We start from the raw sequence: 55,577 nt of genomic DNA, 5'->3' as shown, positions 1-55,577 counted from the left end.
CTCGCCGTCGCCGGACGGCACGAACACCGGCTCGCCCACGTACGCGTCCCGCCCGAAGCGGCGGGACTCCCGCGTGCCGGCCGTCAGGTCGTGCTTGATCAGGGTGTTGTCGAAGGCCGCGTCGGGCAGGTCCTCCAGCCCGGTCCCGTCCGGGGCGACGAGGTCGACCAGGTCGCGGGCGGCGGCGGTGTAGCCGTAGCGGTAGGGCCTGCCGGTGAGCCGCTCGTCCATGCGCGGGAACTCCTGCGCCCGGTCGTCGAGGCGGGTCTCGGTGACCGTGCCCCTGGCCGGGTCGATCCGCCAGCGGTCGAGCGTGGGCGCGCCGCCCGCGTCCAGCCGGGCGTCGACGAACCGCTCGGGGTAGCGCACCACGTCGACCACCACCTGGTCGCCGTCGTCGTAGGCGTTGAGCGTGTGGAAGACCCAGCACGGCGCCACCTCCACCCAGCGGAGCTCGCCGGTCTCCCGCGACAGCAGGCCGATCCGGGAGGGGTGGCCGGGGTTCCAGGCGTACGGCAGCGGCGCGCCCTTCTCGGCGTGGGCCATGCTGAAGGTGACCGGCAGGTCGTAGATGACGACGTACTTCGCGGTCAGCGCGAAGTCGTGCAGCATGGGCGCGTCGGCGACCGGGATGTCTCTGACGTGGACGACCCTGCCCTTCTCGTCGAGCACCAGGTGCTGGTGGTGCTCCCAGCCCCAGAAGTACGCCATCGCGTGCAGCTCGCCGGTGGCCGGGTCGAGGTGGGTGTGCGCGGCGAAGCCTCCGGGCAGGCCGCCGTCGAAGTCGCACGGGCCGATCGTGTCCAGCTCGTAGCTCAGCTCGTACGGGAGAGAACCGGCCTCGACGGTGGCCAGGGTGCGGCCGGCGAGTCCGATCACGTGGGTGTTCGCGGCGAAGTCCATGCCCCCGTGGACGAGCGTGGAGCGCGGCTCCTCGCCGAGCCGGCGGGCCACCTCGGCGCTGCGCACCCACCGGTTGCGGTACCACTCGGCGCGGCCGTCGCGCAGCCGGACGCCGTGGACCATGCCCTCCCCCAGGAACAGGTGGGAGGCCGACGGGTCGTCGAGGCTCAGCGGGTTGGGGCCGTTACGCAGGTAGCGGCCGTTCAGCTCGGCCGGGATGCGGCCGGTGACCTCCAGGTCGAAGGCGGTGATCTCCTCGGTGACGGGGGTGAAGCCGCCGTGGTACGGGTGGTCCATCACGCGGTCCTCTCATCGGGAGGGAGGAAGGGACAGAGCACCGAGGCCATCAGCAGCCGGTAGCGCTGCTCCGCCTCGGCCGGGTCGAAGAAGCCGGAGATCTCCAGGCTCACGGCGCCGTGCATGGCCATCCAGAGCGCGTCGGCGATCTCGGCTTCGCCGCCGCCGCGCAGCCGCCCCTCGTCGAGGCATCGCCGCACGACGCCCACGAGCAGGCGGAAGGTCCGTCGCGCGGCCTCCCTGGCCGTCTCGTCGGGGGTGTAGCCGGAGAGCGCGCCCTGAAACATCACCCGGTAGTACTCCGGCTCCTCCAGCGCGTACTCCCGGTAGGCGTCGAGGCCGGCGCGTAGCCGCGCCAGCGCGTCGTCGCCGTCGGGCACCGCGAGCAGCCGCCGCTCGAACCGGGCGAACCCCTCCAGCCAGAGCGCCCGGGCCAGCCCGTCCTTGCCGCCGAAGAGCGTGTAGATGACCTTGGTCGAGCAGCCGGCCTCGCCGGAGATGCGCCGCACGGTCAGCGCCGCGGGCCCCTCGCCGATCAGCAGGCTCTTGGCGACGTCGAGGATCGCCGCCCGCACGGCGCTCTGCCCTTCTCGCTGGGCCTGCTGGTACGCGGTCACGCTCATGAGTGGGTAACACCGTTTCTTCTAGGTAACGCTGTTACCACTTTTGTACACCTCTACCCTGAGCACGTCAATAGATCGTTACATTTCGTGACAACCGGGTAGCAATCCGTGCATGGCAACAGCACCGAACCCGATCCAGCTGCAGAAACACCTCAAGGGTGTCGACTATCCGGCCTCCAAGGCCGACCTGGTGCAGGCCGCCCGCGACCAGGGCGCCGACCAGGACACCATCAGAGCACTGGAGGCCATGCCGGACCGCGAGTACGACGGCCCCAACGCCGTCAGCCAGGCGGTCACCCGGCGCTGAACCCGTGCGGGTCCCGGCTACCGGCCGGGGCCCGCCGGAACGGTCAAGGCACCTTCCAGCCGCGCTCGCGCAGCGCCCGGGTGAGCGGCTCCGCCGCGTCGGGCTGCACCGACAGCTCGGCCACACCCAGCGGCAGGCCGGGCGCGTGCTCCAGGCGGACGTCCTCGACGTTGACCCCGACCTCGCCGCACACCTGGAACAGCCGGGCCAGCTGGCCCGGACGGTCGCCGATGACGACCTGGACCACGACGTAGGCCGACGCGGGCCCGCCGTGCTTGCCCGGAATCCGCCCGTGGCCCACGACACCCTGCTTGAGCAGCTGGGTCAGCTCGCCGGCCGCGGTGCCGTCGCCCTCGGCCAGCGCCCGCAGCGCCGTGGCCGCCTCGGCCAGGTCGCGGGAGACCGCCTCCAGCACCTCGGCCACCGGCAGCGAGTTGCCGGACAGGATGCCCAGCCACAGCCCCGGGTCGCCGCCGGCGATCCGGGTCACGTCGCGCACGCCCTGACCCGCCAGGCCGAGCGCCACATCGGACGCGTCGGCCAGCCGGGCCGCCACCGCCGAGGCGGCGACGTGCGGCGCGTGGGAGACGACGGCCACCGCCCGGTCGTGCTCCTCCGCGTCGACCTCGACCACGTTGGCGCCGCACAGCTCGATCAGCCGCAGCACCGCCGCCCGCGCCTCGGAAGACGCCTCAGGCGTGGGGCAGAACGCCCACGGCCGGCCCAGGAACAAATCGGCCCTGGCCGCGCCCGGCCCGGACCGCTCACGGCCCGCCAGCGGATGCGAGGCCACGTACGAGGACAGATCGCAGCCGAGCTGACGCGCCCGGTCGATCGGCTCCGCCTTGACGCTGGCCACGTCGGTGTAGAACCGGGCCGCGCCGCCCTCCTGCAGCCGCTGCAGCTCGGTGGCGACATGGCCCGGCGGGACCGCTATCACCGCCAGGTCGGCGCTCTCCCCCGGCCGCCACTCCTCACCGGCGCCCAGCTCGCGCGCGAGCCGTACGGCGCCCTGGTCGCGGTCCGCGAGCAGCACACGCACGCCGCGCCCGCGCAGGGCGAGCGCCAGCGAGGTGCCGATGAGACCGGTGCCGACAACCAGCACGGTACGGAGTTCGGAGGCCATGTCGTCTGTCCTGATCAGTCGTACGAATGACTATTGGGCGATGTCCTGGCGGAGGGCGACGGCGCCGCGCAGATACACGTGCTGGATCGCCGAACGCGGGCGGTCGGTCTCCACGTGCGCCATGAGCCGCACCACCCGGGGCAGCGCCCCCGGCACGTCGATCTCGGTGCAGCAGATCAGCGGCACCTCGTGGAAGCCCAGCTTGCGGGCCGCCAGCGCCGGGAACTCGGCGGTCAGATCGGGAGTGGCGGTGAACAGCACGCTGATCACGTCGTCCGTGGTGAGCTCGTTACGCTCCATGACCTGGGTGACCAGCTCGGTCGTGCCCGCGATGATCGAGTCACGGTCGTTGGCGTCCACCTGGATCGCACCGCGGATCGCCCGCACCATGCGCTTCGCTCCTTCTTTAGCGGGAGAGCCCGTGCGAAGGCGCGCACGGGCTCCAGCGTCGTGGGTCAGATTACAGCTTCACCGCCGCGTACAATTCGCCGACCTCACGCAGCGACAGCGCCCGGACCGTGCCCGGCTTGGTGCGGCCCAGCTTCACCGGGCCGAACTCGATGCGGGCCAGGTCGATCACCCGGTGGCCGACCTCCTCCAGCATGCGCCGCACGATGTGCTTGCGGCCCTCGTGCAGCACCACCTCGACCAGCGCCTGCTGGCCGTGCTCCTGCACGACCCGGAAGTCGTCGGCCCTGGCGATGCCGTCCTCCAGCTCGACGCCCTTCGTGAGGCGGCGGGCCACGTCGCGCCCGATCGGGCCGGGCACCTTGGCCCAGTACTTCTTCTGCACCCCGTAACTGGGGTGCGTGAGCCGGTTGGCCAGCTCGCCGTCGTTGGTGAGCAACAGCAGGCCCTCGGTCTCGGTGTCGAGCCGGCCCACGTGGAACAGCCGCGGCGCCAGCTCCTGCACGAAGTCGGCCAGGCACGGCCGGCCCTGCGGGTCCTCCATCGTGGACACCACGCCGATCGGCTTGTTCAGCGCGTAGTAGACCAGGTCAGGCTTTGTCGGGATGCGCTTGCCGTCGACGTGGATGACCTGCTTGTCCGGGTCCACCTTCGCGCCGAACCTGCGCACCACCTGACCGTCCACGGTGACGCGGCCCTCGCCGATCATCTCCTCGCAGGCCCGGCGGCTGGCCACGCCCGCCTGGGCGAGCACCTTCTGCAGCCGCACCCCGTCGGGGACCTCGGTGGTGTCGCGCTCGTCGGTGTAGCCCTCCGGGAAGAAGTCGGGGTCGCGGACGGGCTGGCGCGACGTCTTGAACCGGTCCTTGGGCTTGCCACGCTGGGAGTCGCCGAGGGTCTGCACCCGGTCGCGCCCGCCGCGCGGCGCACGGTCATTACGGGACGGACGGCCGCCGCGCGGCGCACGGTCACCCCGGGACTCACGGTCACCTCGGGGCGCACGGTCATCGCGGAGCGGACGGTCACCGCGCGGCCCACGGTCATCGCGGAACGGACGGTCACCGCGGGACTCACGGTCGCCGCGCGGCGCACGGTCACCGCGGGACGTACGATCACTGCGCGGCGCGCGGTCTTCCCTGGCGCCGTCTTCCCGCTTGCCATAACGCGCCCGGACCGGCCCCTGGGAGCCTTCCCTGCGCCCGCTGCGGTCCACCCGGAACCCGCCGCGCTCCTGCCTGCCGCCGCCGGACGACTCGTACTCGAACTCGTCGCCCCCGAAGAAGTCCCCGCGCTCGGGCCGCTCGTCACGCCCGTAGCGGGCCCGGACTCCGGCACGCGCGTCGCGTCCGTACCGATCGCCCCCACGCGCGTCGTCCCGGCGGTACGACCCGCGCTCACCACGGGCGTCATCGCGCCGGAACCCACCGTCCCGGGAACGCTCGCCCCGGAACCCGCCATCCCGGGAACGGTCATCCCGGGAACGGTCACTTCGGAACCCACCGTCCCGATAACGGTCACCCCGGGAACGGTCATCCCGGAACCCACCGTCCCGGGAACGGTCGCTCCGGAACCCATCGGAACCCCGGCGGTCATCGCGACGGAAACCGCCGCGCTCGTCGTCGCGCCGGAAGTCATCCCGGCGGGACCCACCCCCGCCGGAACCCCGGCGGAAACCCCGCTCGTCGTCACGACCGTACGAGCTGCGCTCACCACGGGCGTCGTCGCGGCGGGAACCACGGCGGTCGGCCCGGAGGTCGTCGCGGGGGAAGTCGTCTCGTCGGGAACCGCCGCGGTCGTCGCGGCGGGAACCGTCCCGGAAGTCGTCGCGGCGCGAACGGCCCCGCGAGTCGTCCGAACGGAAGGCGGGACGCCCGCCACGGCCGGAGCCGCCGGCGCGTCCTCGACCGCGTCCATCACCGGACGGGGTGCTTCGCCTGTTCTTCACGTCGATGTCTCCTCGATGTTCTCCACGTCGTCGGGGAGGAACGGGGCGAGCTCGGGAAGCTCGCTGATGTCATTCAGTCCCAGACGCTCAAGGAAGTATGAGCTTGTCCGGTAGAGCACGGCTTGGCTCTCCGGGTCGGTGCCGGCCTCCTCGACCAGCCCCCTCGCGACCAGCGTCCGCATGACGCCGTCGCTGTTCACGCCGCGTACCGCGGCCACCCGCGCCCGGCTCACCGGCTGCCGGTAAGCCACCACCGCGAGTGTTTCCAGCGCGGCCTGGGTGAGCCGCGTCTGCTGGCCGTCACGGACGAACCGTTCCACGAACGGCGCGTACCCGGGCCGAGTGTAGTAGCGCCAGCCCCCCGCGACCTGCCTCAAATCGAAACCCCGCCCCGACGCCTCGTATTCCTCGGCCAGCTCCCGCAACGCCGCCGCCACCAGATGCGTGGGCCGCTCCAGCACCTGCGCCAGGGTCACTTCCTGTACGGGCTCGTCCACGACCATGAGAATGGCCTCCAACGCCCCCTTGAGCGGGACCTCCTGGTGCTCCTGTTCCCGGCCTGCCTGCCCGTTCTGATCGCGGGGTGCCTGCCCATTCTGATCGCGGGGTGCCTGCCGGTTCTGACGACGGTCTGCCTGCCCGTTACGCCGAGCGCCGGATTCCTGCCCGGCGTGCGGAGCGCCACCTTCCTGCCCGGTGTGCGTACCACCACGTTCCTGTCCCGCACGCGTTGCGCCGAACTCCTCCGCACCACTCCCCGCCGCACCGGCGCCAGAGGGTTGCATGCCAGCGGCTAGGGCGGCATCCTCGCCGCCGTCGACCACGTCCTCCCCACGGGTAACGGCATCCCCTGCGCCAAAGGCCGCATCCTCGCGGAAAGCGGCTGCTTCCTGATCGTGAGGTTCCCGCCCGGTACGCGTCTCGCCGAGTTTCTGTCCTGCACGCTTAGCGCCGAGCTCCTCCGCACCGCTCCCCGCCGCACCGGCGCCAGAGGGTTGCATGCCAGCGGCTAGGGCGGCATCCTCGCCGCCGTCGACCACGTCCTCCCCACGGGTAACGGCATCCCCTGCGCCAAAGGCCGCATCCTCGCGGAAAGCGGCTGCTTCCTGATCGTGAGGTTCCCGCCCGGTACGCGTCTCGCCGAGTTCCTGTCCTGCACGCTTAGCGCCGAGCTCCTCCGCACCACTCCCCGCCGCACCGGCGCCAGGGGATTGCATGCCAGCGGCTAGGTCGGCACCTTCCCCGCCGTCAACCGCACTCTCCCCACGGGCAACCGCGCCCGCCCCATGGGCAGCCGCAGCCTCCCCACCGGCATCCACCGCCTCCCGATGGGCAGCCACATCCTCCCCTCGGGTAACCGGACTCTCCCCATGCACGGCCGCCCCCTCACCATGGGCAGCCGTGCCCTTCCCTCCGGCAGCGGCATCCCCCGTGCGGGAGACCACGTCTTCATGGAAAGCGACATCCTCCGCAGGCGTGAACGGATCCGATTCTGCGGAGAGCGCGTCAACCTCGCCCCCACGAGCAGCGGCTTCCTCCTGATCATCGGACTCCTGCCCGAGACCCGTACCGCCGGGCTCATGTCCCGTACGCGTTGCGCCGAGCTCCTCCGCACCGGCGCCAGGGGATGGGGAAGCACTGGCCGGACCGGCGCCAGGGGAGGGCGGGTTACCTGTCAGACCGGCGCCCTCCCCATCTGAAGCTGCATTCTCAGTGGAAGCGGTGAGATCTCCCGGAGAGGCGTCGCTGCGAGAAGCGGGATCCCCCTCAGGAGAGGCGTCACCCTCAAGGGCGGGAGGCGCGGTGACGTCTTGAGGAACTACCTCCTGAGACGTGTCAGCGTCCTCAACGGACACCAGGGAGCCGGGGAGGGTCATCCAGGCGGGCAGGGGTTTGCGCGGGCGGGGGTCGTCAGCCATCTGCGGGTTTCTCCCGGCTCTCCTCGTAGTCGTCTCCCACCGCGACGTCGCCGTCGTCGGTGCCCGTCCAGGTGACGTGCAGGTCGCCGAGCGGCTCGGCCTGCTCGAAGGTGACCGCGGACTCCCGGAACAGCTCCAGGACGGCCAGGAAGCGGGCGATGACCTCGTAGGTGCCCTCGCAGTCGGAGACCAGGGCCCTGAAGGTGGCCCTGCGCAGGCGGCGCAGGCGCTGCACCAGAATAGCGGCCTGTTCGCGCACGCTGGCCAGAGGCTGGTAGATGTGGCCGACGCTGACGGTGGGCGGCGGTTTGGGGGTGAAGGCGCGGGCGGCGATGCGGGCGAGCTGTTCGGGGCCGATGCCGAGGACCAGTTCGGGCAGCAGGCCGGCGAACTGCGGCTCCATGGGGACGGTGCGCGGGAAGCGGAGCGCCTCGTCCGCCATCCGCGCGGCGAAGATCTTGGCGACCTCCTTGTAGGCCTTGTACTGCAGGAGCCGGGCGAACAGCAGGTCGCGGGCTTCCAGCAGGGCCAAGTCCTCCTCGTCCTCGACTTCGCCGGAGGGCAGCAGCCGGGCGGCTTTGAGGTCGAGCAGGGTGGCGGCGACCAGCAGGAAGTGGCTGGTCTGGTCGAGGTCCCACTCGGGCCCGCGGGAGCGGATGTAGGCGATGAACTCGTCGGTCACCTGTGAGAGCGAGACCTCGGTGATGTCGAGCTTGTGCTTGGAGATCAGCCCGAGGAGCAGGTCGAAGGGCCCTTGGAAGACGTCCAGGTTGACCTGGAAGCCCTGGGGTTCGGCCTGCTGCTCTGTCACCTGGCCATTGTCGCAGGCTGCGGCCACCGCGAGAGCACTTCGCGGGCCAGCTCGCGGTAGGCGTTGGCGCCGAGCGAGGAGGGGTCGAAGGTGGTGATCGGCTCGCCGGCCACGGTGGCGTCGGGGAACCGCACCGTACGGTTGATCACGGTGTGGAACACCTTGTCGCCGAAGGCTTCGACGACGCGGGCGAGCACCTCGCGGCCGTGGAGGGTACGGGCGTCGTACATGGTGGCGAGCAGGCCTTCGATCTCCAGCTCGTCGTTGAGCCGCTCCTGCACCTTGGAGATGGTGTCCATGAGCAGGGCGACGCCGCGCAGCGCGAAGAACTCGCACTCCAGCGGCACCATGACGCCGTGCGCGCAGGTGAGGGCGTTGATCGTGAGCAGGCCCAGCGAGGGCTGGCAGTCGATCAGGCAGACGTCGTAGTGCGGCAGCAGCGGCTTGATGACGCGGCCGAGCACCTGTTCGCGGGCGACCTCGGTGACGAGCTGGACCTCGGCGGCGGACAGGTCGATGTTGCTGGGCAGCAGGTCGAGGCCTTCGACGCCGGTCTCCAGCAGCACGTCCTCGGCGCTGACGTTCCGGTCCATGAGCAGGTTGTAGACCGTGAGGTCGAGCTGGAGCGGGTTGATGCCGAGGCCGACGGAGAGCGCGCCCTGCGGGTCGAAGTCGACGAGCAGCACCTTGAGGCCGCATTCGACGAGGGCGGCGCCGAGGTTGATGGTGGTGGTGGTCTTGCCCACCCCGCCCTTCTGGTTGACCATGGCGACCACGCGCGCCGGGCCGTGGGTGTCCCGCGGCACCGGATCAGGGAACACCGGGCGGGGCCGCTGTGTCGGGCCCAGGTTGACGCCCGCGGAAGGCGCGTTGGTCTTGGTGTCACCCCAGGGGTTGTCGGGGTTCCCCGGGGTCGAACCGTTGGTCTTCACAGTCACCAGCTCGAACCTCCCTGACGATCCCGAACCGGACCGTCCGGACGGACACTATGGCGTCACCACTTAACGCGGCAAGGCGGCACGCCGGAGTGCCGCACGACCCAAAAGACTATAGATCACTGGCGGGCCCGGGGATGCGCCGCGGCGTACACCTCTCGGAGCTTGTCGACCGTGACCAGTGTGTAGACCTGGGTGGTCGTCACGGAGGCGTGGCCGAGCAGCTCCTGCACCACCCTAACGTCGGCGCCGCCGTCGAGAAGGTGGGTTGCGAACGAATGGCGCAGAACGTGGGGAGAGATCCCGGCGAGTCCGGCCCGTTCGGCGGCGGACTGCAGGACCTCCCAGGCGCCCTGGCGGGTGAGCCGCCCGCCGCGGGCGTTGAGGAAGACGGCGGGGGTGCCGCGGCCGTGGGCCAGCAGGCCGGGCCTGGCCCGGACGAGGTAGGCGTCGAGGGCGGCGCGGGCGTAGCGGCCGAGCGGGACGACCCGGCTGCGGCCGCCCTTGCCGCGCAGCCGCACCTGGTCGTCCTCCAGGTCGTCGACGGCGAGGCCGACGGCCTCGGAGATGCGGGCGCCGGTGCCGTACAGGACCTCCAGCAGGGCGCGGTTGCGCAGGGTGAGCGGCGCGCCGTCGGGGCCGGAGGCGGCGATGAGGCGTTCGACCTCGTCGACGGTGATGGCCTTGGGGAGCCGGCGCAGCTGACGGGGCGGGCGCACCTGGTGGGCGGGGTCGTGGGCGGTGACGCCTTCGCGCAGCGCGAAGCGGTGCAGGCCGCGCACGGCGGAGACGGCGCGGGCGGCCGAGCTGGCGACGAGGGCGGGGTGCTCGCCGTCGCCCTCGCGGAGCGCGGCGAGGAAGGCCCGGACGTCGGACTCGGCCACCTCGCCGAGCTCCTCCCGCCCGCGTGAGCGCAGGTGCTCGGCGTAGCGGTGCAGGTCGCGGCGGTAGGAGGCGAGCGTGTTGGCGGCCAGGCCGCGCTCCACCGCGAGGTGGGCGAGGTAGCTGGACAGCACCGCCTCCACGGGATTGGTCCTTTCCGTCATGCCTCCGGGGCGTCCGCGGGACGCAGGCCGGCGAACCCGCCGGCCGCGGCCGCGTACGCCGCGAGAATACCGGCGACGGCGGCGGAATTGTGGATCATCCCCGCGAGCACCCGGCGCACGGCGTCGTCCAGCGGCACCCACTCGACCGGCATGCCGATCTCCTCGTGGCGGTGCTCGAAGGTGTTCTCCTCGTCGGGGATCTTCTCCAGGTCGCGGGCGAGGAAGACGCGGATGCGCTCGTCGGAGCAGCCGGGCGAGGTGTAGAGGTCGACCAGGGTGTGCCAGGTGGCGGCGCGGTAGCCGGCCTCCTCGGCCAGCTCGCGGGCGGCGCCGTCGACCAGCGGTTCGCCTTCCACGTCGCGGATCCCGGCGGGCAGCTCCCACAGCAGGTGGCGGGTCGGGTGGCGGTACTGCCGGATGAGCAGCACCCGCCCGGCGTCGTCGAGGGCGAGCACCCCGACGGAGCCGGGGTGGCGGACGTAGTCGCGGTCGGCGGTCTCGTCGCGGGGCATGCGGACGGTGTCGGTGACGACGTCGATCACGTATCCCGCGAACCGCTTCCTGGACTCGACGACCTCCCAGGACTCGGGCGTGTCTTGGATCACTTGGTCACCTTAGCGGCCACCCTGCTGTCGGCGTAGGCGAGGGCGGCGCCGACGAGCCCCTTGAACATCGGGTTGGCGCGGGTGGGCCGGGACCGGAACTCGGGGTGGGCCTGGGTGCCGATGAAGAACGGGTGGACGTCGGCGGGCAGCTCGGTGTATTCGACCAGGCGCTCGTCGGGCGACACGCCGGAGAACACCAGGCCGACCTTCTCCAGCCGCTCGCGGTAGGCGTTGTTGACCTCGTAGCGGTGGCGGTGGCGCTCGGCGGCCTTGTCCTTGCCGTAGAGCTGGCGGGCGAGGGTGCCCTCGCGGAGCTTGGCGGTGTAGCTGCCGAGCCGCATGGTGCCGCCCATGTCGCGCTCGCCGGCGACGACGTCCTTCTGGTCGGCCATCGTGGAGATGACGGGGTGCTTGGTGTCGGGGTCGAACTCGGTGGAGTTGGCGTTCTCCAGCCCGGCGAGGTTGCGGGCGGCCTCGATGACCATGCCCTGCATGCCGAGGCAGATGCCGAGCAGCGGGATCTTGTTCTCCCGGGCGTGGCGGATGGCGCCGATCTTGCCCTCTATGCCGCGGACGCCGAAGCCGCCGGGGATGAGCACGCCGTCGACGCCGTCGAGCTCGCGCTCGGCGCCCTCGGGGGTCTCGCAGTCGTCGCTCTTGACCCAGCGGATGTTGACGCGGGCGTCGTTGGCGAACCCGCCGGCGCGCAGCGCCTCGGTGACCGACAGGTAGGCGTCGGGCAGGTCGATGTACTTGCCGACCAGGGCGATGGTGACCTCGTTGGCCGGGCGGTGGACGCGGCGCAGGAGCTGGTCCCACTCGTTCCAGTCGACGTCGCGGAAGGGCAGGCCGAGCCGGCGCACCACGTACGCGTCGAGCCCCTCGGTGTGCAGCACGCGGGGGATGTCGTAGATGGAGGCGGCGTCGACGCAGCTGACCACGGCGTCCTCGTCGACGTCGCACATCAGGCTGATCTTGCGCTTGATCGCGACCTGCACGGGACGGTCGGAGCGGAGCACGATGGCGTCGGGCTGGATGCCGATGCTGCGCAGCGCGGCCACGCTGTGCTGGGTGGGCTTGGTCTTGAGCTCGCCGGACGGGCCGATGTAGGGCAGCAGGGAGACGTGCAGGAAGAACACGTTGTCGCGGCCGACCTCGTGGCGGATCTGCCGCACGGCCTCCAGGAACGGCAGCGACTCGATGTCGCCGACGGTGCCGCCCACCTCGGTGATGACCAGGTCGACGTCGGGGCCGGCCATGCCGCGGATGCGGTCCTTGATCTCGTTGGTGATGTGCGGGATCACCTGGACGGTGTCGCCGAGGTACTCGCCGCGCCGCTCTTTGGCGATGACGTGGGAGTAGACCTGGCCGGTGGTCACGTTGGCCGAGCCGTGCAGGTCGGTGTCGAGGAAGCGTTCGTAGTGGCCGACGTCGAGGTCGGTCTCGGCGCCGTCGTCGGTGACGAAGACCTCGCCGTGCTGGAACGGGTTCATCGTGCCGGGGTCGACGTTGAGGTACGGGTCGAGCTTCTGCATCGTGACCCGGAGACCGCGGCCCTTGAGCAGGCGACCGAGGCTGGAGGCGGTGAGCCCCTTGCCGAGACTGGAGGCGACGCCCCCGGTGACGAACAGATGCTTGGTGTGCGTGTCGCTGCGCAAGGAGGGCTCCCGTGGCTAGGTGTGGCTAGTGTCCACGGGCTCTCAGAATATCAAACGGCGTCCCTCACATGCCCGAACGGTATGACCAACCGGTAACTTTGGGCCCTATGTCACTAGTACGGCGGGCTCTGGGCACGCTGATCCACCGTGCCTACGCGGCGGTCCGGGAGGCCGGCGCGATCACCCCGCGCACGCCCTCAGGCCACCGGTTCCGCCGGCTGGGCGAGGGAGCCAAGATCGCTTTCCCGCCCGGGGCGATCTTCGGCGAGGAATGGATGGAGATCGGCGACCACACGCTGATCGGCGAGCGCGTGTCGCTGTCGTGCGGCATGTGGCCGGGCGCCGACCTGGGCCCGGACACGATCCTGCGGATCGGCGGCAGCTGCTCGATCGGCCGGGGCACGCACGTGGTCGCCCACCAGTCGATCGACATCGGCGACCACGTGTTCACCGGCCCGTACGTCTACATCACCGACCAGAACCACGTCTACGACGACCCGGACGTGCCGATCGGCCGGCAGTGGCCGCGCAACAACCCGGTCTCGATCGGCTCGGGCTCGTGGCTGGGCGCGGGCGCGATCGTGCTGCCGGGCACCCGGCTGGGCCGGCAGTGCGTGGTGGCGGGCGGCGCGGTGGTGCGCGGCGAGTTCCCCGACCACAGCGTGGTGGCGGGGGTCCCGGCCAGGCTGGTCCGTACGTACGACGCCGAATTAGGCTGGCACGACCCGGACGTCGCGTCGCTGAGGGCTTCCTGACCCGGACCGTCAGTGGACGCGCTCCGATCAGATCCAGCCGGACTCCGAGGCGATCCGCACGGCGTCGGTACGGTTGCGCGCCCCCGTCTTGCTGAGCAGGCTGGAGATGTAGTTGCGCACCGTGGCCGCCGACAGGTGCAGCCGCTCGGCGATCTCACTGGTGGTGGCGCCGGAGCCGATCGCCACGAGCACGTCGGTCTCGCGCTGGGTGAGCGGGCTGGCCGCGGCGCGCATCGCGGCGACGGCCGCCGATCCGTCGATGACCTGCTCGCCGGCGGCCACCCTGCGGATGCTCTCGGCCAGCCGCTCCGTCGGCGCGCCCTTCATGAGGAAGCCGGTGGCGCCCGCCTCCAGCGCCTGCTGCAGCCGGCCGGTCTGGGCGAGGCCGGTGAGGATGAGCACCCGGCACTCGGGTAACGCCGTCACGAGGCGCTCGGTGGCGGCGATGCCGTCCAGGTGCGGCATCTCGATGTCGATCACGGCGACGTCCGGCCGGGCGGCCAGGGCCTGGGCGAGCACGCGGTCGCCGCGGCCGGTCTCCGCGACCACCTCGATGTCGTCGGTGAGGTTGAGCAGCGCGACCAGGGCGCCGCGCACCACGCCGTGGTCTTCAGCCAGCAGTACGCGAATCACCTGCTGTGGCCCTTTCCAGCTCGGGGACGGCGGGCATGTCCACCCGCACGGCGAACCCGTCGGCGCCCTCCCTGCCGACGGCCAGTTCTCCTCGCATCCTCGCCACTCGCCTGCTGAGCCCTCTCAGGCCGGACCCCCAGACGAGTTCCCGGCCCGGGGGGACGCCGTCGTTCCAGATGAGCAGCACGACACGGCCCGCGACCTCCTCCAGCTCGATCACGCAGCTGGTCGCGGCGCTGTGCTTGATGATGTTGGTGGTGGCCTCGCGGACGACCCAGCCCGCGACGTTGCCGACCTCGGCGTCCACCTCGTCGAGGCGGACCCGGACGACGCAGCCGGCCCCCGACAGTTCCAGGAGGGACACCGCCGAGGACACCTCGGCGCCGACGTCGAGGGTGCGGCGGCCGCGCACCACCGCCTTCACCTCCTCGCTCGCCTCGTCGATGAAGGCGCACGCCTCCCGCAGCTCCTGCGCGGCCTGCCGGCGGTCGGCGTCCACCAGGGCGGCGGCCAGCTCGGTCTTGAGGATGATGGCGGTCAGCGTCTGCCCCAGCAGGTCGTGCAGCTCCCGCGCGACGCGCATCCGGTCGTGGTCGACGGCCGCCTCGGACAGCCGGGCGCGCACCGCCCGCAGCTCGCGTTCGAGTCGTACGTACCGCAGCACGCCGAACTGGAGCACGGCCGACACCGGCAGGCTCAGCGCGGCGGTGACGCCCATCGCGCCCCCGGGGTCCGGATCGATGAGCAGGACCAGGGGGATCTCGGCCAGTGAGACCCCGGCGACCACGGTCCAGGCGGCCCCGGCCGGCAGGCTCAGCAGGGCCAGCACGGCGACGACGCCGGGGAGGTAGAGGAGGAAGTCGCCGAAGGCCACCGCCGCCGCGTAGACGGCCGCGGCGGCCAGCGCGACCCTGAGGGGGCCGCCGGGGCGTCGCCCGGCCCCGGCGACGTAGCGGGCCGCCGCCGCGGCGTAGACCACGAGCAGGGCCGACAGGAGCACGGTGAGGACCAGCGCCTCGATGACGGAGGCGCGGAGCAGGAGGGCGGCGACCGGCAGCGCCGCCCACGGCAGCGCCACCCCGGCGATGGCGATGCCGGCCTGCCGGCCGGCCCGGCGGATGTCGTGTAACAGACCGCTCACCGCGTCCGCGATCGCGTTCGTCCCCATCATCGGTGATCCCCGTGTGTCGGCACCCCACGCCCGGCCTCCATCGTGACAGGCGCCGAATCCGTGATCAACTGCTGGTGAGCGCCGTTCCGCCGGCCAGCCAGCCGTTGACCGCCGCGACCCGTACCGCCTCCTCGTCGGTCCGGCCGCCGGTCTTCACCCGGGCGGCGGCCAGGTAGTTGCGCACGGTGTGGGCGGACAGCCCGAGGCGCCGGCTGAGCTGGTGGATCCCCTCCCCCGCCGCCAGGGCCGCGAGCACGCTGGCCTCCCGGGGCGTCAGCGGGTTGGTGTCCACCTCCGGTTCGAGCAGGTCGTCGGCCAGATTCAGGTCGATGACCCGCTCTCCCCTGGCGACGGCGCGGATCGCGTCGGTCAGCCGGTGGGCGGGGGCGTCCTTGACCAGGAACCCGCGCACTCCGGCCGCCATCGCGCGCTCGAAGTTGCCCTGGGTGCCGACGCTGGTGAGGATCAGCACCGGCGGAGGCGCGTCGAGCCGGCTGAGCCGGTCGGCGGCCTCCAGCCCGTCGATGCCGGGCAGCCCGATGTCCAGCAGCGCCACGTCGGGCCGGGACTCGACCACGGCGGGCAGGATGTCGTCACCCCTGTCCACCTCCCGGACCACGCGGATGTCGGGCTCCTCGGACATCAGGGCGATCAGCGCGCCCCTGATGAGGTCGTGGTCCTCGGCGATCAGCACATCGATCATGTTCTCTCCGGTGATGAGGGGACGGGCGACGCCGCCGCCGTCCCGCGGGGAACGTCCAGGACAAGGTGGAACCAGTCGTCCTGCGTGGTCTGCCGGGTGCTGGTCCCGCCCACCTGGGCCAGCCGTTCCTGCACCCCGGCCAGGCCGCTGCCGTCGGTGTCGCCCTCTCCGGCGCCGGCGCCGTCGTTGGACAGGCGGATCTCGATGCGGCCGTGTTCCTCGTCCTCCTCGACGGCCAGCCGGCAGACGGTCGCCCGGCTGTGCCGCAGGATGTTCGTGGCCCCCTCCCGCAGGGCCCAGGCGAGCGCCACTCTGATCTCGCGGTCCAGGTGGGCGGGCAGCGGTTCGAACTCGCAGCGGACTCCCGCGGTCTGCAGCACCCGCCGCACCCCGCCGATCTCCCGCTCCAGCGACATCTCCCGGTAGCCTTTGACGACCGCCCGCACGTCGCGCAGCGAGCGGCGGGCGGCGTCGTGGATGTCGGCGAGCTCGGCCTGCAGGCGCTCCCGCTGACCGGCGGAGATCCGCATGGCCAGCTCGGTCTTCATCGCGATGACCGACAGGTTGTGCCCGAGCACGTCGTGCAGTTCCCTGGCGAACCTGAGCCGCTCCTCCGTGACCGCCAGCGCGGCCAGCTCTTCCCTGGTCCTGTGCAGCTCCCGCAGCAGCGCGGCGAAGAGCACCATGCCCACCAGCGCGCCGGCCGTGAGGAGGTTCTGCACCGCGCCGTATCCCACCCAGCGCCCGCCGCCGAGCCAGGCGAGCGCGGCTCCGCCGGCGAGCGCCGCGGCGAAGCCCGCCGCGGCCCGCCACCCCCGCAGAGTCAGGGCGAAGGCCGCCGGCAGCATGAAGCCGATGCTCCACCACGTCGGACCGGCCACGAAGGGGGCGGCGACCGACAGGCCGGTCATGGTGCTGAGCACCGGCAGATCGGCCTTCGCGGGCCGGTCGGCCACCGCGGACACGACCAGCCACAGGTAGCAGGCGGTGAGGCCGGTCAGCAGGATCAGCGCGGCGGCGGCCCGGCCGGGAGAGAACGCCCGGAACGCCTCGGCGACGGGGACGGCCACGAAGACGGCCATGCCGACCGCGAAACCGCCCGCGGTGAGCCGCGCGATCCGGAGCGTGCGGGGCCCCACCCCGATCAGCCTCGCCGAGGCTCCCACTTGAACCACCTCTTCGCGGCCCACAGGGCGACGACCAGCCACACGGCCAGCACGATCCAGCCCTGCCACATCACCTGGAAACCCTCCAGCACGCCGATGTCCGGGGGCACCGCCGAGCCTTGCTGGTGCACGAAGTCCTTGCCGAGGTAGGCGGTGCGGATCCCGTCGGCGATCGGGATGAAGGGCAGGTACGACAGCGGGGCCTGGACCCAGCCGGGCAGCTGGGAGATCGGGTAGGCCAGGCCGGACAGCCCGATGGTCAGGAAGAGGAAGGGCAGCCCCACGAAGATCGTCATCCCCTGTCCGGGGATGCGCCCGCTCACCGCCACGGCGAGCGCGGCGAACACCGCCGTCCCGGCGATCACCGTGGCCAGGAGCAGGGCGGGGTTGGCGGGCAGGGCGATGCCGTGCACGGCCCAGGCCAGCGCGATCAGCAGCGCGATCTGGGCGATGACGACGACGATCACGCAGAGGATCTCACCCGCGAAGATGGCCAGATCGGGCAGTTCGGTGCCGCGCAGGCGCTTGAGTATCAGCTGCTGCCTGCGCTGGACCAGGACCTCCAGGAGGTTCATGAACGCGAGCATGCCGAGCGCGAGCACGAGCACGCCGGTGACGAGGTAGGCGCTCAGGGTCGCCCCGCCCCACGCCCCGTCGGGCATGATCAGCGGGAACAGGCCGCCGACGAGCAGCGGGAAGCCGAACCCCATGGCGACCATCACCGGCGTCCGCCAGAAGATCTTCTGGCTGAGCCGGAACTGGGCGAGCGTGTAAGCGATCATTTCGGCGCCACCTTCCGGTCGCCCTCGGCGATGTCGAGGAAGACCTCCTCCAGCGTGGCCTGGCGGACGTCCAGCCCGCTGATGCGGATGCCGGCGGCGCCGGCCCAGCCGAGCACCGCGTGGGCGACGGCCTCCGGCTCCGCGGTGACGATCACACAGCGCCGCCCGGTCATGGCCGGCGTGTGTCCCTCGCCGAGGTCGAGGCCGGCCAGGGTGGCGCCCTCGGGCAGTTCGAACGCGACCCGTCCCGCACCGCGGCCAAGCACCTCGGCCATCGTCCCGTAGGTCATGATCCGGCCCTTGTCCATGATGGCCACCCGGGCCGCCAGCTCCTGGGCCTCCTCCAGGTAGTGGGTGGTGAGCAGCACCGTGGTGCCCTCCTCCGCCAGGCGGCTGACCAGTTGCCGGACGCGGCGGCGGGCCTCGGGGTCCAGGCCGGTGGTGGGCTCGTCCAGGAAGAGGAGCTCGGGGCGGCCCAGGACGGCCAGCGTGATGTCGAGCTTGCGCCGCTCGCCGCCGGACATGTGCTTGACCCTGGTCCCGGCCTGCCCGGACAGGCCGACCAGGTCCAGCGCCTCCGCGGTGGGGCGGGCGCCGGAGGTGAACCGCCGCCAGGCGTCGACGGTCTCCGCCGCGGTCAGCTCGCCGAACAGCCCGGACTCCTGGAGCACCAGGCCGGTCCTGGACCGCAGCGCCCGCCGGTCGGACGGGTCGTGCCCGAAGATCCTGACGGTGCCGCCGGAGGGCTTGAGGTAGCCCTCCATGATCTCGATCGTGGTGGTCTTGCCCGCGCCGTTGGTGCCGAGCAGCGCGAACACCTCCCCCCGGCGTACCTCGAAGGAGATGCCGTCCACCGCGACCAGGTCGCCGTATCGTTTGCGCAGCCCGGCGACCTCGATCACCGTCTCGCCCATGCTCAGTCTCCCGTCCTCGGAGAAGGCGGCGGGCCGGTGACCCGCCGCCTTCCTGGTCAGCCTCCGCTGGACCCCACCGTCCACGCCGTGAAGGCGCTGCCGCCCACTGAACTCACCGAGCTGGCCGAGCCGAGCGAGCCGCCCGCGGCGGACTCCAGGTCCTCCACGTCGAACTCGCCCTCCGGCTTGTCCGGCAGGGGCGGGGTGGGCACCCCCTCCGGGTAGGCGATGCCGAACTCGGCCAGCATCGGCCGCGGCTCGCGCTCGTAGCGGGTCCTGACCCTTTCGTCGGCCCACGCGGCGGCTATCAGCCGCGCAAGCTTCTTGCGGTCCTCGTCGCCGAGGATGTAGACGCTCTCGGCCATGCAGCCGCTCCTTCCGGGTTGCCGGGGCACGAGCGGGCGCCCCGGCTCCCGTCTCCTGCCACGATCTCGTCACCTGCCTCGACCGGCCAGAGGCAAATGACACGTGCGGCCCATGACGAACATCACGGGTCCGGCGTGGCGCCGGCCGCGTCCGTCCGGTCTTCCTGTACGGTCGCGCATCCGGCCGCCCTCGAACAGATGCGTTTGACGGATTCCTGACATGACAGTCATCACGGGCAACCGATGAGGAACTCGCCGACCGAGGACTCCTCGGCCCAGTCCAGCCCCAGCAGCCGGGCGGACAGGTCCGCGTCACCGCTGCCGAGCCCGCACGGCGCCAGGCCCATCGCGGTGGCCACCAGATAGAAGGTCTGGTAGAGCACGCCCACGTCCTTGAGGATCGTCGCGTACGCCATGCCGGCGTACTTCCACGACACCCGCTGGAACCTGGCCGTGACGGTGATCAGCACATCCGGCCGGACCGCGCCGCCGGTGGCCTGGTAGGCCCCGGCCAGCGCGGCCTCGGCGTCCTCGGGCCGGTGGGCCAGCCCGATCAGCCGGTGGCCGACCGGGTCGTACTGGTAGACGCCCGGATCCAGGCCGTCGCAGCGCCGTACGACGGGGTAGAGCTCCAGCTCGTAGGCGGCGCCGCCGCCGGGGTAGGGCCGCGCGCTCGCCTCGTACGGCATGGCCTCGTTCGCGGCCAGCAGGTTCTTGACCCGGGCGGACCGGTAGAGCAGCTCGCCGAGCTGGTCCGCGGTGGGCGGCCGGCGGTGCTCGCGCACCGACCGCCGCGCCTCCAGCACCGCGCCGAGCGGCGGGCCGTCCTCCAGTTTCCCCGGGCGGTACAGGGCCACCGACGGGCCCGGTGGCAGCGGCTTGGTCACCGGCTCCGGCGGCAGTTCGTCCCGGAAGCGGAAGGTCGCGCCGAACTCCCCGTCGAACCTCCCGAGCCGGCTCCTGCTGTGGAAGAGCAGGTCGTGGAAGTCCCACATGCGCAGGACAGGCTCGGCGTCCTCGGGGAAGGCGCCGTCCGCGGCCACCTCCGCCATCCCGGCGCCCACCAGGTGGCCGAGCACCTCGGCCGGCAGGCCGTCCAGGGCCTCCTTGGCCGCCACCGGCGCCGCCAGGGCGGCGAGCAGCGGCAGCGCGTCGGCGCCCAGCTCCACCCGATGCCTGGCCAGCGGGGACTCCAGCACCAGCCGGGAGCCGTGCCGCCGGACGAGAGCGAACCTGGACAGGCGCACGAGGTCGCCGGGCGCCGGGTCGGCGGCGGCGAACGCCGCATCCCGCGCCACCGGCACGACCCGCAGGATCGGGTCGAGCACGTGCACCAGGACGTCGCCCAGCCGGTCCAGCGCCAGGTACAGGGTGGCGATCTCGGTGCTCGACCCGCCGCCCTCGGCCAGCCGGTCGGCGAGCGCGTCGACGGTGGCGGGCCGGTCGCGCAGCCCGGCGAGCAGGTCGGTGACGCGCGGGCCGAGCCCGCGCAGGGCGATCCGCCGGTAGGGGAGGGTGATGACGGTCGCGTCGTCCTGGAGGCGTACGTCCGTGTCGGGGCGGAGCGCGACGGCCCCGGCGACCGGCACGGCGGTCACAGGAACATCGTGATGGGGTTCATCTGCTCCTCCGGTGTGGGCTCGGCCAGCCAGCCGAGCCGGACGGGCACGTCGTAGAGGCGGCCGGGGGCCAGGCGCCGCCAGAAATGGCGGAGGCCGGGCGCGACGACCTTCACCACGGGCAGGCCGATGTCGGGCCTGGTCTGGTCGAGGACCAGCATCTCCATGCCCTCGCCCTCGATCACCTGGCGGGCCATCGCGATGTCGTCGAGCAGGTCGGCGGTGGCGGGCCGGCGGTGGTGTCCGGGTTCCACGGGCGGGCCCGACGGGGTCAGGTAGGGGTGGTCCTCGATCCGGGCGGTCTTCCACCAGCGCAGCTGCTCGCCGTCGGGGTACCGGTACCGGGTGCCCTTCTCGGTGACCTGGATGACGGCCGGGATGAACTGGTTCATCTCGGCCAGGGCGCGCTGGACAGCGATGCGCGGGTCGAAGTGGGCGCCGAAGGCCATGAGGATGTCCTCGGCAGGGCCCGTCGTCCGGCGGCTGATCGCGGCGGCCACCGGGACGCCCAGGTCGTTGGTGAGGTCCAGGACGTGCACCTCGCGGTCCAGGCCCGCGTACACCTCGCGGAACTCGTCGATCCACGGGTCGCGGAAGGCGTCCAGGTCGAAGGCGGGCCGGCGCAGCCGGTTGTACCACCACACGGCCACCGCGTCGCGTTCGAACAGCTCCATGGCGCCCTGCACGATGGCGTCCTCCAGGGAGGAGCCCGCGGCGTTGCCGTTGGAGTCGGACCAGGCGTAGATCTGCCCCTGCACGCGCGGGTAGTAGTAGTACAGGTATCCGGTGGGCAGGTACTTGTGCCGCCGCTCGGTCAGCGACCACACGGGGGTCCACTCGATGACCGCGTCCTCGTCCAGCGGGTCGTTGACGTAGGTGTAGGTCGACGTCCTCTCGTGCGGGCGGTCCCTGAACTGGGCCTCGCTGTAGAGCGCGCAGGCGTTGGGGTGCACGGCGTCGTCGCCGAGAGCGCGGTAGCTGGCCCGGATCCTGGCCTCGTCCCCCTGGAAGATGCCCGAGTACCGCTCGACGGCCTCGCACATCGCGCTCACCTTGGCCTGCAGGTCGGTCATGCCCTTGCCGCAGCTCTGGCTGCGCAGCCCGGTCCGCAGCTCGCGCAGGTCGTGCACCTGGCGGGAGAAGTTGTGGCCGGCCATGTACGTCTTGATGAAGGGCGTGCCGGTGTCCTGTTTGATCAGCTCGCGCACCACTCCGGTGACCGGGCTGACCAGGTGGGCGTAGCGCTCGGCGGTCTCCTCCGGATGCCGGGAGCGGTGCCCGCCGTCGGCGGTGAACAGCTTGGGCCGGGAGACCGTCTCCACGGGCCGGCGGGCCTGGGCGGCCATGAGGGACGGGTCGCCGCACTCCGGGCACTGCGCCCTGGGCCGCAGCTCGTGCCGGGTGGCGCCGAGCAGCTGCGTGTCCAGGGTGATCACGTCGCGCTGCTGGTCGTTGCGTACGCCCGCGAGCCATTTGAGCGTCTCGGCGGCGATCAGGCGGAGCCCGGCGCCGCGCGTGAGCGGCAGCTCGGCCGAGGGCATCGGCAGCGGCCGGGGGCTGTGCAGCCGGTCCTCCAGGTACATGAGCCCCTGGCGGTGCCCCTCCAGCCGCTGGGACAGGCAGCGCCAGCAGCCTCCGGTCCCCGGCTGGAAGATCGGCCCGATCCACAGCACCGGCCCGCCGGCCCTGGCCAGCAGCCACGGCCGGCCATCGGCCAGGTGCCGGCGGTTGATGTCGGCGAGTTCCCGCCGGATGTAGTCGTCGGTCAGCACGACCGTCAGCCGCGTGTCGGGCGCGGCCTCGTCGCTCACGCGCACGCCCTCCTCGGCCAGCAGCCCCGCCAGCTCCTGCCGGGGGACGTCGCCCACCGCGAGCACCTCCACGCAGGCGCCGGCGATGCCGGTCGCCGCCTGGTCGGCCGAGTGGCCCGCCATCTCCCAGTAGGCGGCGGCACGGGGCTCGACCTCCTCGGTGACGTCGACCACGAAGCCCTGCTCCCGTAACCGGTGCAGGACGTAGTAGACCTGCTCGGGCGGGATCTCCGGCTCGACGGCGGCCAGGATCTCCTCCGTGGTGTGCTTGCCGTCGAGCAGACCGGCGATCGCCTGCACCGTACGGCCGGTGAGAACGTGCAGGTCACGCTCGGACACCAAATAGACGCCTTCTCCGTCAACGACCTCCACGCGGTGGTGCCGGCGGAAGCTCGGCCGGACGTCCATGCCAACTCCTTTCGTCAGTGCACGAGGCGGAGCGAGTCCACCTGGTCATCGGCGAGTCTGAGCAGGGTGAGCCCGGCCGCCGCCAGCCCGTTGACGGCCGAGAGGGTGAGCCGGTCCGCGCGCCGCCGGTCGGCGAACCAGCGTCCCGTCCGCTCCCTGCGCTCCACCAGCTCGGCGGTCAGGTGGCGGGCGGCCGCGGCCAGTTCGGCGTCACCGGTGAGCCGGCCGGTGTGCAGGGCGAGTTCGGCGTCCACGACGAGCCGCTCGCACGAGCGCCGGTCCTCCGGCGCGCACCGGCGGGCCACGCGCTCGCGCACCTCGGCGGGCACGTCCCCGGTGAGCAGGTGGCCGGTCGCGACGGCGGCCAGCAGCGAGCCGGGGGTGCCGAGCCCGAACCGGTGCCCGGCCAGGACCTCCGCGTACTCGTCGGCCTGGTTGAGCGCGTCCGCGCTGCTGGCCAGCGCCCATGCCAGGCCGTCGGCGCCCGTGGGCAGCCCGTCGAGCGCGCGCAGGCCCGGCGGGTACGGCTCGCGCATGGGCGATCGCCCCAGCTCCGCCATGAGCTCCGCGTGCAGGCGCCCGGCCAGTTCGTCGGCGGCGGGGACGGGCTGCCCGGCCACCTGGCGCAGCTTGTGCAGCGCCAGCAGCAGCCCCGCCCGGCCGAACACCGGCTCGGCCGTGGTGGGCCCGTCCAGCAGGGAGGCGGCCTGCGGCACGAGCTCGGCGGCGCGCCGGATCAGCTCGGCATCGGCCAGCGCGCCGCCGCACCGGCTCAGCGCGTAGATCGCCGATCCGACGCCGACGAACGCGCCGACGGGGACGATGCCCCCGGACATCCGCCGGAAGAAGGCCGACTGCGCCGACAGCGTGACGAACTCGACCGTGGCGTCGAGCGCGTCCTGCGCCGCCGTCCAGTGGCTGGGGGCGCCGGTGCCCGCGTACAGCTCGGCGAGAAAGACGGCCAGGCCCGCGGTGCCGGTCAGCAGGTCGCCCTGGAGCGGCTCCACCTGGTCCAGGCCGTGCGCGGGGTAGCTGACCACGCCGAGCCAGCCGCTGCGCTCGCCCGCCGGGCCGTCGATCGGGACCGCCGCCGCCAGCAGCGCCTCGGCGATCTCGTTCGCCCGGGCCAGGAGCGTCTCGGCCGACGGCCCCCGCTCGGCGCCGGACTCGGCGAAGGCGCGCAGGCCGTACTCGGGCAGCGTGCGCGGCGGGCGGTCCCGAGGGGGCGCGGCGACCGCCGGCGGGTCGGCGCCCACGAAGTCGAGGCAGGTGTGCAGCACGGCCAGATGCTCCTCGACGGGGAACGCGGCCAGCCCGGCGATCCGGTCCCTCAGCCGCTCCCAGGCCGTGCCCGCGAAATGGCCGGGGATCTCCACCCCGCCGGGGGTGAAGACCGAGTCCGACCGGGGCCGGGCGACGAACAGCGGCACGTCCATCCGCCGGAACGCGTCGATCTCCTGCTCGATGATCTCCAGGACGTCGGATCTGCCGGAGTCCTCGCGCAGCGTCTCCCTGGCGCTGCGGAACAGGTGGGCCAGGCAGATCTCCCTGGCCACCCCGTCGACGAGGGACGCCGGGGTGAGGCTGCGGGCCAGCAGTTCCACGCAGTCCCACGTACTGCGCCAGATGTAGCGGACCGGCGCGTCCCGCAGCAGCACCAGCGGCCCCCTGGGGTCGGCGAGCAGGTCGCGGTTGCGCTCCAGGCAGTCCTGCATCATGCGGTAGCCGGCGGCGACCTCCTCCGGGTAGTGCCGGGGGTCGGCCAGCCCGCCGTCCTCGAGGTTCGGCCGGTACGGTGGGGCCTCCCATCCCGGCGGGAACCCGTGCGAGTTCACCGCGACCTGCTCCTGCAGCGGGGCCAGGCAGCCGATGTCCTGCGCCTGCACGCCCGCGGCGATCACCCGGGGGAAGGAGACGACGGCGGTCTTGGCCACGGTCTCCTCCACCCGCTCCCACAGGCTCTTGATCCGCTCGCCGATGAGGGCGGGCTTGTTGATGCGGGCCTGCAGCACGTTCTCCAGGTCGATGAAGGCGGGCCGCTCCCCCACCGCGACGAGGTTGTCCGCCCACAGGTCGCGGCACTCCAGGAACTGGGCGAGCCTGGCCAGCATGCCCAGGCGGATGTAGTAGCGGCGGGCCCCCTCCTCGTCGCAGGGGCCCGCGGTGACGTACTCCTCCCACCCGTAGCCGTCACACCGGATCACCTGCCGGACGTGCAGGTCCAGGGGCAGCCCATGGTTGTTCAGCAGGGTGCAGACGTCCATCAGCCCGGCCGCCGAGCTCAGGTCCTTGGGCTTGTAGACGACCCGTTCCCCGGAGGCGAACGTCAGCAGCGTGACCACCCTGCCGTGGTTGTGCAGGTCGCCGGAGTCGCCCGAGTAGCCCGTCACGGGGCCGGGGTCGGCCCAGCCCCACAGGGCCCTGCGCAGTTCGGGCAGGTCCGCGTCGAGCCGGGTGAACAGCTCGTGCACCACGCGCCGCCACTGCAGGCACGCCATGCCCATCACGTACGCCAGGCCCGGCAGGGTCTCCAGCCGGTCCAGCCAGCCGGCCTGGCTGACGTCGAAACCCGGGGTGCGCAGCCACCCGGCGGCGTCGTTGCTGGCCCCGGACATCTGCGCCTCGAAGGCGAACCCGGCGTAGCACACCTGGGTGAGGCGTTCGATGAGCTGGCCGGCGATGTCCTCGCGGGCCTCGGCGGTGATGGGCACCCCGCGCACGTGGCCGTCCTTGAAGTCCACGAGCCGGTTCACGGCCCTGCGGAAGGCCACGAACGGCGCCCCCGGCCGGCCCGCGGCCGGGTCGGCGGCGGCCGTCGGCGGCTGGGCGAGCAGGAAGTCCACCAGGGCGTAGGCCCATTCCGGCAGCCTGCCGGGGTCGGTCACCCGCACGTCGACCAGGCCCGCGCCGAGGTCCCTGCCCGACCGGCGCCGGTGCTGGAACAGGGCCCGCCTGGCGAGCTCGTCGTCGCCGACCGCCGCCTTGAGCCAGCGGGCGGTGCGCTCGGACGCCTGGCGCGGGTTGCGCGTGGCCACCGGTGTGAAGAACTCGCCGGAGACCCGTTCCGAGAACGGCGCGGCGCTCGCGAGCACCGCGATCAGGCGCTGGTCACCACCGGGCACGGCCAGCAGACGGTCCGTCCCGGGGTCGGCGTACTCGTGCAACACCTCGGTCATCTCAGATCTCCTGTCGGCGGACCATGCGGGCGAACGTCTCGCTGCCGGCCATCAGCTCGTCGAAGGTGCCGCCGGCCGCCACCTTGCCCTGGTCGAGGAGGTAGATCCGATCGGCCGACCGGATCGTGCTGAGCCGGTGCGCGATGACGACGCGGGTGATGTCGAGCTCGGCGATGCGCTTGCTGACGACGGCCTGGGTGACGTTGTCCAGCGCGCTGGTCGCCTCGTCGAGGATGAGCACGCGCGGGCGCTTCACCAGCGCCCTGGCGATGAGCAGGCGCTGCAGCTGGCCGCCCGAGAACGTCGCGTTGTCCTCGGCGACCATCGTCTGCATGCCCATCGGCAGCCGGGCGATGTCCTGGTCCAGGTCCGCCAGCCGGGCCGCGCGCCAGGCGTCCTCCTCGGTGGCGCCGGGCAGGTCGCCCACGATGTTCTCCAGCAGGGTGCCGCGCAGCACCCGCGCCTGCTGCATGACCACGCCCACCTGGGCGCGCACCCGGCGCAGGTCCAGGTCGCGCAGGTCGCCGCCGCCGTACAGCACCTGGCCGGTGCGCGGGGAGTCGAAGCCGAGCAGCAGCCGGACGATCGTGGACTTGCCGGCCCCCGACGGCCCGGCCACGGCGACGAACTCGCCGGGCCGGAACGTCATGGTGACGTCGTCGAGTATCCGCGCGGCGGTGCCGGGGTAGGCGAAGGAGACGGAGCGGAGCTGGACGAGCCCGGTGAGGACACCGGGGTCCTTGGCGCCGGGGGGCGTCTCGGGAGGCCGCCGCAGGAGCGGCTTGAGCCGTTCGTACCGGGGCAGCAGCGCGAAGACCGACTCCACCGCCCGGTTCATCTGACCGAGCGCCAGCACGAACTGGCCGATCGCCACCGCGGCGACGACGAACCCGGCCGCGGGCACCTGGGCCGCCACGCCGGCTCCGGCCACGACCAGCAGCAGCAGGGGCTGGGCGGCGGCGCCGAGCGCCGTGGCCGTGGCGCGTTCGCGGCGGGCGGCCGACTCGGCCCGCTGCTGGGTGGCGAACAGCCGGGACCACAGGCCGAACAGCTGCGCCTCCCGGCCCGCCACGTGGATCTTGTCGATGGCGGTGAGGCTGGAGTAGAGCAGCGCGTAGACCTTGCCGTACTGCTCGTGCATGACCAGTTCGTGGCGCTGCTGCCGGACCGCGCACAGGCCGAGCAGGAAGAGCAGGACCGCCGCCGCGCCCAGGGCGGCCAGGGCCAGCCGCCAGTCCACGACCAGCAGCACCAGCATGCTCAGGGCGGAGAACAGGCCGCCGAGCAGCGAGTTCACTGCGGCCTCGGCCAGCCCTTTGCGCATGTCGGCCACCGCGTTGGCGCGCTGGACCAGTTCCCCGGTGCTGTAGCCGGTGAGGAAGCGCACGTCCAGGGCGAGCAGGTGGCTCCAGACCGCGGGTTCCAGCCGCTCCTGCAACCGGCCCTGCACCCGTACCAGCAGGGCGTTGCGCACCGACAGCAGGAGCGTGCCGGAGACGACCGCAGTGAGGATGAGAGCGGCCGTCCAGACCGCGGTGGCCGTGCCGCCGGGGTCGAGCGAGGCCGACAGCAGGCTGAAGGTGAGCAGGGGCACGGCCAGGCCGAGGAGCGCGGCCCCGGCCCCGGCGGCGAGCAGCCCGAGCAGCTCGCCCGTGGCGCCGCGCAGGCCGTAGGCCAGGAGCGCGAGGGGCGAGCCGGGGGCGGTGCCGAGCGGCGGATAGACCTGCCAGGCCCGCTCCTCCAGGCGGGCGGCGGTGGCCGCGTCGAGGCGGGCGACGTCCTGGCCGGGGTCGGAGGGGTCGACGAGGCGGTAGCCGCCGCGACGGGGCAGCAGGGCGACGGGACGGCCGCCGTCGCGCAGGAAACCGATGAGCGGCACGGTGGCCGTGCGCCACCAGCCGGGCTCCAGCCGGACGTGCCGGTGCCTGGCCCGGGCCGCGTCCAGCGCGGCCGTCAGCGGGTCGCCCGGACCGGCGGCGGTTTCGGGGACGTCGAACCCGTCCTGCTCACCGATGACGCGCAGCACCTCCGCGGCGTGCTCGTGCCGGGTCCGGGGCAGATCGGGCGCGGGCGCGGCCCCCGCAGCGACGCCGAGGTCGGCGCAGGCCTGCCGGAAGGTCTCGCGGGTGGCCGCCGACCGGGCGGCGCGCCAGTTGTCCCGGTCGGCCTCCTCGGCCTCGGCCAGGATCAGGACGTCGTGCAGCCGCCGGCGGTGGACCGGGCGCAGGTCTCGCACATCGGCGCCGCCCCGGCCGCCCATCCGCCGCGACCAGTCCGACAGCGCGGCGGGGTTGCCCCGGACCCGCCGCACGGACGCCTCCCGCACCGGCTCGGCCTTGACCGTGTAGCCCTCGGGCAGGTCCGTGGCCGCGAAACCGTACAGAGTCTGGCCGGCCTGCACGCGCACCACGCGAAGGCCGCCGCCGCGCCCGCCCTCCGCGCGGAGCAGCACGTCGACGGCGCCGCTGACGACGTGCCAGCAGGCGTAGGGGTCGATCAGCTCGATCTCGCCGACCGGGTAGCCGGTGCTCTCCCGCGTCCCCGTCATGAGGCCTCCTCGACCAGGGCCCGGTAGTGACCGCCGAGCGCCAGGAGCTCGGCGTGGGTGCCGCGCTCCACCACGCGCCCGGCGTCCAGGACGAGGATCAGGTCGCTGTCGCGCACGGTGCTGAGCCGATGCGCGATCACCACGCAGGTGCACCCTCTGGCGCTCAGCTCGGCGTCGACGAGCGCCTCGGTCTCGGCGTCGAGCGCGCTGGTCGCCTCGTCGAGCACCAGCACGGAAGGGGACAGGGCCAGGGCACGGGCGATCTCCAGGCGCTGGCGTTCGCCGCCGGACAGGTTGCGGCCGCGCTCCTGGATCCAGCCGCCCTCCAGCCCGCCGCGCCGGTGCACGACGTCGGCCACGTGGGCGTCGCGCAGGGCGCGGTGCAGCCGGTAGGCGGGCACGGTGGGATCCCACAGGGTCAGGTTGTCGGCCACCGACCCCTCGAACACCTGCAGGTGCTGCTCGACGTAGCCGATGGAGGTGGTGAGCAGTTCGCGCGGCAGCTCCTCGCGGGGCACGCCGTCCAGGAGGATCCGGCCCGACCAGGGCCGCACGGCGCCGGTGAGCAACCGGGCCACGGTGGACTTGCCGCTGCCGGTACGCCCGACGACGGCGATCCGCTGCCCCGGCTCCGCGACGAACGACAGCGAGCTGACGACCGGTCCGTACTGCCGGTCGTAGCCGAAGCTGACGTCGTCGAACTCCACCCTGCCGCGCAGGCGGGTGAGCTCCGTCCCGGCCTCGGGCAGGTGGCGGTGGCGGGGGTCGGGTTCCGCCGAGAGCGCGTCGTCGAGCATGCCGGTCTGCGCGACCGCGATCTGCGCCTCCGCCCCCAGCCCCACCAGTGAGGAGACGGGCACGAGGAAGGCGCTGACGAGCAGCTGGGCGGCGATGACGGTCTCCAGTCCCACCTCTCCCGCCGCCATGAGCGCGGCCCCGCAGATGACCGTCGCGGCCCCCGCCAGCGTGCCGAGGGCGGCGGGCACCACCAGCAGCGACTGGGTGGCCGTGGCCAGGTCCTGCGTGGCCTGCAGCGCCCTGGCCTGCAGGCCGGCCCACTTGGCGAAGAACCAGCCCTCCGCGCCGTCGGCCTTGAGCGACTCGGCCATGGACACGCCGTTGAACGCCATGCTGTCGCGGCGGTGCTCGTCGAAGATGAGCTGCTGCTGGTGCGGCGCGCTGCGCCGGCTGACCGCGCGCATGGCGACCAGGTTGACCGCGACCAGCACGCCCGCGAGCGCGGCGAAGTACGGATGGAAGCCGAACAGGATCACCGAGTGGACACCCATCGCCAGCAGGGCCGCGACGGCCGTGGCCGCCCGGTCCGACAGCAGCAGGGCCAGGCCGGCGCCGAAGGAGATCCTGGTCACCAGGCCGCCGGTCTGTCTTCGGTGGAAGTAGTCGCCCGGCATCCGGAGCAGGTGCCACATGTAGCGGCCGGAGTAGTCGGCGGCCATGGCGCTCTGCACGGCGGCCAGCAGCCGCTGCTGCGCCCACGCGCCCGCCAGGGCGAAGACCGCGCAGGCCAGGAGGCCGAGCAGGACGGGGGCGGTCCAGGCGGTGTCGCCCAAACCGATCACCCGGCCGAGCAGGAGTCTGGTCAGCAGCGCGGTGATCGCGGGCGGCACGGCCAGCAGCGCGGCGATGGCGGCGATGGCCAGCAGCGTGGACACGTACGGCCGTGCCTTGGCCGCCATCGACCTGGCGAGGGGGAAGCGCGGCCCGCCCGGCGCGAAGTTCTCGCCGGGGCTGATCACCAGCGCGATGCCGCTGAACCGGCGGGCGAAGTCCGCCTTGCTCAGGCGCACCCGGCCGACGGCGGGGTCGTTGAGGTAGACCCAGCCGCGGCGTACTCCTTCGAGTACGACGTAGTGCCGCGCGTCGACGAAGACCATCGAGGGCACGGGCAGGCCGGCCGCCTCGGCGGCGGTCACGCGCCAGGCGCGGATCTCGACGCCGTACAGGTCGGCGGCGATCTTGAGGCCGGTGCCGGACAGCCCGTCCCTGCCGACGCCGCAGCGCTCCCTGATCTCGTTCACGGGCACGCGCAGGCCGTGGTGGGCCAGGATGATGGCCAGGCACGCGGGGCCGCAGTCGGCGTCCTCCATCTGCGGCCTGCGCTGCGTGCGCACCGGACGCCGCCGGGCGATGACCTCAGGCATGGCCGTCCCCCGGCAGCAGGGCCTCGATCGGCCGGGTGACCGCGACGGTGATCTCGGCCTGCGCGGGAGCCGGCCCGACGCGGTCGCGGGTGCCGGCCAGTTCCACGGTCACCAGGTGCCGCGGCCCGCCGGCGGCGGGCGTGTCGCCGAACCGGTGGCGGAGATCTTCCGCGGTGACGGGGAAGGCGCCGACCTCGCTGACCCGGCCGGTCGCCAGGCCGCCGGGCACGGCGACGCGGGCGGGCTGGCCGGGGGCGAGCGCGGCGGCCTGCTCCGGGGGCACCAGGAGCAGAGCCCGCGGCGGGCCGCTCGCCGGGTCGACGGCCGCCACCGTCGCGCCGGCCCGCAGGTGGGTGCCGGGCACGGCGATCCTGGCGACGAACCCGCTCACCGTGCTGCGCACGATCGTGCGGGTCCCGTCCGCGTCCGCCAGCTCCGCCAGCGGGCTGCCCGCGGACACCCGCTCACCCTGCCGGACGAACGTTCCGGCGAGGCTGCCCGTGCCCGGCGCGGGCACGGCGACGGGGCCGTCGCCCGCCACCACGACGCCGCCGGCCCGGACCACGCTGCGCACTTCGCTTCCGGCCGCCCAGGCGGCCCCGGCCCCCACCGCGAGGGCGAGGGCCAGGACGGCGACCCAGGCTCGGGCTCTGATGGTGGAGACGAGCCGGTCGATCCGCTCTCCGCCCGGGGTTTCCACCACCGGCTGGGTCATGACAGCTCGTCCGCCTGCGGACTGGCGAAGCACGGCAGGGTCAGGCTGCACGCGCACGGCCGGGCGGGGGCGCCGCCGCCCTTGAGCCGCTCGACGACGAGGTCGTCCGCCAGTTCGGGAATGGGCGGCACGGGGACGCCGAGAGGCAGGTGCACGCCGAACTCGGCGAGCACGGTGTGCGGGTCTCGTTCGTAACGGTCGCGCAGGTCGTCGTCGCACCAGGACCGCGCCGTCAGCTCGCCGAACCGCCGGCGCCAGGCCACGTCCGCCAGGGCCGGCCGCGGGATGAGATCAGTCGCCATCACGAACCTCCACATCGCGATATGAGATGCTGTTTCACCGGGGGTGGTGGGCATCTGGACTGCCCACCACCCCCGCGAACGACTCGCCGCAGAACTCGGCCAGCAGCAGCTTGTCCAGGAGCGGGAGCAGGGTCTCGCTGTAGGTCTGCACGTTGAACGCCACGGTCACCTGCCGCTTGCCGTCGGCGGTGTGCAGCAGGCGCACGCCGTACCCGGGCATGCGGCCGTTGTGGCCCCACAGCGGGAACCCGCACGGCTCGAACACGCTCACGCCCAGGCCGTAGCCGCCGCCGAGGGCGGGCACGGTCTTCTGCATCTCGCGCAGCAGGTCGGGGCGGAGCAGGCGGCCGCCGAGCAGCGCCTTCCAGAACGTGTTCAGGTCCGCCGCGGTGGAGATCATGGCGCCCGCCGCGTACATCCTGGACGGGTTCATCTCCGTCGCCTCGGTGTACGGGCCGTCCACCCCCACGCCGAAGTAGCCCAGCGGGTGCGGACCGTGGATCTTCGGGTCGGTCTTGGGGAAGTCGGTGTGCCGGAGCCTGAGCGGATGGATCAGCCGCCGGTGCACCTCCAGCTCCACCGGCCTGCGGGTGATCTTCTCGATGATCAGCCCGGCGATGACGTAGTTGGTGTTGGAGTAGTACCAGTCCGTGCCCGGTGAGAAGAGCGGGCCGTGGCCGGTGGCCATGTCCACCAGCTCACGCGGCTGCCAGGTGCGATACCGCAGGTTGAGGTAGTCGTCCCAGATCACCGGGTCGTCGAGGTAGTTGTAGATGCCGCTGGTGTGGTTGAGCAGCTGTCTGATCGTCACCGGCTCGTGGCCGGGCAGCAGACCGGGCAGGTGCCGCTGCACCGTGTCGTCGAGCCGCAGCCGGCGTTCCTGGACCAGCTGCATGATCACGGTCGACACGAACGCCTTGGTGAGGCTGCCGATCCGGAACTTGTCGTGGGCGCGCATCGGGGCGCCGGTCTCGACGTTCCCCACCCCGGCCGCGCTCGACCAGGTGCCGCGTTCGTCGTGTATCTGGACGAGAACGCCGGGGGTGCCGTTCCTGGTGATCTCCTCCAGGATGTTCTGCAGGGTCTGCCGGGAGGGCGGCGGCGGCAGGCGGTGCCGTTTCGGGCCCGCCGCCGCGGCGGGCGCGCCGGCCAGCACGCAGGCCAGCGCGAGGAGGACCGTGAGGAGGATGCGAGGCTTCATCGGTGTCCTTGGCGGCTAGCGGGATTGGGCCTGACCGCTGGAGAAGCATCCGGTCGGGCAGCTGACGGTGCCGATCGTGCCGAGGGCGCCGCCGGCTGAGGATTCGAGACTCTCCAGGTCCAGGGACTTGTCGGGGCGGGCGGGAAGCTCGGGCGTCGGCAGCGTCTCCGGCCAGTCCACACCGGCCTGGGCCAGGGCCAGGCGCGGGTCCCGCCCGTAGGCGTGCCTGACCTCCTCGTCGGTCCAGGCTCGCGCCACGAAGCGGGCGAACGCCTTGCGGGCCTCCGGTGAGGGCTCGGGCGATTGCGGCATGAGGTCACCTCGGGGGGCGCAGTGGGGGTCGGTTGCCCCGGGGCGTGACCGGCTCGCGGTCACGCCCCGGGTGACGCGGTGTCAGCCGCCCGAGCTGCCGGCGCTCGACGCGGTGAAGGCGGAGCCCGCCGTACCGGACACGGACCCGACCGTGCTCACCGAGCTGGCCGAGCCGAGGGTGCCGCCCGCGGCGGTCTCCAGCTCCTCGACGCTGAACTCGCCCACCGGCTTGGGCGGGAGCGGCGGCGTGGCCACGCCCTGCGGGTAGGCGATCCCGTACTCCTCCAGCATGACGCGCGGCTCGCGCTCGTAGCGGTTCTTGACGTCCTCGTCCGCCCACGCGGCCGCGATCAGCCGGGCGAACTTCCTGCGGTCCTCGTCACCGAGAATGTAAAGGCTTTCGGCCATCGGGCCACTCTCCTTCCGTCCCGGCGCTCCTTGGCCGGGACCCGACGGGAGTGGCAGCGGGCATCTGGACTGCTCGCTGCCCTGTGGCTCTCAGAATTCCCTTTCGCGCCTTTTGTCACTAGAGATGACTAACACTGACATCTCATGATGATCGTCACTTCGGGAAGGCTCTCTTGCCCGAGTGCAGCTGCTGCTCCCGATGGGCGAACGCGCGCATCTCCTGCTGGGCGTCGCGGGCGAGCAGCAGCATCCGGCCGAGCTCGGCACGCGGGTCGCAGCCGTCGCCCTCCAGCTTCGCCTGCGCCCGCTCGCCCTGCCTGCGCAGCTCCGCCAGCCGCTCGCCGAGCACCGCGTGCAGCTCGGCCGCGACGCGCTCGCGTTCCCGCTCCACCTCGGCCGCCATGAGCATGGCCCGGGTGTCGTACATCTCCTTGGCCGTCATCGCGAAGCGGGCCAGGCAGTACAGCAGCAGCGCCGGCATGGCCACCCGCAGCGCCGAGTAGAGGGCTTCGGGGAGGCTGTCGCCGAAGGCCAGGCCGGTGGGCACCTCCCCGAGGATCACCAGCCCGAAGCCGAGGACGGAGTACGGCAGCGGCAGCACGGTCAGGGCCATCGCGGCGAGGAAGATCACCGCTGTCCACCACGGTCCGAGGAAGGCCAGCGGCGGGTACGCCAGCAGGGTCATCGCGGCCAGCGCCCACAGCCGCCGGCCGGGCGGCAGACCGGTCACCGCCACGGTGATGTACAGCACCAGCACCAGCACGCCGAGCACGACGCCGGCGACCCGGAGGAGCACCGGCCCGGAGGAGGCCAGCTCCACCAGGGGGCGCAGGAAGAAGGCCACCGCCAGCATCGCGACGGCGGCGCGGCTCACCCGCAGTTCCCAGGGCATGGCCGCAGGCGTGTGGTGCTCGCCGGGAACGCCGGTCACGACGTTTCGCCTCTCTTCGAACCGTCAGAAGTCGTCTCCCCTGACCGCTCCCCCTGCCGGAGCATCTTGATCTTGTCAACCTCACCCCCGCCGTGGCAAGCCCCGCCCCCCTGACAAGCGGGGCCTGGCCGGATAGCGTCACATCATGCGGACCGTCGTCAGCGAGCGTCTCGGCATCGAGTTCCCGCTCTTCGCCTTCAGCCACTGCCGCGACGTGGTGGCGGCCGTGACGAACGCGGGCGGGTTCGGCGTGCTGGGCGCCGTCGCGTACACCCCCGCAGAGCTCGACGCGGCGCTCACCTGGATCGACGGGCAGGTGGGCGGCCGGCCGTACGGCGTGGACGTGCTCGTCCCCGGCCAGGTGGACGCCGCCGCGGGCCGCGGCGTGCGGGCCGCCGACCTGATCCCCGAGCGGCACCGCGACTTCGTCGCGCACCTGCTGGCCAAGTACGGCGTGGGCGGGCCGGGGCAGACGGTGGGGGCGGGGGCGGACGCGTTCGCCCGGCGGGTGTCGGCGGCGGGCGCGACCGGGCTGATCGACGTGGCGCTGCGGCACCCGATCGGGCTGATCGCCTCGGCGCTGGGGCCGCCGCCGCCGGAGATGGCGGAGCGGGCCCGGGCGGCGGGGGTGCCGGTGGCGGCGCTGGTCGGCACGGTGGAGCACGCCCGCAGGCAGGTGGCCGCGGGCGCCGACATCATCGTCGCGCAGGGCACCGAGGCGGGCGGCCACACCGGCGAGATCTCGACGCTGGTGCTGGTGCCGCAGGTGGTGGACGCGGTGGCGCCGGTGCCGGTGCTGGCCGCGGGCGGCATCGCCTCGGGGCGTCAGCTCGCGGCGGCGCTGGCGCTGGGCGCCGAGGGCGTCTGGTGCGGCTCGGTCTGGCTGACGACGGAGGAGGCGGAGACGCCGGAGGCGGTCAAGCGCAAGTTCCTGGCCGCCTCGTCGCTCGACACGGTCCGGTCGCGCTCCCGTACCGGCAAGCCCGCCCGCCAGCTCGTCTCCGCGTGGACCGAGGAGTGGGACCACGCCCAGGAGAGCCCGGGGCCGCTGGGCATGCCGCTGCAGATGCTGGTGGCCGAGAACGCGATGGCCCGCATCGTCGCGGCGGCCGAGCGGGGCGAGCCGGGCGCGCTGGAGCTGGCCGGCTACTTCGTCGGCCAGGTGGTGGGCCAGCTCGACCAGGTGAAGCCCGCCCGTGAGGTGGTGTACGAGATGATCAGCGAGTTCGGTGCGGCGCTGGACCGCCTCAAGCGGCTGTCGGCCTGATTCGCCCGTTTTGGCGTTACAGCCCCGGATCATGTCAGTATGCGGTGTGGTCGGGACACCCCCTGAGCTGGAGCGGGGCACCGGCGTGCCCGCGCACGTGCAGATCGAACGGTGGCTGCTCGGCTCGATCGGCCGCGGCGAGCTGGCGCCCGGCGACCGGCTGCCCGGGGAGCGGGAGCTGGCCGGGCGGCTCGGCGTGAGCCGGATGACGCTCCGGCAGGCGCTGGCGCGGCTGGAGCTCGACGGGGTGCTGGTCAGGGTGCCGGGCCGGTCGGGCGGCGCGTTCGTGGCCGAGCCGCGCGCCGACTGCGACCTGACGGGAGTGGCCGGGTTCACCGAGCAGCTGCGCCGCGCCCACCCGCGGGCGCGCACGCGCGTCCTGACGGCGCGCACGGTGCCCGCCCCCGCGCCGGTGGCCGCCGCGCTGGGGCTGGCGGCGGGCGAGCCGGTGCACGAGGTCGCGCGGGTGCGCTCAGCGGGCCGGTCGCCGGTGGCTCTGGAGCGCTCGTTCCTCCCCGCGCTGCCCGGCCTGCTGGAGGAGGACCTGTCGGGGCCGCTGCACGCGCTGCTGGCCGGGAAGTACGGTCTCGCGCCGCGCAGCATGCTGGAGCACCTGGATCCGGTGGTCGCGACGGCCGAGGAGGCGGCGGAGCTCGGCATCGAGCCGGGCGCGCCGCTCATGCGGATCGAGCGCACCGCCCGCGCCGCCGGAGGGACGCCGGTCGAGCACGCCCGCGACCTGTTCCGCCCCGACCGGGTGCGGATCTCGACGCGGTCCGGCCTCAGCGCACCCGCTCCCCCGCCGGGTCATAGAGCGGGTCCCTGACCACCACACCGGGCACCCACGCGCCCTCCACCTCGATCTCGACCTTGGTGCCGGGACCGGCCTCCAGGTAGGCGTAGGCGATGGAGGACCGGACCGTGTAGCCGTAGCCGCCGGAGGTGACCCGGGCGGCCACCTCGCCGTCGACCCGCACCGGCTCGTTGCCGAGCGCCACCGCCCGCGGGTCGCCCAGTGTGACGCAGCGCAGCCGCCGCGACGGGCGCGGGTCGAGCGCCTGCCTGCCCAGGAAGTCCTTGTCCATCTTCACGCAGAAGCCCAGCCCCGCCTCGTACGGCGTGGTCTCGGGGCCGATGTCCGCGCCCCACACCCGGTAGCCCTTCTCCAGGCGCAGGCTGTCGACGGCCTTGTAGCCTCCGGCCACCAGGCCGTGCGGCTCGCCCGCCCGCCACAGCGACTCCCAGAGCGCGAGCCCGTACTCGCTGGAGCAGTAGAGCTCCCACCCGTGCTCGCCGACGAACGTCACCCGCAGCGCCAGCACCGGCACGCCGCCCGCGGTCAGCTCGCGCGAGGACATGAACGGGAAGTCCAGCGGGCCCGGGGTGAGCGCGCCGAGGATGTCGCGGGCGCGCGGCCCCCACAGCGCGAAGCAGGCGTACTGCCCGGTCACGTCGGCGATCCGCACGTCAGCGCCGCGCAGCCGGGCCTGCTTGCGCAGCCAGCCGAGGTCGTGCGAGCCGAACGCGGTGCCGGTGACGATCAGGAACTCCCGCTCACCGCGCCGGGTGACGGTGAAGTCGCACTCGATCCCGCCGCGCCGGTTGAGCGCCTGCGTGTACGTGACCGCGCCGATCTTCCGGGCCACCCGGTTGTCGCACACCCACTCCAGGAGCGCGGCGGCGTCCGGCCCGGTCACCTCGATCTTGGCGCACGAGCTCTCGTCGAACAGCCCGGCGGCCTCGCGGGTGGCCCGGTGCTCGGCGCCGATCGCGGGCGACCAGCCGCGCCCGGCCCAGCCTCGCGGCCGCTCGTCCCCGCCGCCCGCGTTCGTCTCGTAGTAGTCGACCCGCTCCCAGCCGGCCTTCTCGCCGAACACCGCGCCGTGCGCGCGGTGCCAGGAGTACGCGGGAGAGACCCGCAACGGCCGGCCCGCCCGCCGCTCGTCGCCCGGATAGCGGATGTCGTAGTAGGTCTCGTAGTTCTCCACGGCCCTGGCGAGCGTGTAGGAGGGCGAGCGGTACTGGGCGCCGAAGCGGCGGATGTCCATGTGCCACAGGTCCATGGACGGCTCGCCCTCGACGATCCACTCGGCCATCACCCTGCCGATACCGCCCGCCCCGGCGATGCCGTGCGCGCAGAACCCGGCCGCCACGTAGAAGCCACCCACCTCGGTCTCGCCCAGGCAGAACTCGTTGTCGGGGGTGAACGCCTCCGGCCCGTTGATCAGCTTGCGGATGCCGACGTCGGCCATCGCCGGGACGCGGCGGCGGGAGTTGTCGAAGATCTCCTCCAGCCGCGGCCAGTCCTCGGGCAGCAGGCGGCCGTTGAAGTCCGCCGGTATCGCGTCGTAGGAGCCGGCCGTGGCCGTCCAGGGGGCGCATTCTCGCTCGTACCCGCCCATGACCAGCCCGCCGAGCTCCTGCCGGTAGTAGACGAGCAGGTCGGGGTCGCGCAGCGTGGGCAGGCCGCGGTGGTCGTGGAAGCCGTCGGTGACCACGTACTGGTGGGACATCGGCACGATCGGCACGCGCACGCCGGCCATCCGGCCGATCTCGGCGGCGAACATGCCGCCGCAGTTGACGACGATCTCGCAGTCGATGTCGCCCTGGTCGGTGCGTACCCCGGTCACGCGGCCGTCGGCGACGTCCAGGCCGAGCACTCTCGTCCTGGTACGGATGCGCGCCCCGCCCTGCCTGGCCCCGGCGGCCAGCGCGTAGCAGAGCCGGGAGGGGTCGATCTGGCCGTCGGTCGGCAGGTAGGCCGCGCCGGTCACGCCCTCGGTGCTCATCAGGGGGAACAGCTCGGCCGCCTCGGCGACGGAGATCTCCTCCAGCGGCAGGCCGAACGTGCGGGCCCAGCCGATCTGGCGGCGGATCTCGGCCATCCGCTCGGGGGTGGAGGCGAGCTTGATGCCGCCGCACTCGGTCCAGCCCGCGTCGAGGGTGCGGTAGAGCTCGACGGAGTACTGGTTCATCCTGGCCAGCGTCGGGTCGGCGCGGAGCTGGCCGACGAGTCCGGCCGAGTGGAAGGTCGACCCGCTGGTGAGCTCGTCCCGGTCGAGCAGGATCACGTCCCGCTCGCCGAGCAGGGTCAGGTGGTAGGCGACGGAGGCGCCGCCGACGCCACCCCCGATGATCACGATGCGCGCGGAGTCGCTCATTCCGCGAGGCTAACTCTCCGGCTCTTAAATGGTCTAGACCGTTCGGGGCGGGGCGATTTAGCATCGACCATGGCCGTGCTCGAGATCCTCGACCGCATCCCCCTCCTGTCCGGCGTGCCGCGCTCGGTGGAGGAGCTGCCCGGCGGGCTGACCAACCGCAACTTCAAGGTGACGACCGGCGGCGGGGTGTTCGTGGTGCGGGTGTTCGGCGGCGAGGGGTCGCTGCTGTTCATCGACCGGGACGCCGAGCACCAGGCGACGCTGGCCGCGGCCGAGGCGGGGGTGGGGGCGCCGGTCCACGCCTATCTGCCCGGTGAGGGGCTGGTCGTGGGGTACATCGCGGGGCGTACGTTCACCGAGGCCGACGTGCGGGCCCCGGTCAATCTGCCCCGGCTGGCGGAGGCGTGCCGGCGGCTGCACGCGGGGCCGCGGTTCTCCCGGGACTTCGACATGTTCGAGGTGCAGCGGCGGTATCTGGGGGTGGTGCGGGAGCGGGGGTTCCGGCTGCCGCGGCGGTATCTGGATTTCATGCCGCTTGTCGCTCAAATCCAGAAATGTCTGGAAGTGCGGCGGGGGGCGACGGTGCCGTGCAACAACGACCTGCTGGCCGGCAACATCATCGACGACGGCCGGCGCCTCTGGCTGATCGACTACGAGTACGCGGGCAACAACGACCCCTGCTTCGAGCTCGGCAACCTGTGGAGCGAGTCCGACCTCCCGGTCCACCGGCTGGAGGAGCTGGTGACCGCCTACTACGGCCGCCGCCTGCGCCACAAGATCGCCCGCGCCCGGCTGCTGGGGCTGATGTCCAAGTACGGGTGGACGCTCTGGGCGTCGATCCAGGACGGCGCCAACCAGTCCATCGACTTCGACTTCTGGTCGTGGGGGATGGAGAAGTACGAGCGAGCGGTGTCCGAATTCACCGGTTCGGAGCTTTCGCGGCTCATGGACGAGGCGGTCCGGGCAGACTAGAGCCATGTTCAGCGCCCTGACCGGGCTCGGCCTGTCCACCGCCGCCGGGCTCAACGCCTACATCCCCCTGCTGGTCGTGGGGGTGCTGTCCAACATCACCGACGCCGTGAAGCTGCCCGACGGCTACGACTGGCTGTCGAACTGGGGCGTGCTCGGCGTGCTCGCGCTGCTCCTGACCGCCGAGTTCGTGCTCGACAAGGTGCCGGCCGTCGACACGGTGAACGACGTGATCCAGACGGCGATCCGCCCGGCCTCCGGCGGCGTGGTGTTCAGCGCCACCAGCGCGGCGGCCGAGCTCGACAACTCCACCTGGATGGCGGAGAACCCGTGGATCGGCTGGGTGCTCGGCATCGTCATGGCCCTCGCCGTCCACCTGCTGAAGACCGCCGCCCGGCCGGTCGTCAACACCACCACGGCGGGCACCGGCGCCCCGGTGGCCAGCGTCGCCGAAGACAGCGGCGCCCTCGGCCTGAGCCTGGTGGCGATCTTCGCCCCGATCCTGGTCGTCCTCGCCCTGATCCTGCTGGCCCTGATCGCCTGGTGGGTGATCAAACGGGTCCGCCGGCTGCGCGCCCGCCGCCGGTCCCGCCTGGCGTCCCCCTGAGCCACGGCCTTTCCCATCGGCTCCCGGGCACTATCCTCGAACCGAGAGCCCCACACAGGAGGTGTCCCCGATTTTCGGCGATATCCTGATGATCATCCTGGTCATCCTGGCGTTCCTGATGCTGATCGCCGGAGTCGGCATCTACCTGCTCGTCAAGCTCGGCAAGAAGGCCGCCGGCAAGGCCAAGGAGGCCACCACCCGGCTGGCCACCCACGTCAACGCCATGGGCTCCGGCGACGCCGCCGAGATCGAACGCCTCCGCCTGGAGCTGCGCCGCGAGGTCTCGCTCACCCGCCAGGCGGTCGAGCAGGCCCAGCGCCAGGGCTGGGGCATCGGCGAGCTGCCCCGCCTGATGGCCGAGCTGACGGCCCAGACCGACGCGCACGACAGCCATCTCGGCATGTACGCCCAGCAGGCCCGCCTCTCGCAGCACACCGACCCCGCCACCCTCGACCGGCTCCGCGAACACCAGGCCAAACTCGCGGCCATGTGCGCCCGCATCCGCTCCGACCTCCTCAGCGACCAGGTGCAACACTCGGCCACCGGCATCGCCGACCTGACCCTCCGCACCGACCTGGAGATCGAAGCCCGCCGCCCCGCCCCCGACCCCCTCCAGGAAATCGACGACCTCTACCGCAGGTCCATGCAGGACCGCAGAGACCAGCCCTGACGTCACCGGCCGCGCCCTCACGACGACAGCCCTCCCGGACCGGCTCTACCCGGGCCTTCTAGGCGGCTGGACCGCCGCCCTGCTCGACCAGCACCCCTCCGGCGCACCCCCGCGCGTCGAGCTGATCGACGGCGCGCTCATCCTGCCGCCGCCGCAGCCGATGTCCCACATGCTCGCCCTCAGACTGCTCGAACGGGAACTCCACCCTCCAGAGAATCTCGTCGTCACCCGTCAGATGACGGTGACCTTGGGGCGGAGACAGCGCCCCGCACCTTCGAGCCGGAGCCCGTGGTGAAGGCGTACGTGCCCACCGGCATCCATCGTGGGCGGCTGCGGACCGACATCGGCTCCCAGGTCGACATCGACCTCGATCTCGACAAGGCCCGGCGCTAGAAGCCCCGTCAGCCCAGGTCGCGGTAGATGTGGGCGGCGTACTCCTCGCCCGATCCGCCCCGGGCGAGGATGGCGCGGGCCGCCTGGGCCTGCGCCGTCGTCGGCAGGTGGCCCTCCAGCAGGATCGGCAGCGCCAGCCGCCGCGCCAGCAGCTCCTTCTCCGAGATCCCGTACGGTCTGCGCACGACGGAGACGTTGACCCGGAGCGCGTGCTCGTTCCCCGGCACCACGCCGGGCCGGTCGACCTCGACCGCCGCGTACCGGTAGCCGTGCGCCCGGTCACAGGTCGCGCACCCGCCGGGCCCCCGGCTCAGCCTCCCGCCGCACTCCTCGCACGCCAGCCGGTCGTAGGCCGCGTCGACCACCCGCCAGAGGTGCCGGTCGAGCTCGTCGATCACCATCGCGGCGACCTCCCGCTCCTCCTCGGCGGAGAGCTCACCGAACTCCCGGGCCAGAAACGCCCGCCACCCCTCCTCGACCAGCCCGTCCACCATCCGGGCACAGGAAGCACACCCCGGCGCCCCGGCCGGCTCCCACTCCCCGCACTCCCCGCATCGCCGCACCCCGGCACGATATCCGCCCGCCGCACTCCCCCGCGATCGTGTTTCCGTGCCAGGTCGCCGAGCTCTGACGACCCAACCCGCACCTGCCCGCGATGCGCCAGAGTGAAGACATGGAGCTGCTCATGGCCGAAGAACTCCTCCTGCTCGCCTACCGCCCCCGCGGCACGCCCTCGGTCAACCTGGAGATGCTGGACTACACGCTGAGCGCGGCCGTGCTCGCCGAACTCGTCATCCTGAACAGGGTCACCCTGGAGAACGGGCACCTACGCGTACGAGCCCCGGAGCCCACCGGCGACACCGAGCTGGACGAGACCCTCCAACGGCTGGCGACGCACCCCGGCCCGCCACCGGCCTTCGGTGACTGGTGGATCTCCATGTACACGCCCGAACGCCGCTCCCGCCTGCTGGCCCGGCTCGTACAGCGAGGCGTCATGACCGCGGAAACGCGCCGCTACCTGCGGATCTTCAAAGAAGAGGTCTTCCCGGACAGGGATCCGCGGCCGAGGGAGTCGCTCCACGACCGCTTGCGCACAGCGCTGTCCGGCGGCCGGCCCGACGCGCGCACCTCGGCGTTCGTCTCACTGGCGCACGCCTGCCGGGTGCTGCCCGCGTTCCTGTCGGCGGAGGAGCGCCGCCGCGCCAAGGAGATCACGGCCCAGGATCCCGTGGGCGCGTTGGTCTCGCAGTCCTTCGCCCAAGCGGCGAGGGAGAGCATCGGCAGGCTCGCGGGCGGCGCATCCACCTGACCATCGATCCGGGCCCTGGACAATCGGCCGCACCTGAGGTTGCCTCATCTCTAGATGATCATTTGGATACCGCGAGAGGTGGTACGTGGCGAAGGCGATTCCCACAGCACCAGGACGACTCCCGCTGGCCGGTCACTTACCCCACCTGGCACGCTCCCCCCTCGGCTTCGTGAGGTCACTCGCCTCCGCCGCCCGTGGAGGGCTGGTCCGGATCTATCTGGGCACCACGCCGATGTACGTCGTCACGGCGTACGAGCCGGCCGACGACCTGCTGGCGGCACGGGCGCACACCCTCGGCGTGGGCCGCATGTTCAAACAGCTCGAACCGCTCATCGGGGACAGCCTCGCCACGCTGGCCGGATCCGCCCACCTCAGGCGCCGCCGCCTGATGCAGCCGCCCCTCCGCGCCGCGGAGATCCCCAACTACGGCCCGATCATGCTGAGGCGGGCGCACCAGCTGAGCGACTCCCTCAAGCCTGGCGAACCCGTACGGATCGACCGCCGGCTCTACCAGCTGACCGTGAGCGCGGCCGCCGAGGCGCTGTTCTCGGTGGACCTGGCGGGCCCGGTCGTGGCCGAGGTCGACCGGTCGCTGCCCGTGGTGACGAACGGCGTGGCACTGCGCGCCTTCCTGCCGCCCGCTTTCGAACGCTTGCCGCTGCCGCTGAACCGGCGCTACGACCTGGCCATCCGGAGGCTGCGCCAGACCATCGAGACGGCGATCAGCCGGCACCGCACCACGGCCCCGCACGGCCGGAACCTCCTCACGGCCCTGCAGGAGGCACGCGACCCCGACAGCGGCGCGGGCCTGACCGACGGGCAGATGCGCGACGAGATCATCACGATCATGCTGGCCGGCACCGACACCCCGGCCGCCATCCTGGCCTGGACCCTGTACGAGCTGGCCCGCGACCCCGCCCTCGAACACCGGCTGCACGCCGAACTCGATGAGGTGCTCGGCTCGCGGCCGGCTGAGGCGCAGGACGTGCCGCGCCTGCCGTTCACCGGCCGGCTCCTCACCGAGGCCAGCCGCCTCTACTCGGCCCTGCTGCTGATGCGCAGCACCGTCGAACCGGTCCCGGTCGGGGACGCGACCCTGCCCCAGGGCGCCGACGTCCTGCTGAGCCCGTATCTGATCCACCGCGACGCCCGCTTCTTCGACGAACGCTTCGACCCCGACCGCTGGCTGCCCGAGCGGGCGCGGCAGATCCCGCGCAAGGCGTTCCTGCCCTTCGGCGCGGGCCCCCACAAGTGCATCGGCGACGCCTTCGCCTGGACCGAAATGGTCATCGTGCTCGCCACGCTCTGCTCCCGCTGGCGCTTCCGCCTGCCTCCCCAGGCCAAGGTGACAGCCGTCGCCAGCGTGGTCCCCCGGCCCGACGGCCTGCTCATGATCCCCGATCCCCGCGTACCGGACCCGGACTGACGGCGGCCCGCGCTCACACGGCCCGGAAGGCGGCACTTCAGCTACGGCGGGAACCGCCCGCGCCCGGCCCACCCCGGGGGCGGTCAGCCTCCGGGGTGCGATGGCCCGGGTCTGTGCTGCCAGCCCGCAGAACATCACCAGCCTCAAGCGCGCGATGCCGACGAGGTTTGTGCTGTCGGCCCGTAAGGGCATCCGCCTCCGGGAGGCCCGGGGCGCCCGTCTACCACCGCGGCGGCAGAAGGAACCCCTAGCTGACCCCGGCCTCGCGCATGTCGCGGAGCTCGCGCTTGAGCTCCTTGATCTCGTCGCGGAGCCGGGCGGCGACCTCGAACTGCAGGTCGGCGGCCGCCTGGTGCATCTGCTCGGTCAGCGAGTCGACCAGGGACTCCAGCTGCGCCCGGGGCATCTCCCCCGCGATCGCCTTGGCGTGCTGCCCCGCCTTGGCGGTGAAGCCGGGCACCGGCGCCTTGCCCCGGGACTGGGACCGCCCGCCGCCCATGAGCTGCTGGGTGTCGGCGTCCTCGCGGTGCAGCGAGTCGAGGATGTCGGCGATCTTCTTGCGGAGCGGCTGCGGGTCGATGCCGTTGGCCTCGTTGTAGGCGATCTGCTTGGCCCGCCGCCGGTTGGTCTCGTCGATCGCCCGCTCCATCGACGGCGTGACCTTGTCCGCGTACATGTGGACCTGGCCCGACACGTTACGGGCGGCGCGGCCGATCGTCTGGATGAGCGACGTCTCGGAGCGCAGGAAGCCCTCCTTGTCGGCGTCGAGGATGGCGACCAGCGACACCTCGGGCAGGTCGAGCCCCTCACGCAGCAGGTTGATGCCGACGAGCACGTCGAACTCGCCGGTGCGCAGCTCCCGCAGCAGCTCGATGCGGCGCAGGGTGTCGACCTCGCTGTGGAGGTAGCGGACCCGGATGCCGAGCTCCAGCAGGTAGTCGGTCAGGTCTTCGGCCATCTTCTTGGTGAGCGTGGTGACGAGCACGCGCTCGTCGCGCTCGGCCCGCTCGCGGATCTCGTGGACCAGGTCGTCGATCTGCCCCTTGGTCGGCTTGACCACGACCTCGGGGTCGACCAGCCCGGTGGGCCGGATGACCTGCTCGACCACGTCACCCTTGACCCGCCCCAGCTCGTAGGGCCCGGGGGTGGCGGACAGGTAGATGGTCTGCCCGATGCGCTCCAGGAACTCCTCCCACTTCAGCGGCCGGTTGTCGAGCGCGGACGGCAGCCGGAAGCCGTGCTCGACGAGGGTGCGCTTGCGGGAGGCGTCGCCTTCGTACATGGCGCCGATCTGCGGCACGGTCTGGTGGGACTCGTCGAGCACCAGCACGAAGTCCTCGGGGAAGTAGTCGAGCAGCGTGTTGGGCGGGCTGCCGGGCTCGCGGGCGTCCATGTGGCGCGAGTAGTTCTCGATGCCGGAGCAGGTGCCGATCTGGCGCATCATCTCGATGTCGTAGGTGGTGCGCATGCGCAGCCGCTGCGCCTCCAGCAGCTTGCCCTGCCGCTCCAGCTCGGCCAGGCGCTCGGCCAGCTCGGCCTCGATGCCGGCGATGGCGTTGGCCATCCGCTCCTCGCCCGCGACGTAGTGGGAGGCGGGGAAGATGTAGAGCTCGTCGTCCTCGGTGAGGACCTCGCCGGTGAGCGGGTGCATGGTGGCGAGCTTCTCGATCTCGTCGCCGAACATCTCGATGCGGACGGCGAGCTCTTCGTACTTCGGGATGATCTCGATGGTGTCGCCGCGCACCCGGAACGTGCCCCGGGTGAAGGCCACGTCGTTCCGGGCGTACTGCATGTCGACCAGGCGGCGCAGCAGCCGGTCGCGGTCGATCTCCATGCCGACGCGCAGCCGCGTCATCCGGTCGACGTACTCCTGCGGCGTGCCGAGGCCGTAGATGCAGGAGACGGAGGCGACCACGACGGTGTCGCGGCGGGTGAGCAGCGAGTTGGTGGCCGAGTGGCGCAGCCGCTCGACCTCGTCGTTGATCGAGGAGTCCTTCTCGATGTAGGTGTCGCTCTGCGGGACGTACGCCTCGGGCTGGTAGTAGTCGTAGTAGGAGACGAAGTATTCGACCGCGTTGTGGGGCAGCATCTCGCGCAGCTCGTTGGCGAACTGGGCGGCGAGCGTCTTGTTGGGCTGCATGACCAGGACGGGCCGCTGCACGCGCTCGATGAGCCAGGCGATCGTGGCGGTCTTGCCGGTGCCGGTGGCGCCGAGCAGCACGCTGTCCTTCTCCCCGGCCTTGACGCGGCGCTCCAGCTCGGCGATGGCCGTCGGCTGGTCGCCCGAGGGAGTCATCTCGGTGACGACCTTGAAGGGCGCCACCTTCCGCTGCAAGTCTGTGACCGGACGCATGTTGCCCACTGTAGGCGCACCCACCGACAGAAACTCACCCCGTGACGGGTTGGGGGACGTCGTCCTCGCGCATCGGCAGTACGCGGTCAGCCGCAGACGGTCCAGCAGACAGAAGCCGGAGAAGGCCTGGATACGGGCGGCGGCCGAGGCACGAACTCCCGTTACTGTGCCCTACGTCAGGCGGTGCGCTCGCCGATCCGCGGAAACGGCTTCGTGGAGAACACGACCTCCACCGGCACCTCGAAGTATTCGGCGATGCGCAGCGCCAGATAGAGGCTCGGGCTGTATTCGCCGCGTTCCAGGTAGCCGATCGTCTGGTAGTGGACGCCCAGAGCCTCGGCGAGCTGCCTGCGGGTGACGCCGCGCTCGGCGCGCAGGAGCGCGATGCGGTTGTAGACGGTCTCGCTCATCGTCGCCCATCTTCTCAGCCGATCCGCTGCATGGCGCGGTGGCGGCGCTGCTCCATCAGCGAGCCGGACTCGCGCCTGGCCATCCGGCGCAGGATCGGCGGGGCCAGCGCCAGCCCGGCCACGGCCCAGGCGAGCAGCACGAGCGTGGTCTCGACCGGCCGCCACAAGCCGCCGAGCTCGGCGGCGGCGGCCGCGTCGGGCAGCAGCGCCGAGCGCATGCCGAGGCCGAGCCAGTAAAGCGGGAAGACGTGGGCCAGGCCCTGCAGCCAGCCGGCGAGCGCGGTGATCGGGTAGAAGATCCCGGAGATCGCGGTGAGCCCGCCGACGGTCAGCAGCGACATCCCGGCGGCGGCCTGCGGGCTGGTGGCCATGGCGCCGATGACCGCGCCGAGCGGGAGCGCGGACAGCAGGCCGAGGAGCGTGAACCAGGCGACGCCGAGCCAGCCGCCCGCCCCGATCCCGGTCAGGCCCGGCACCAGGAACAGCCCGGCGATGAGCAGCACCACCAGGGAGAGCATGGTGGACATGGAGAGCGTGAAGATCCGGCCGACCAGATAGCCGACCATGCCCTGGGGCAACGCCTTGGCCCGGAGCAGGGTGCCGTCCTCGCGCTCGACGGAGAGCGTGCCCACCGCGCCGATGAGCGCATTGATCAGGATCAGCAGGCCGAGCAGGCCGGGCAGCGTGGCCGCCGCGAGAGACAGGTCGGTGCCGGGCAGCGTGGCGTCGCGCTGGAAGTAGAGCACCGCGACGAAGGCCGTGGTGTTGGCCAGGGTGAAGCCCAGGTCCTGACCTCTGGTGAGTTGCTGCTTGAACTCGATCCAGCCGCGGGCGAGTCCCACCCGCGCGGCGTGCAGGGTGGGGTTCACGCTTCCTCCTTCTTGACGATGGCCATGTAGGTGTCCTCCAAGGTCGCCCGGCGCACTTCCAGGTCGGAGATCCCGGTCCCGTACTGCTCGAACAGGCCGCGGACGAAGCCGGTCGCGTCCTGGGTGGCGTGCACGAAGTGCTCGCCGTCGCGGCTCCAGCGCACCTGGGCGTCGCGGGAGACCCGGCGGGCCAGGGCGTCCGGGCTGCCGTCGGCGGTGATCCGGCCGCCGGACAGGATGAGGATGCGGTCGGCGAGCTTCTCGGCCTCGTCGAGGTCGTGCGTGGTGAGCAGGATCGTGGTGTCGTCGAGGTCCGACAGCCGGTGGACGAGGTCGTGGAAGTCACGTCTGGCCTGCGGGTCGAAGCCGGCGGTCGGCTCGTCGAGGAAGAGCACCTCGGGGCGGCCGACGATGCCGATGGCGACGTCGAGGCGGCGCCGCTGACCGCCGGAGAGCCGGCTGATCCGCTGGCCCGCCTGCTCTTGGAGGCCGACCGCCTCGATCAGCTCGCCCGTGTCGAAGGGCTCTCGCCCGGGTCGCGCGTACGGTTCGTAATAGCGGCTCAGGTGGCTCAGGAGCTGGTGCACGCGCCAGCGGCCGTGGTCGCGCCAGGACTGCAGGACGACGCCGAGCCGGGCGCGCCAGCGCTCGTCGCCGCGGGCCGGTTCGACGCCGAGCACCCGCACGAAACCGCCCGAGGGCACCCGGAAGCCCTCCAGGATCTCGATCGTGGTGGTCTTGCCCGCGCCGTTGGGCCCCAGTAAGGCGATCACCTCGCCGGGCGCGACGGCGAAGTCGACGCCGCGCAGGACCTCCTTCTCCCCGTACGCCATGCGCAGGCCGGTGACCTCGACGGCGGCGTCCCCGTTCATCACATTGAGGTCACCGTCGAGTTCTCTGGTGGCGCTCATAACCCCCTCCTATGTAGCAGGACTACTACATAGATAGCACAAGTACTACATCCGGCAATAGGGGTACGACGTCGCGTTGCAAGCAAATGGCAAGTCGCACCCGATACGGTCTGAACTCGCTTGTAGCGGAAGAGGAAGGTTTCATGTCACGACCCAGAGAGGCCCTCATGCAGGCGGGCCGGGGCGTAGCCCAGGCGGTCGCCCAGGGAGGAAACATCCGTCAAGCCGTCGGCCAGGCGGTGCAGCAGCAGGCCGGTCAGTACGCCGGCCAGTACACGGGCCAGAATCCAGGGCAGAATCCGGGCCAGGGCCCGGGACAGAACCCGGACGAGGCCCAGGACTTCGCGCTCAACCCGCACGACTTCGCCGCCGCCCGTGACGGCGGCGCGTCGGTCGGCACCCTGATCGAGGCGCGCACCGCGTCGCTCAACGAAGCCGGCGAGATCGTCAACCGCAGCTTCTCCGAGAACGGCATGCACGTCATCTCGCCGGTGGTGATCCCCAAGAGCGGCATCGCCAAGGTCGTGGTGCCGCTGGTCATCCTGGTCGGCCTCGGCCTGATCGGCGCGCTCGCGAACGTCATCCCCAACACCGACGTGTTCTTCGGCCCTCACTACTGGGTGGTCCTGGTGCTGGCCGCGGCGTTCCTGTGGTGGCGGCGGAGCGTGGTGATGGTGCCGGAGGGCTGCAAGGCGCTCATCACCCAGTTCGGCAAGCTCGTGCAGATCGCCGACCCCGGCCGGGTGACGCTGCTGAACCCGTGGAAGCGGGTCAGCTACATCGTCAACACCACCCGCGAGTACCCCTTCAACGCCCCCATCAGCGAGGCCCCCACCCAGCAGGGTGTCAAGGCCAGCGTCGACCTGTTCCTGCAGTTCCGCATCGAGAACCCGGCCGAGTTCATCTTCGTGCTCGGCTCGGTGAGCGGCTTCCAGTCCAAGCTGCAGAACGCCATCAGCGAGGTCACCCGCTCCCTCATCTACGCCCAGCGCGCCGAGGAGATCTACGACCTGGTCGGCGAGAGCACGGTCGGCATGCTCGACAGCCTCAACCAGCAGTTCCTGCCCGCGGTCCGGCTCACGGACGTGAACATCACCCACGCCGAGCCCTCCAGCCAGGAGTACCGCATGGACCTGGCCGCCCCCGAGATGGTGCGGGTGGCCAAGGAGGCCTACACCTACGAGTACGAGCTGAACCTGCGCAAGGAGCAGAACGAAGGCGACCTGGTCAAGGAGCTGGCCGGGCTGCAGGAGACGCTGAGCGGCATCGAGGCGGAGATCGCCGGCTACCAGGCGCGCATGGACACGGCGCTGGAGCGGGCCACCCACCAGGCCACCGCGCAGGCCAGGCAGCGCCTGGTCGAGGCCGAGTCCGAGGCCAAGGCCAACTCGGCGCTGCTGGAGGCGCAGGCGCTCGACATCCGCGCGCTGAGCGCGGCCGAGGCGCCGGAGATCCTCGACTACCGCTTCCAGCAGGACATGCTGGACAAGCTGGAGTCCATCGCCACCCGGCTGCCGCAGGTCGTGCACGTCGGCGAGGACACCGACATCGACTTCCTGAACCTGGCCAAGCAGCTGGTCGGCAGCAAGGAGGCGGCGCTGTTCACACCCGAGGACATGGCCGCCATCCGCGTCCGGCTGCAGCAGATCGGCAGCCGCGTCGCCTCCCGTGAGGCGGAGATCGACGCGCTGCTCAAGCGGGTCGCCGACGAGGTCGAGGAAGCACCGGACCTGGAGATCACCACGGAGGTCGAGCCCCGATGAGCCGCGAGTTCTCGAAGATCAAGGAATCTCTGGCGTCCTGGTCGGAGATCCGCCAGCTGCTGCGCGGCGGCGAGCAGGGCCAGCTCGTGCCCGTCGTCATCCCCAAGGACCGGCGCGGCTTCTCCTGGATGATCCTGGTCTTCCTGGCCGTCTACTTCGCCGGCATGGCCGTGATGACGGACTTCACCGTCTTCGCCGCGCTGGCCGCGCTGTTCTTCCTGGCCGTCGCGCTGCTCACGATGTGGCGGCGGGCGATCATCGAGATCGAGGAGGGCACCACCGGGGTGCGCAGCCGCTGGGGCGCCATCGTCTCCACGCTGCCTCCCGGCCGGCACTACCTCTGGCTGCCCTGGGACCGGGTGGACGCGGTCGTCGACACCTCGACCGAGATCCCGTACTCGGCCCCGATCGTGGCCTGCCCGACGGCGGAGAGCGTGCCGCTGAAGTCGATCGAGTTCTTCCTGAAGTTCCGCATCGTCGACCCGGTGGCGTTCGTCCGCACCATCGGCGCCGGGAACTTCGACCTGGTGCTCTCCAGTGCCGTGCAGGACGCGATCCGGCAGCGCAGCCGCAGGGTCCACACCGAGCGGGCCTACGACCTGCGCGGCTCCGACGTGGGCGACATGCAGGACGCGCTCAACCGCCAGCTCGGCCGCTACGGGGTGCGCGTCACCGGCGCCAACATCCCCGACGTGCAGCTGCCCGACCAGTACCAGCAGCACCTGGCCACCCGTGAGAAGGTCGCCAAGGAGCTGCAGGCCTACGAGCGCGAGTGGGAGCTGACCCGCAAGCGCCGCATCGACACCCTGCTCATGGAGATCGAGCGGGCCAAGAAGACCCGCGACGCCCGCGTGGTCGAGGTCAAGGCCGCGCACAACACGGCGCGCAAGGACGTGGCCCGGATGCTGGAGGAGCAGGAGACCGAGGCGCAGCGGGTGCGCTGGGAGATCGAGGCCCGCGGCCGCGCCGAGCTGACGTCCGCCGAGAACGAGGCCAAGGCGCTGCGCCGGCTGGCCGAGTCGTACCGCGACAACCGGGCCGTCCTCCAGTACGAGCTGGCCCGCAGGCGCCTGGACGTGGGCGCCAAGCTCGCCGAGCAGGCCCCGCAGCCGCTGGTGGTCCGCACCCAGCAGAGCGGCGGCGAATCCGCGCTGTCCACGCTGCTGCTGGCCCAGCTGCTCCCCCGCATCTCGGCCGGAACCAGGAGCATCGAGGAACAACCGCCTACCGCATAGGAGAACCGCATGGTGTTCCGCAAGCTGATGGCCGTCTTCGGCGCGGGCGTCGAGGTGGACACGGTCCTGTCCAACGCGACCGTCCGCCCCGGCGAGCCGCTGCGCGGGGCGGTCCACCTCCGGGGCGGCGGCTCCGAGTACGAGGTGGAGGCCATCACGATCGACCTGACGGCGGTGGTCGAGGTCGAATCCCGTGACAGCGAGTACAAGACGTCCTACAGCTTCCTGCGCCATCGGGTGTCGGGCCCGCTGCGGCTGGCGGCCAAGGCCGAGCACCGGCAGCCGTTCGCGTTCCCGATCCCGTGGGAGACCCCGATCAGCGCGGTCGGCGGCCATGCGCTGCGGGGCATGCGGCTCGGCGTGCACACCGAGCTCGCGCTCGCCGGCGCGCTCGACAAGGGCGACCTGGACCCGCTGTTCGTGGAGCCCCTCCCGGCCCAGAACCACGTGCTCGCCGCGCTGGACCGGATGGGCTTCCGCTTCAAGAGCGCCGACCTGGAGCGGGGCACCCTGCAAGGATCGGCGCTGCCGTTCTTCCAGGAGATCGAGTACTACGCGGGCGGCCCATGGCGGCGTCACTTCAACGAGCTGGAGCTGACGTTCATCGCCGGGCCGCGGCAGATGGACGTGGTCCTGGAGGCCGACCAGCGCGACGGCTTCCTGCGGGCGGGCCGCGACGCCTACAACCGCTTCACCGTGCGGTACGACGACGACCCGGCGGGCGTCGGCCGGGCGCTCCAGCGGGGGCTGGAGTCGATGGCGCGCCGGCGCGGCTGGTTCTAGCCGCGGGTCGCCACCGCCAGCAGGTGGCCGCTCACCCCGAGCAGCGACGGCTCTGACTCGAGTCTGCGGGCGGCGTCGAGCAGCAGCTCGCGCCGCCCGTCGTCGTCCAGCCACACGTCGATGTCGCCGTACAGCCAGAACGCGCCCTCCAGCCCGTACCGGGCGGGCTCGCCCAGCCCGGCGTCGGCGAACTCGCCGAGGATCTCGCCGGGATCGTGGAAGAAGCCGCGGAACCCGCCCTCCCGCGGCGACACCATGAGCCCGGTGTCGGCCGCGTGATACTCGGCGGCCAGGTGCTCGGGCCGGAGCGCGAAGCCGCGCGCGACCCCGTCGTGCAGCGCGGCGAACCGGCTGATGAACGCCGCCGCCACCACCCCGCCCGGCCGCACCGCCCGGCGCGCCTCGGCCAGCGCCCGCACCCGGTCGTAGCGCTCGGTCAGGTGGTAGAGCGGGCCCAGCAGCACCGCCGCGTCGGCGCTCGCGTCGGGCACGGGCAGGTCGCGGGCGTCGCCCAGCCGCGCGGTCACCCCCTCCAGCCTCTCGGCCTGCGCCACGTGCAGCGGCACCGGGTCGATCAGCTCGACCTCGTGACCGTCGGCGGCCAGCCATTCGGCGTGCACGCCCGTACCGCCTCCGATGTCGAGCACCCGCGCCGGAGCGGGCGGCAGCACCCGGCGGAGCACGTCCTGCGTGCGCCAGAACTCCAGCCGCCCGACGCCCCCGCGCAGCCGGGACGCTTCGCCGCCCTGCTCGTAGTAGCCGAGGACCTCCGGGTCGATCGTCATGCCCGCCGATCTTAGACGGTACGGCCCGCGCCCTTTCCATAAGCTGGCCCGTCGCTATACCTGGTCGTTACCATGACGGCGGGACTGACTGTTCGTCGGACGGGGTAGCGATGGCACGGTTCTTGGCGGCGTTGAAGCGGATCGCTCCCTGGGCGGTGCAGAACGCCGACGTGGCCATCGCGCTGCTGCTGGCCGTCGTGATCGGCGTGCTCGGCATCATGCCCGACGAGATCTTCGGCGACGACGGCGCGACCGTGCAGACCCAGCTCGTCAACGCCACGACGCTGGTGATCCTGGCACTGGTGGCGACCGCGCTGCTGCGCGACCGGGCCCGGCAGGCGCCGATGGAGGCCATCACCGCCGACGTGCTCGGCCGGCTGCCCGCCCGGCTGGACCGGCTGGAGCAGATCGAGGCCATGGTCGACCGTACCCGCAAGGCGCTGGACGCGCTCCAGCTCGTCCGGGTGCTGGGCAGCTCGCAGGAGATCGCGCAGGCGCACGCCGAGGCGCGCGAGAACACCACGCGCTGGATCTTCAAGGGCGGTACCGGCACCTACCTGCGCGCGGTCACGCTGCCCGCGTGCGTGGCCGCCGCCCGCCGCGACAAGCGCCACCTGACCGTCCGCATCGAGGTGCTCGACCCGGCGGACGTCGAGGTGTGCGAGACGTACGCGCACTACCGGCGGTCGCTGTCGGACCTGCCGGACGCCACCGGCGAGCGGTGGACCACCGACCGGGTCAGGAAGGAGTCGTACGCGACGATCCTGGCCGCGTTCTGGCACCGGCAGCGCTACGGGCTGCTCGACATCGGGGTGGGCCTGTCGTCGTCGATGACCACGTTCCGCTGGGACCTGTCCAGCAGCCGCCTGATCATGACGGTGGAGGACCCGAACCGCGCGATGACGGCGCTGTCGGGCACCTTCTACTACGCGAACTGCGAGACCGAGCTGCGGCTCAGCTTCGAGCAGGCGCGCCGGGTCCCGCTGGAGACCTACCGGAGCGTGCCGCTCGGCGACGAGCCCACCATCGAGGAGGTGCAGGATCTGTTCGAGCGTATCGGCATGCCGCTGCCCAAGTCCTACGACGGCCGCGACGTCGTCGACATCGCCCGTAAGGCGTTGCGCGCGGTCGACCCGTACGGCGAGCCGCTGGCGCGGGCGGGCGGGCCATGAGCTACGACGACGTCTACCGGCAGCTCGCCCGGGGCCGGGCCAGGTCCTGGGCGCTGGCCGCGATCTCCGCGGGCGGCCTGCGCGCGGTGCGGCACCCGCTCGGATTCGTCTGCCTGCCGCTGGCGCGCGACGGCGGCGACGGGGTATGCATCCATCTGTGGTCCGACTCGCTGGCCCCCGCGCGCACCACCACCTCCCAGATCCACTGCCACAGCTGGGACCTGGTCAGCCATGTGCTCTACGGCCAGGTGCGCAACGTGCACGCGGTGGTGACCGACGCCGGGCCGGACGCCACGCACCGGGTGTTCGAGGTGGTCAGCGGGCCGGGCGGCGACCGCATCTCCCCCACCCCGCGCACCGTGCGGCACGAGACGGGCCTGGTGGAGGTGTTCGGGCCCGGCGAGACCTACACGCTCGCGTCGGGCCGCTTCCACAGCAGCGTCGTCCCCGAGGGCGGGGAGACCGCCACGATCGCGCTCGGCCGGGGCCGGCCGGGCAGCCGCGACCTGTCGCTCGGCCCGCTCGGCACGGCCGGGCACCACGTGCCGCGGCAGCCGCTCGACGCCGAGGAGACGGCGCTGGCCGTCCGCCTGGTAGCCGCCCACCTGAGCTGAGGGGTGCCCGATGGATCTGGATCACGCCCGCGCGGTCGCCGTGGAGGCCGCCGAGGCTGCGGGGACGCTCCTGCTCGACGGCGCCCGCGGCGCGCTCGGGGTGCGGCAGAAGGGGGGCGGCGGGGACGTGGTCACCGACCTCGACCTGGCCTCGGAGCGGCTGCTGGTCGGGCGGATCCTGACGGCGTTCCCGTCGCACGCGGTGGTCGCCGAGG

52 protein-coding genes (2 of these 52 only partly in view) are annotated in these 55,577 nt (G+C 72.4%); 15 read left to right on the top strand and 37 right to left on the bottom strand.

What is annotated here, in order from left to right; translation table 11 throughout:
• Positions 1-1,200 carry the 5' portion of a carotenoid oxygenase family protein gene (locus AB0J42_RS09905; RefSeq protein ID WP_364290903.1) on the bottom strand. The gene continues 159 nt to the left of window position 1, outside the view, so 1,200 of the gene's 1,359 nt are visible here — the first part of the coding sequence; it begins with the start codon at positions 1,198-1,200; its stop codon lies beyond the left edge, outside the window.
• Complete coding sequence (locus AB0J42_RS09900; protein ID WP_364290901.1) at positions 1,200-1,823, bottom strand: TetR/AcrR family transcriptional regulator; 624 nt, start codon at positions 1,821-1,823, stop codon at positions 1,200-1,202. The genes AB0J42_RS09905 and AB0J42_RS09900 overlap by 1 nt, the downstream gene beginning before the upstream one ends.
• Positions 1,824-1,935: 112 nt before the next feature.
• Here AB0J42_RS09900 and AB0J42_RS09895 point away from each other — a divergent pair, with 112 nt between their 5' ends.
• On the top strand, positions 1,936-2,130 hold the full coding sequence (locus AB0J42_RS09895) for a DUF2795 domain-containing protein (RefSeq protein WP_364290899.1): 195 nt from the start codon (positions 1,936-1,938) through the stop codon (positions 2,128-2,130).
• Between the two features lie 43 nt (positions 2,131-2,173).
• Here the strand turns inward: AB0J42_RS09895 and AB0J42_RS09890 are convergent, their stop codons facing one another.
• The 9 genes from AB0J42_RS09890 to AB0J42_RS09850 all read right to left on the bottom strand — a co-directional run bounded on the left by AB0J42_RS09890 (position 2,174) and on the right by AB0J42_RS09850 (position 12,583).
• The gene (locus tag AB0J42_RS09890) at positions 2,174-3,256 is read right to left on the bottom strand and encodes a prephenate dehydrogenase (protein WP_364290897.1); all 1,083 of its coding nucleotides are present in this window, start codon (positions 3,254-3,256) and stop codon (positions 2,174-2,176) included.
• Between the two features lie 30 nt (positions 3,257-3,286).
• A complete protein-coding gene (gene aroH, locus AB0J42_RS09885; RefSeq protein WP_364290895.1) occupies positions 3,287-3,646 on the bottom strand; it encodes a chorismate mutase in 360 nt (119 codons plus the stop codon).
• Between the two features lie 70 nt (positions 3,647-3,716).
• Positions 3,717-4,568 carry a pseudouridine synthase gene (locus tag AB0J42_RS09880; RefSeq protein WP_364290893.1) on the bottom strand — a complete coding sequence of 284 codons (852 nt, stop codon included), beginning with the start codon at positions 4,566-4,568 and terminating at the stop codon, positions 3,717-3,719.
• A 1,037-nt stretch (positions 4,569-5,605) separates the two neighbouring features.
• Complete coding sequence (gene scpB, locus AB0J42_RS09875; RefSeq protein WP_364291122.1) at positions 5,606-6,112, bottom strand: SMC-Scp complex subunit ScpB; 507 nt, start codon at positions 6,110-6,112, stop codon at positions 5,606-5,608.
• 1,408 nt (positions 6,113-7,520) lie between these two features.
• Positions 7,521-8,339 carry a segregation/condensation protein A gene (locus AB0J42_RS09870; RefSeq protein ID WP_364290891.1) on the bottom strand — a complete coding sequence of 273 codons (819 nt, stop codon included), beginning with the start codon at positions 8,337-8,339 and terminating at the stop codon, positions 7,521-7,523.
• The gene (locus tag AB0J42_RS09865; RefSeq protein WP_364291120.1) at positions 8,336-9,187 is read right to left on the bottom strand and encodes a ParA family protein; all 852 of its coding nucleotides are present in this window, start codon (positions 9,185-9,187) and stop codon (positions 8,336-8,338) included. The genes AB0J42_RS09870 and AB0J42_RS09865 overlap by 4 nt, the downstream gene beginning before the upstream one ends.
• 206 nt (positions 9,188-9,393) lie before the next feature.
• Entirely contained in the window at positions 9,394-10,320 is a 927-nt protein-coding gene (xerD, locus tag AB0J42_RS09860) for a site-specific tyrosine recombinase XerD (protein ID WP_364290889.1), read from the bottom strand.
• Positions 10,317-10,925: an NUDIX hydrolase gene (locus AB0J42_RS09855; protein WP_364290887.1), complete on the bottom strand. Its 609-nt coding sequence runs from the start codon at positions 10,923-10,925 to the stop codon at positions 10,317-10,319. The genes xerD and AB0J42_RS09855 overlap by 4 nt, the downstream gene beginning before the upstream one ends.
• On the bottom strand, positions 10,922-12,583 hold the full coding sequence (locus AB0J42_RS09850; RefSeq protein ID WP_364290885.1) for a CTP synthase: 1,662 nt from the start codon (positions 12,581-12,583) through the stop codon (positions 10,922-10,924). The genes AB0J42_RS09855 and AB0J42_RS09850 overlap by 4 nt, the downstream gene beginning before the upstream one ends.
• 107 nt (positions 12,584-12,690) lie before the next feature.
• Here AB0J42_RS09850 and AB0J42_RS09845 point away from each other — a divergent pair, with 107 nt between their 5' ends.
• On the top strand, positions 12,691-13,338 hold the full coding sequence (locus tag AB0J42_RS09845; protein WP_364290883.1) for an acyltransferase: 648 nt from the start codon (positions 12,691-12,693) through the stop codon (positions 13,336-13,338).
• Positions 13,339-13,365: 27 nt separating this feature from the next.
• On the opposite strand, the gene AB0J42_RS09840 is transcribed toward AB0J42_RS09845, so the two are convergent.
• The 18 genes from AB0J42_RS09840 to AB0J42_RS09755 all read right to left on the bottom strand — a co-directional run bounded on the left by AB0J42_RS09840 (position 13,366) and on the right by AB0J42_RS09755 (position 34,665).
• Positions 13,366-13,971, bottom strand: coding sequence for a response regulator transcription factor (locus AB0J42_RS09840; protein WP_364290881.1), 606 nt, complete (start codon positions 13,969-13,971; stop codon positions 13,366-13,368).
• On the bottom strand, positions 13,949-15,142 hold the full coding sequence (locus AB0J42_RS09835) for a histidine kinase (RefSeq protein ID WP_364290879.1): 1,194 nt from the start codon (positions 15,140-15,142) through the stop codon (positions 13,949-13,951). The genes AB0J42_RS09840 and AB0J42_RS09835 overlap by 23 nt, the downstream gene beginning before the upstream one ends.
• A 64-nt stretch (positions 15,143-15,206) precedes the next feature.
• Complete coding sequence (locus AB0J42_RS09830) at positions 15,207-15,845, bottom strand: response regulator transcription factor (protein ID WP_364290877.1); 639 nt, start codon at positions 15,843-15,845, stop codon at positions 15,207-15,209.
• On the bottom strand, positions 15,842-17,011 hold the full coding sequence (locus tag AB0J42_RS09825) for a histidine kinase (protein WP_364290875.1): 1,170 nt from the start codon (positions 17,009-17,011) through the stop codon (positions 15,842-15,844). The genes AB0J42_RS09830 and AB0J42_RS09825 overlap by 4 nt, the downstream gene beginning before the upstream one ends.
• Positions 16,990-17,793 carry an ABC transporter permease gene (locus AB0J42_RS09820; protein WP_364290873.1) on the bottom strand — a complete coding sequence of 268 codons (804 nt, stop codon included), beginning with the start codon at positions 17,791-17,793 and terminating at the stop codon, positions 16,990-16,992. Before AB0J42_RS09820 ends, AB0J42_RS09825 begins: the two co-directional genes overlap by 22 nt.
• On the bottom strand, positions 17,790-18,791 hold the full coding sequence (locus tag AB0J42_RS09815) for an ABC transporter ATP-binding protein (protein WP_364290871.1): 1,002 nt from the start codon (positions 18,789-18,791) through the stop codon (positions 17,790-17,792). Before AB0J42_RS09815 ends, AB0J42_RS09820 begins: the two co-directional genes overlap by 4 nt.
• Positions 18,764-19,072, bottom strand: coding sequence for a hypothetical protein (locus AB0J42_RS09810; RefSeq protein ID WP_364290869.1), 309 nt, complete (start codon positions 19,070-19,072; stop codon positions 18,764-18,766). Before AB0J42_RS09810 ends, AB0J42_RS09815 begins: the two co-directional genes overlap by 28 nt.
• A gap of 230 nt (positions 19,073-19,302) precedes the next feature.
• The gene (locus AB0J42_RS09805; protein WP_364290867.1) at positions 19,303-20,670 is read right to left on the bottom strand and encodes a SagB family peptide dehydrogenase; all 1,368 of its coding nucleotides are present in this window, start codon (positions 20,668-20,670) and stop codon (positions 19,303-19,305) included.
• Positions 20,667-22,910 carry a TOMM precursor leader peptide-binding protein gene (locus tag AB0J42_RS09800; protein ID WP_364290865.1) on the bottom strand — a complete coding sequence of 748 codons (2,244 nt, stop codon included), beginning with the start codon at positions 22,908-22,910 and terminating at the stop codon, positions 20,667-20,669. The genes AB0J42_RS09805 and AB0J42_RS09800 overlap by 4 nt, the downstream gene beginning before the upstream one ends.
• A 14-nt stretch (positions 22,911-22,924) precedes the next feature.
• Positions 22,925-26,086: a type 2 lanthipeptide synthetase LanM gene (gene lanM, locus AB0J42_RS09795; RefSeq protein ID WP_364290863.1), complete on the bottom strand. Its 3,162-nt coding sequence runs from the start codon at positions 26,084-26,086 to the stop codon at positions 22,925-22,927.
• Between the two features lies 1 nt (position 26,087).
• The gene (locus AB0J42_RS09790) at positions 26,088-28,634 is read right to left on the bottom strand and encodes an ATP-binding cassette domain-containing protein (protein WP_364290861.1); all 2,547 of its coding nucleotides are present in this window, start codon (positions 28,632-28,634) and stop codon (positions 26,088-26,090) included.
• Positions 28,631-30,796 carry a cysteine peptidase family C39 domain-containing protein gene (locus AB0J42_RS09785; protein ID WP_364290859.1) on the bottom strand — a complete coding sequence of 722 codons (2,166 nt, stop codon included), beginning with the start codon at positions 30,794-30,796 and terminating at the stop codon, positions 28,631-28,633. Before AB0J42_RS09785 ends, AB0J42_RS09790 begins: the two co-directional genes overlap by 4 nt.
• Complete coding sequence (locus AB0J42_RS09780) at positions 30,789-31,511, bottom strand: biotin/lipoyl-containing protein (protein ID WP_364290857.1); 723 nt, start codon at positions 31,509-31,511, stop codon at positions 30,789-30,791. Before AB0J42_RS09780 ends, AB0J42_RS09785 begins: the two co-directional genes overlap by 8 nt.
• Positions 31,508-31,813, bottom strand: coding sequence for a hypothetical protein (locus AB0J42_RS09775; RefSeq protein ID WP_364290855.1), 306 nt, complete (start codon positions 31,811-31,813; stop codon positions 31,508-31,510). The genes AB0J42_RS09780 and AB0J42_RS09775 overlap by 4 nt, the downstream gene beginning before the upstream one ends.
• Positions 31,814-31,847: 34 nt before the next feature.
• Positions 31,848-33,014, bottom strand: a complete 1,167-nt coding sequence (locus AB0J42_RS09770) for a serine hydrolase domain-containing protein (RefSeq protein ID WP_364290853.1) — start codon at positions 33,012-33,014, stop codon at positions 31,848-31,850.
• A gap of 15 nt (positions 33,015-33,029) precedes the next feature.
• Positions 33,030-33,326 carry a hypothetical protein gene (locus AB0J42_RS09765; RefSeq protein ID WP_364290851.1) on the bottom strand — a complete coding sequence of 99 codons (297 nt, stop codon included), beginning with the start codon at positions 33,324-33,326 and terminating at the stop codon, positions 33,030-33,032.
• An 81-nt stretch (positions 33,327-33,407) separates the two neighbouring features.
• Complete coding sequence (locus AB0J42_RS09760; protein ID WP_364290849.1) at positions 33,408-33,734, bottom strand: hypothetical protein; 327 nt, start codon at positions 33,732-33,734, stop codon at positions 33,408-33,410.
• A 154-nt stretch (positions 33,735-33,888) separates the two neighbouring features.
• Positions 33,889-34,665 carry a histidine kinase dimerization/phosphoacceptor domain-containing protein gene (locus AB0J42_RS09755; protein WP_364290847.1) on the bottom strand — a complete coding sequence of 259 codons (777 nt, stop codon included), beginning with the start codon at positions 34,663-34,665 and terminating at the stop codon, positions 33,889-33,891.
• 145 nt (positions 34,666-34,810) lie between these two features.
• Here AB0J42_RS09755 and AB0J42_RS09750 point away from each other — a divergent pair, with 145 nt between their 5' ends.
• Both AB0J42_RS09750 and AB0J42_RS09745 read left to right on the top strand, forming a co-directional pair.
• The gene (locus AB0J42_RS09750; protein WP_364290845.1) at positions 34,811-35,932 is read left to right on the top strand and encodes a nitronate monooxygenase; all 1,122 of its coding nucleotides are present in this window, start codon (positions 34,811-34,813) and stop codon (positions 35,930-35,932) included.
• Between the two features lie 31 nt (positions 35,933-35,963).
• Positions 35,964-36,758 carry a GntR family transcriptional regulator gene (locus AB0J42_RS09745; RefSeq protein WP_364290843.1) on the top strand — a complete coding sequence of 265 codons (795 nt, stop codon included), beginning with the start codon at positions 35,964-35,966 and terminating at the stop codon, positions 36,756-36,758.
• On the opposite strand, the gene AB0J42_RS09740 is transcribed toward AB0J42_RS09745, so the two are convergent.
• On the bottom strand, positions 36,715-39,093 hold the full coding sequence (locus tag AB0J42_RS09740; RefSeq protein ID WP_364290841.1) for an FAD-dependent oxidoreductase: 2,379 nt from the start codon (positions 39,091-39,093) through the stop codon (positions 36,715-36,717). The genes AB0J42_RS09745 and AB0J42_RS09740 overlap by 44 nt on opposite strands.
• A 69-nt stretch (positions 39,094-39,162) precedes the next feature.
• Here AB0J42_RS09740 and AB0J42_RS09735 point away from each other — a divergent pair, with 69 nt between their 5' ends.
• From AB0J42_RS09735 to AB0J42_RS09725, 3 genes are all read left to right on the top strand, one after another.
• Positions 39,163-40,065: a phosphotransferase gene (locus AB0J42_RS09735; RefSeq protein ID WP_364290839.1), complete on the top strand. Its 903-nt coding sequence runs from the start codon at positions 39,163-39,165 to the stop codon at positions 40,063-40,065.
• A 4-nt stretch (positions 40,066-40,069) separates the two neighbouring features.
• Positions 40,070-40,669 carry a DUF4126 domain-containing protein gene (locus AB0J42_RS09730; RefSeq protein WP_364290837.1) on the top strand — a complete coding sequence of 200 codons (600 nt, stop codon included), beginning with the start codon at positions 40,070-40,072 and terminating at the stop codon, positions 40,667-40,669.
• Between the two features lie 88 nt (positions 40,670-40,757).
• Positions 40,758-41,339: a hypothetical protein gene (locus AB0J42_RS09725; protein ID WP_364290835.1), complete on the top strand. Its 582-nt coding sequence runs from the start codon at positions 40,758-40,760 to the stop codon at positions 41,337-41,339.
• 58 nt (positions 41,340-41,397) lie between these two features.
• Here the strand turns inward: AB0J42_RS09725 and AB0J42_RS09720 are convergent, their stop codons facing one another.
• Both AB0J42_RS09720 and AB0J42_RS09715 read right to left on the bottom strand, forming a co-directional pair.
• Positions 41,398-41,544: a hypothetical protein gene (locus AB0J42_RS09720; RefSeq protein WP_364290833.1), complete on the bottom strand. Its 147-nt coding sequence runs from the start codon at positions 41,542-41,544 to the stop codon at positions 41,398-41,400.
• A 196-nt stretch (positions 41,545-41,740) separates the two neighbouring features.
• Positions 41,741-42,226 carry a hypothetical protein gene (locus AB0J42_RS09715; protein WP_364290831.1) on the bottom strand — a complete coding sequence of 162 codons (486 nt, stop codon included), beginning with the start codon at positions 42,224-42,226 and terminating at the stop codon, positions 41,741-41,743.
• Between the two features lie 179 nt (positions 42,227-42,405).
• On the opposite strand from AB0J42_RS09715, the gene AB0J42_RS09710 reads away from it, so the two are divergent.
• Together AB0J42_RS09710 and AB0J42_RS09705 are read left to right on the top strand one after the other, a co-directional pair.
• Entirely contained in the window at positions 42,406-43,041 is a 636-nt protein-coding gene (locus AB0J42_RS09710; RefSeq protein ID WP_364290829.1) for a GPP34 family phosphoprotein, read from the top strand.
• Between the two features lie 85 nt (positions 43,042-43,126).
• The gene (locus AB0J42_RS09705) at positions 43,127-44,467 is read left to right on the top strand and encodes a cytochrome P450 (RefSeq protein WP_364290827.1); all 1,341 of its coding nucleotides are present in this window, start codon (positions 43,127-43,129) and stop codon (positions 44,465-44,467) included.
• A gap of 247 nt (positions 44,468-44,714) precedes the next feature.
• Here the strand turns inward: AB0J42_RS09705 and uvrB are convergent, their stop codons facing one another.
• From uvrB to AB0J42_RS09685, 4 genes are all read right to left on the bottom strand, one after another.
• The gene (gene uvrB, locus AB0J42_RS09700) at positions 44,715-46,820 is read right to left on the bottom strand and encodes an excinuclease ABC subunit UvrB (protein ID WP_364290825.1); all 2,106 of its coding nucleotides are present in this window, start codon (positions 46,818-46,820) and stop codon (positions 44,715-44,717) included.
• Between the two features lie 176 nt (positions 46,821-46,996).
• Positions 46,997-47,230, bottom strand: a complete 234-nt coding sequence (locus AB0J42_RS09695) for a helix-turn-helix transcriptional regulator (protein WP_364290823.1) — start codon at positions 47,228-47,230, stop codon at positions 46,997-46,999.
• A gap of 14 nt (positions 47,231-47,244) precedes the next feature.
• A complete protein-coding gene (locus tag AB0J42_RS09690) occupies positions 47,245-48,099 on the bottom strand; it encodes an ABC transporter permease (RefSeq protein ID WP_364290822.1) in 855 nt (284 codons plus the stop codon).
• The gene (locus AB0J42_RS09685; RefSeq protein WP_364290820.1) at positions 48,096-49,010 is read right to left on the bottom strand and encodes an ABC transporter ATP-binding protein; all 915 of its coding nucleotides are present in this window, start codon (positions 49,008-49,010) and stop codon (positions 48,096-48,098) included. The genes AB0J42_RS09690 and AB0J42_RS09685 overlap by 4 nt, the downstream gene beginning before the upstream one ends.
• 143 nt (positions 49,011-49,153) lie before the next feature.
• Between AB0J42_RS09685 and AB0J42_RS09680 the strand changes: the two genes are divergently transcribed.
• The 3 genes from AB0J42_RS09680 to AB0J42_RS09670 are packed head-to-tail and all read left to right on the top strand — an operon-like array spanning position 49,154 to position 52,791.
• Entirely contained in the window at positions 49,154-50,773 is a 1,620-nt protein-coding gene (locus AB0J42_RS09680; protein WP_364290818.1) for an SPFH domain-containing protein, read from the top strand.
• Entirely contained in the window at positions 50,770-52,008 is a 1,239-nt protein-coding gene (locus tag AB0J42_RS09675) for an SPFH domain-containing protein (RefSeq protein WP_364290816.1), read from the top strand. The genes AB0J42_RS09680 and AB0J42_RS09675 overlap by 4 nt, the downstream gene beginning before the upstream one ends.
• Before the next feature lie 9 nt (positions 52,009-52,017).
• Positions 52,018-52,791 (top strand): sporulation protein, encoded by a 774-nt coding sequence (locus AB0J42_RS09670; protein ID WP_364290814.1) that lies wholly within the window; start codon positions 52,018-52,020, stop codon positions 52,789-52,791.
• Here AB0J42_RS09670 and AB0J42_RS09665 read toward each other — a convergent pair.
• Positions 52,788-53,576 (bottom strand): methyltransferase domain-containing protein, encoded by a 789-nt coding sequence (locus AB0J42_RS09665; RefSeq protein ID WP_364290812.1) that lies wholly within the window; start codon positions 53,574-53,576, stop codon positions 52,788-52,790. The genes AB0J42_RS09670 and AB0J42_RS09665 overlap by 4 nt on opposite strands.
• 110 nt (positions 53,577-53,686) lie before the next feature.
• Between AB0J42_RS09665 and AB0J42_RS09660 the strand changes: the two genes are divergently transcribed.
• The 3 genes in view from AB0J42_RS09660 to AB0J42_RS09650 are tightly spaced (at most 10 nt apart) and all read left to right on the top strand, a layout consistent with a single transcriptional unit that may run on beyond the window.
• Positions 53,687-54,748, top strand: coding sequence for a hypothetical protein (locus tag AB0J42_RS09660; protein WP_364290810.1), 1,062 nt, complete (start codon positions 53,687-53,689; stop codon positions 54,746-54,748).
• A complete protein-coding gene (locus tag AB0J42_RS09655; RefSeq protein WP_364290808.1) occupies positions 54,745-55,362 on the top strand; it encodes a hypothetical protein in 618 nt (205 codons plus the stop codon). Before AB0J42_RS09660 ends, AB0J42_RS09655 begins: the two co-directional genes overlap by 4 nt.
• Positions 55,363-55,372: 10 nt before the next feature.
• Positions 55,373-55,577 carry the beginning of an inositol monophosphatase family protein gene (locus AB0J42_RS09650; protein ID WP_364290806.1) on the top strand. The gene runs 596 nt beyond the window's last position, so 205 of the gene's 801 nt are visible here — the first part of the coding sequence; the start codon lies at positions 55,373-55,375; its stop codon lies off the right edge, out of view.

It is taken from the genome of Nonomuraea sp. NPDC049649, assembly GCF_040675175.1.
In the GTDB taxonomy this organism is placed as follows: Bacteria; Actinomycetota; Actinomycetes; order Streptosporangiales; family Streptosporangiaceae; genus Nonomuraea.
The sequence above is the reverse complement of the archived record's forward strand: the minus strand, read 5'-3'. Positions and strand labels throughout refer to the sequence as shown.

Coding starts and splice junctions, on each gene's coding strand:
- AB0J42_RS09900 (WP_364290901.1), bottom strand. CDS start 1,823: ATGAGCGTGACCGCGTACCAGCAGGCCCAGCGAGAAGGGCAGAGCGCC.
- AB0J42_RS09895 (WP_364290899.1), top strand. CDS start 1,936: ATGGCAACAGCACCGAACCCGATCCAGCTGCAGAAACACCTCAAGGGT.
- AB0J42_RS09890 (WP_364290897.1), bottom strand. CDS start 3,256: ATGGCCTCCGAACTCCGTACCGTGCTGGTTGTCGGCACCGGTCTCATC.
- aroH (WP_364290895.1), bottom strand. CDS start 3,646: ATGGTGCGGGCGATCCGCGGTGCGATCCAGGTGGACGCCAACGACCGT.
- scpB (WP_364291122.1), bottom strand. CDS start 6,112: ATGGTCGTGGACGAGCCCGTACAGGAAGTGACCCTGGCGCAGGTGCTG.
- xerD (WP_364290889.1), bottom strand. CDS start 10,320: ATGACGGAAAGGACCAATCCCGTGGAGGCGGTGCTGTCCAGCTACCTC.
- AB0J42_RS09845 (WP_364290883.1), top strand. CDS start 12,691: ATGTCACTAGTACGGCGGGCTCTGGGCACGCTGATCCACCGTGCCTAC.
- AB0J42_RS09835 (WP_364290879.1), bottom strand. CDS start 15,142: ATGATGGGGACGAACGCGATCGCGGACGCGGTGAGCGGTCTGTTACAC.
- AB0J42_RS09830 (WP_364290877.1), bottom strand. CDS start 15,845: ATGATCGATGTGCTGATCGCCGAGGACCACGACCTCATCAGGGGCGCG.
- AB0J42_RS09820 (WP_364290873.1), bottom strand. CDS start 17,793: ATGATCGCTTACACGCTCGCCCAGTTCCGGCTCAGCCAGAAGATCTTC.
- AB0J42_RS09810 (WP_364290869.1), bottom strand. CDS start 19,072: ATGGCCGAGAGCGTCTACATCCTCGGCGACGAGGACCGCAAGAAGCTT.
- AB0J42_RS09800 (WP_364290865.1), bottom strand. CDS start 22,910: ATGGACGTCCGGCCGAGCTTCCGCCGGCACCACCGCGTGGAGGTCGTT.
- lanM (WP_364290863.1), bottom strand. CDS start 26,086: ATGACCGAGGTGTTGCACGAGTACGCCGACCCCGGGACGGACCGTCTG.
- AB0J42_RS09790 (WP_364290861.1), bottom strand. CDS start 28,634: ATGACGGGGACGCGGGAGAGCACCGGCTACCCGGTCGGCGAGATCGAG.
- AB0J42_RS09785 (WP_364290859.1), bottom strand. CDS start 30,796: ATGCCTGAGGTCATCGCCCGGCGGCGTCCGGTGCGCACGCAGCGCAGG.
- AB0J42_RS09780 (WP_364290857.1), bottom strand. CDS start 31,511: ATGACCCAGCCGGTGGTGGAAACCCCGGGCGGAGAGCGGATCGACCGG.
- AB0J42_RS09775 (WP_364290855.1), bottom strand. CDS start 31,813: ATGGCGACTGATCTCATCCCGCGGCCGGCCCTGGCGGACGTGGCCTGG.
- AB0J42_RS09770 (WP_364290853.1), bottom strand. CDS start 33,014: ATGAAGCCTCGCATCCTCCTCACGGTCCTCCTCGCGCTGGCCTGCGTG.
- AB0J42_RS09765 (WP_364290851.1), bottom strand. CDS start 33,326: ATGCCGCAATCGCCCGAGCCCTCACCGGAGGCCCGCAAGGCGTTCGCC.
- AB0J42_RS09760 (WP_364290849.1), bottom strand. CDS start 33,734: ATGGCCGAAAGCCTTTACATTCTCGGTGACGAGGACCGCAGGAAGTTC.
- AB0J42_RS09750 (WP_364290845.1), top strand. CDS start 34,811: ATGCGGACCGTCGTCAGCGAGCGTCTCGGCATCGAGTTCCCGCTCTTC.
- AB0J42_RS09745 (WP_364290843.1), top strand. CDS start 35,964: ATGTCAGTATGCGGTGTGGTCGGGACACCCCCTGAGCTGGAGCGGGGC.
- AB0J42_RS09740 (WP_364290841.1), bottom strand. CDS start 39,093: ATGAGCGACTCCGCGCGCATCGTGATCATCGGGGGTGGCGTCGGCGGC.
- AB0J42_RS09735 (WP_364290839.1), top strand. CDS start 39,163: ATGGCCGTGCTCGAGATCCTCGACCGCATCCCCCTCCTGTCCGGCGTG.
- AB0J42_RS09730 (WP_364290837.1), top strand. CDS start 40,070: ATGTTCAGCGCCCTGACCGGGCTCGGCCTGTCCACCGCCGCCGGGCTC.
- AB0J42_RS09725 (WP_364290835.1), top strand. CDS start 40,758: ATGATCATCCTGGTCATCCTGGCGTTCCTGATGCTGATCGCCGGAGTC.
- AB0J42_RS09715 (WP_364290831.1), bottom strand. CDS start 42,226: ATGGTGGACGGGCTGGTCGAGGAGGGGTGGCGGGCGTTTCTGGCCCGG.
- AB0J42_RS09710 (WP_364290829.1), top strand. CDS start 42,406: ATGGAGCTGCTCATGGCCGAAGAACTCCTCCTGCTCGCCTACCGCCCC.
- uvrB (WP_364290825.1), bottom strand. CDS start 46,820: ATGCGTCCGGTCACAGACTTGCAGCGGAAGGTGGCGCCCTTCAAGGTC.
- AB0J42_RS09695 (WP_364290823.1), bottom strand. CDS start 47,230: ATGAGCGAGACCGTCTACAACCGCATCGCGCTCCTGCGCGCCGAGCGC.
- AB0J42_RS09685 (WP_364290820.1), bottom strand. CDS start 49,010: ATGAGCGCCACCAGAGAACTCGACGGTGACCTCAATGTGATGAACGGG.
- AB0J42_RS09680 (WP_364290818.1), top strand. CDS start 49,154: ATGTCACGACCCAGAGAGGCCCTCATGCAGGCGGGCCGGGGCGTAGCC.
- AB0J42_RS09675 (WP_364290816.1), top strand. CDS start 50,770: ATGAGCCGCGAGTTCTCGAAGATCAAGGAATCTCTGGCGTCCTGGTCG.
- AB0J42_RS09670 (WP_364290814.1), top strand. CDS start 52,018: ATGGTGTTCCGCAAGCTGATGGCCGTCTTCGGCGCGGGCGTCGAGGTG.
- AB0J42_RS09665 (WP_364290812.1), bottom strand. CDS start 53,576: ATGACGATCGACCCGGAGGTCCTCGGCTACTACGAGCAGGGCGGCGAA.
- AB0J42_RS09660 (WP_364290810.1), top strand. CDS start 53,687: ATGGCACGGTTCTTGGCGGCGTTGAAGCGGATCGCTCCCTGGGCGGTG.
- AB0J42_RS09655 (WP_364290808.1), top strand. CDS start 54,745: ATGAGCTACGACGACGTCTACCGGCAGCTCGCCCGGGGCCGGGCCAGG.